Source organism: Priestia sp. FW507-14D1A, assembly GCF_058781295.1.
The window spans coordinates 1-57,671 of the sequence record NZ_JBYSWQ010000008.1; the positions used below are offsets into that span (position 1 = coordinate 1).

A 57,671-nucleotide genomic window follows, 5' to 3' on the forward strand; every position below is an offset into this window, starting at 1 on the left:
CATGTATTAGGCACGCCGCCAGCGTTCATCCTGAGCCAGGATCAAACTCTCCGAAGAAATGTTTGACTTGCTCAATTTAAAAAATAAAAATTAACGTTGACGTTTGTCGCTTTGTTCAGTTTTCAAAGTTCAACCGCCGCTCTTAAGCGACTTTTTAATCTTACCAGTTTATCTCTTTCTTGTCAACAACTTTTTTTAAGAAGTTTTTTCAAGTTCTTGATAAATTTAGTATCGCTCATTGGCGACGTATATAAATTTACCACGGATATTTTAAAGCGTCAATAGATTTTTTAAAATAAATCGTGTTTTTTTAGAAAAACCTTTTATCCAGGCTATAAAGTCATATGTCAGGGTATCTAAACGTCATAACCGCACCGTATCAGATACCCTTTATCCTCTCTATCATTTCGCCACATAGTGTCTATGGTACAAACTCTTTCCTTTGGTTTCTACTTTTTTTACCATAATGATATCTTTTTCAATTAAAAACTCAAGAAGTATTCCTAAATCAATAGCATAAGGGCGTATTTCGGGATGATGAACCAGTTCATTAAACGTCCATTCCTGCTTTTCACTTTTCATAATATGAACAAGATGCTTGGCACCCAATTCAGTTTTTTTATTTACTAGAAATTCACTCGCTAAGAAAAGCAGCTCTAAACGCTTGCTAACCTCTTCTTGGCTAATAATTAGCTCTTCGTAAAGACGATGAATTTCAGGTTCTATTTTTTTCACTTGGTTCCATACTGTCACTTCTGGGTGAAATCCATTTTCTAACACAGACAGTCGTGCTAAATGATGAAGAGCATGAATGACATGATTAAATGCATCTAAATAATGATTAGACGCATAAAAGTCTTTTCCTTCTTTAAATCGCCGAATCAATTTAGCAAACTCGACACCTATTCTCTTTGTCCGATCTTCTCTAGGAAAATCAATTAAGCGTTTCTTTAAGTTTTCCATATATTCGTTTCGATCAAATAGCACTTTACCATTTAAGATCCAATCAATAATACGGCGGTTCGTCCCATTCATAATCCATTCACTCATTTGCTGTTCAGAAGCCATATAAAGTGCCGCACGCTCATTTTCATATTCGTATTGTTTAATAAAAAGAGAAGTTTCTGTAGTTTTGGTCACAATAAATAAGATAGCATCCAAATTATCCGTCACTGGAGATTCTGATTTCTTTTTTTCAATCAGTAAAATACCTAGTGTGTCTTTATTGCTAGCTCTTTCTTGATATATTGGCCGTAAAACATCTTCCATTTTGAGCTCTCCTAACTGTAATAAACAAATATTTTTCAAAATTTTAAAGGCTATGGACTAAGATTTCTTTTTTTATTATATACGATGTATAACGGATATCCCACTCAGAATTATGGAAATCATTCAGAAAGCTCAAAAACCAACGATAATTTTCCGAAGATTCAATTTTTATCATCATTCACTGTCTCACTCTATGATATATTGGTAACAGGGGGGATACTGATGGGGATAAAGTATTCAAATAAAATTAACAAGATTCGCACGTTTGCACTCAGTCTGATCTTTGTTGGTTTCATTGTTATGTATGGGGGAATTTTCTTTCGGTCTTCAGTCTGGCTAATGACTATTTTTATGCTTTTGGGGTTGCTGTGCATCGTAGCCAGTACCGGCGTTTATTTCTGGATTGGCATGCTTTCTACAAAAGCGGTTCAAGTAACCTGCCCTACATGTCAAAAGCAAACAAAAATGCTAGGGCGCGTAGATATGTGTATGTATTGCAACGAGCCGCTTACGCTTGACCGGTCTCTTGAAGGAAAACAATTCGATGAAAAGTATAATAGAAAAAAACAAAAAGAAAGCTGATAGTATCACTACTATCAGCTTATTAATGCGCTTTTTTAGCCGTACAATCAGGACACGTTCCGTAAATTTCCATTCGGTGGTGACTAATATCAAAGTCAGTAATATGAGCAGCCAGCTTTTCTACTTCGTCTAAACCAGGATAATGAAAATCCACAATTTTTCCGCAGCTTTCGCAAATCACATGATAATGCTCTGTTGTAACATAATCAAACCGGCTTGATGCATCACCGTATGTTAGTTCCTTTACAATACCTACTTCGCGAAATACTCTTAAATTATTGTAAACGGTTGCTACACTCATATTTGGAAACTTACCTTCCAGCGCTTTATAAATATCATCTGCTGTTGGATGTGTCATAGAATTGATTAAATACTCTAAAATAGCATGACGTTGTGGTGTAATACGAACGCCAGTACCTTTTAACGTTTCAAGGGCTTCTTGTAAATGATTTGACACGTCATGCACCCCTCTTCTGTAAGTATTATTACTTTATAATTCTTATAATTAGTCTACATGTTTTACCCACGTTTTGTCAACTTGATGCCTATTCCTATTTTATGTAATAAGTAGAAGTTTTTCATATATTTTATGTAAAAAAAAGAAGTGTGGAAATCAATCCACACTTTTAAATATATTAACATCTGAGGAGGTATGCCCTACACTGATATTGTATGTTCAAAGACTAAAACTGCTCTGGTTATCTGCCTGTTTTTATGCCATTTTTTCTTTAATAAATGATAAAGCTTCTTCCACATGCCCTTTCACTCGAACCTTGCGATACTCTTTTACGAGCATTCCTTCTTTATCAATGATAAAAGTGGAGCGTTCAATGCCCATATATTCTTTTCCAAAGTTTTTTTTCAGTGTCCATACTCCGTACTCTTCAGCTACGCTGTGATCTTCATCAGCTAAAAGTAAGAATGGAAGGCCGTGCTTATCAATAAACTTATAGTGTTTGTCGATTGGATCCGGGCTCACTCCTAGAATCACCGCATCTAGCTCTTCAAAATTTTCATGCTGATCTCTGAAATCACAGGCTTCTGTTGTACAGCCTGGCGTCATATCTTTCGGATAAAAATACAGCACAACATTTTTGCCTTTCATCGACGCTAGTGATACTTGCTCTCCATTTGTAGACATCAATACAAAATCAGGTGCTTTTTCTCCAACTACAGCTGTCATATTTATCTTCTCCTTTACGCTTTTCATTTTCTTTGAATAGCGTACCCAATATTAGATAAGATGACAAGTTTAAGTGCGGGTAACAGTTCGCATCACGAAGATTGCAGGCATAATATAGCCGATAAACGCTTCAAAAGTTGCAAATAATTTCCCAATTCCAACCGGATACATATCTCCGTATCCTACTGAAAATAACGTTGCTGCGCTGAAATACATGCTGTTAAACAGCGTATAAAAATAATGACCTTCATGTTCAAACCCTCCGCTTAACACTGGAATACTCCCCATCTCACACACTGTATAAATAAGGCTAAATCCCAATAAAACTGTAATATATGAATAAAACAAGACAAAGAAGTGACCAATTGAGAAAAAATGAAATTCTCCAAGTTCTTTTTCAAAGAGAAACTTCATACTACCAATTACAAAAACAACGATAACGAGGATTAGAAAAATAACCATCATTCTACTCCTTTAATTTATACTCTACTACCACTATACGCGCGTTCTTGTCCATTCATTACTACTCCCAAGCCACGAAAAAGAGCAGGCATTTAATTGCCTGCTCCTCTGTATTTTTTGACACCTGTATTCCATAAGAAGATAGAGATTGTAAAAAAGATGATTCCCATTACTGGAGTTAAAAATGCATATCCGTACCATTCAGCTCTTCCTAGGAAATAAGCAGCTGGATATACGCCTACAAATGCAAAAGGAAGAATCCACGTTAAAACATAGCGGATGACATTATTGTAAATATCTACAGGATACCTTCCGTAGTTTCCAATATTATAAATAGTGGGCATAATAGAAGTTCTTGCATCCGACCAGAAGCCTATGCTTGCTAAGGCGATGAAAATTCCTGCGTATACAAGCGCTCCTCCCAAAATAAATAATAGAAAAATAAAAACATCATACCACTGGAAATGAAGATGTAAAGAAGACGCAGCGTAAGCCATTACGGCAATCCCTGTGACACCACCAAACAATGATTCTAGCTCCATTCGCTCCAAAATAACTTGAAACAAACTATGAATCGGCCGCGTTAAAATTCGGTCCATTTCTCCCTTAACAATGTAGCGCTCATTGAAATCCCAAATGTTAAAGAAAGACGAAAAAATAGCAAAAGGAACTAAAAAGAAACCATAAATAAAGATAATTTCCTCTCGTGACCATCCGTGCAGCGACTGAGTATGACCAAATACAACTAAAATAAAAATTAAGTTAACCGCTTGAAATAATAAGTCCGATATGATTTCAACTACCATGTCGGTACGATACTGAAGCCTTGTTTTCATATATTGACCAATGTACTGAAAGAAAATCGAAAAATAAAACATTTTCATAGACTACCCTCCTTGAATAACCATTTTTTTCTTCGCTATGTTCCACAAACATGCAATAGGGATAAATAGAAGTCCTGACCAAACTGCTTGTGTGATAAGAGCATTTATTACTTCCTGCCCTTTAAATCCATTTGTGAAAATCATGCTCGGAATATAACTAATGGCTTGAAAAGGGAAATAGCTCATAATATGTTGCGCCCAGAAAGGATAGAAACTGATGGGCAGAAGAAGTCCTGAAAACAAATCAATAACAACGCGCTTCGCTCGAATGAGTCCATCATTGTTAAAGAGAAAGAAAGTCGTAATACCCGTTAATAAATTAATTTGTGTATTGATAATGAAACTAAAAATTAAAGACAGTCCAAAATAAAGCCATGTTGCTGCATTTGCTGAGAACTGTACTGGAAATAAAAACGCGACAATAATCATGCCGGGCACTGAGAAAAACAGCACTCGAAAAATCCCTTCTCCCAGTCCTTGCATCGTTTTCATACCAAGGTAGCTGTATGGTTTAATTAACTCTACAGCCACTTTGCCATCTTTAATTTCCGTTGCCATTTCACGGTCAATGTTATTAAAGTAAAAGGCTCTGGCCATCCATGAAACGGCTACATACGTTGTCATTTGAGTAATGGATAAACCTTGAATATTCTCTTTTCCTCCATAAATAGCGGACCATAAAAAATAGTAAGCACCAATATTAATTGCATAAATCAATATTCCGCTGTAATAATTCGTCCGATACGCCAGCATCATTAAAAAGCGAATGCGTATCATCTCTATATATTTATCCATTCACAACACCTTCTTCATAAATGTTGCGGATAATTTCTTCCGTTGAAATTTCTTCAATGTTAATATCGCTGATTTCATGCTTTGCCACCACTTTAGCAATCAGCTGCGACATTAAGTCTCCTTTATTTTGAAGCTGCGCTGTCCACAAATATTTTTGATCACCTTCAATCCAGTTAACAGGCATTCCTTGCGTCAATAGCTTCAACTGCTCTTTATTTGGCGCAGTCCCAAATTCAAACGTAATCTGCTTAAGGTCGCCCCAGTTCGAACGCAGCTTTTGCAGCGATCCATCATAAATAATACTGCCTTCATCCAGCATTACAACGCGTTCACATAAAGCTTCAATATCTGCTAAATCATGTGTTGTAAGCAAAATCGTCGTGTTGTATTTTTCATTAATTTCTTTTAAAAATTGGCGGATTTTTAATTTAACTAGTACATCTAAACCAATCGTCGGTTCATCTAAAAATAGAAGCGGCGGATTATGAATGAGAGCAGCAGCCAGCTCACAGCGCATTCTTTGACCTAAAGAAAGCTTTCGCACCGGCTTATCTAGCAGCGGCCCGATATCTAACGTTTGAATAACGTGCTCCATATGAGCGTTATAATCTTCATCTGACACTTTGTATACTTTTTTTAACAGGCGAAAAGATTCTTGTACGGCAATATCCCACCACAGCTGAGAGCGTTGACCAAAAACTACCCCAATCGTTTGGGCAAACTTTTCTCTTTCTTTATGAGGGTTCATTCCATTTACGGTAATGTCGCCTGCAGTTGGAGTTAAGATCCCTGTTAGCATTTTGATTGTGGTTGATTTCCCCGCTCCGTTTTCTCCTATATACCCTACCATTTCCCCTTGTTTTACGGTAAACGAAATATCGTTCACAGCTTTCATGACTCTATAATTACGGGTAAATAAATCCCGGAATGCCCCTTTAAGGCCAGAGCGGCTAGAATAGGCTTTAAATTCTTTCCGAAGTTGATTCACCTCAATAGCATTTTTCATTGTATTCCCTCCGTTACGTCGACGTATTAGTGGTTTCTTTTATTGCTTCCGGCGCCCTTGCTAGCAACTCCTCCAAGAGACGAAGAACTATTTTCTAGCAGTTAGCTCACAAATTTCTATCATACACGTTCTCGAATGTTTTTCAAGAAACAAATAAGTTTGATAGAATAAAGAAGTTGAACTTTTCATTAGGAGGCATACTATGCAATTCACAAAATCAGAACAATTACACGCTGAAGCGCTCGAACATATTGTAGGCGGCGTTAACAGCCCTTCACGTTCATATAAAGCCGTAGGAGGCGGAGCGCCTGTTGCAATGGAGAAGGCAAGCGGAGCTTATTTCTGGGACGTTGATGGAAATAAATATATTGACTATTTAGCAGCTTATGGTCCTATTATTACAGGACACGCTCATCCTCATATCACGAAAGCTATTACAAAAGCAGCTGAAACAGGTGTTCTTTACGGTACTCCAACTGCTCATGAAGTCACATTTGCTAAAATGCTCAAAGAAGCGATGCCCGCATTAGATAAAGTGCGCTTCGTCAACTCTGGGACAGAAGCCGTTATGACAACGATCCGTGTAGCGCGCGCTTATACTGGACGCGATAAAATTATTAAATTTGCAGGTTGCTACCACGGCCATTCTGACCTTGTGTTAGTAGCAGCTGGATCTGGTCCTTCTACACTCGGCACTCCTGACTCTGCTGGTGTACCAAAAAGTATCGCTAACGAAGTCATCACAGTTCCTTTTAACGACATCGAGCCTTACAAGGAAGCATTAGAAAAATGGGGCGATCAAATTGCGGCTGTTTTAGTAGAACCAATCGTTGGAAACTTCGGAATTGTTGAGCCGGAACCTGGCTTTTTAGAACAAATTAATGAATTAACTCACGAAGCTGGAGCACTTGTTATTTACGACGAAGTTATTACAGCGTTTCGCTTTATGTACGGTGGAGCTCAAGATTTACTTGGTGTAAAACCTGATCTCACTGCATTTGGAAAAATCATCGGCGGCGGCCTTCCAATCGGGGCTTACGGCGGTAAAAAAGAAATCATGGAAAAAGTAGCGCCGCTTGGACCAGCTTATCAAGCAGGTACAATGGCAGGAAACCCAGCTTCTATTCTTTCTGGGATTGCTTGCCTAGAAGTACTAAAGCAAGAAGGTGTTTATGAACAGTTGGATAAGCTAGGGGCGATGCTCGAAGAAGGTATTTTAAAACATGCTCGTACATATAACATGCCTATCACTATCAATCGATTGAAAGGCGCTCTTACTGTCTACTTTACAACAGAAACGGTCAAAAACTATGAACAAGCAGAAAATACAGACGGCGAATTATTTGCACGCTTCTTTAAACTAATGCTCCACCAAGGTGTCAACTTAGCTCCTTCGAAATATGAAGCATGGTTCCTTACTACAGCTCATACAGAACAAGATATTACCGACACATTAGAAGCAGTCGAAAAAGCATTTAAACAATTAAGTGAAGAACGCTAATTCTTATTCTAAAAAGGCTGCGATAAAAGGATTTTAGACGAAGTGAAAAACGAACCATTGATCAAGATGTTTGATTAGTGGTTCGTTTTTTTTGTTAGGGTAAACGTAGGTTTCATGTGTATAGGTCTTTCTAGCAGCTGATTGGAGGACAAGTCGAAGACTCCTGCGGAAATCAACTGCTGTGTCACAAGCCATTCAGCTCATGTATCCCATTTGTTGGTCTTTGGATTGGATTTATTTCGTTATGTCTCGACCTCTTTTTCGTTTTACCTTTGGGTTTCCTTATAGAACATTCCCACCTTTCATAACCATTTCTTACGCGTCATCTCCTTTTTGTCAGCCTGTCGAAAAATCCCGAGAAATACCCTTATTTTTCTGCTTGTTTTCTCTTGATATCCATTCTTAAACCTTGTATAGTATGTTATTGTTTATATTATTTCCAACAGGTTATGTAATAAAGAAGGATTGATTTTTGCAATTTATCATTTGTTTTGGGGAACATTCTTCATAACGAAAAAACTTTTCTACAGAAAGGAACTACGAACGCACATGAAACTTGGTGCCCGCATCTTAAAAACGGGAATTGCCATTACACTTTCATTGTTATTAGGTGAATTTCTAAGTTTACCATCTCCAATATTTGCGGCAATTGCGGCAGTTTTTGCAATTCAACCGTCTATTTACAGATCTTATTTAACAATATTGGAGCAAATACAGGCGAATGTGATTGGAGCTGCTTCTGCAGTTTGTTTTGGACTTATTTTTGGTACCCATCCCATCATTATTGGTTTTACCGCTGTTGTTGTCATTGCAGTCAACTTAAAATTACGTATTAATAATACAATTGGGCTTGCGCTTGTGACAGTAATTGCGATCATGGAAAATCCAGGAGATAATTTCGTTGAATATGCACTTATACGCTTTGGTACAGTGTTACTTGGGGTATTCTCAGCATTTATTGTCAATCTTATTTTTATTCCGCCAAAGTATGAAACAAGATTGTATTATAAAATTGTAAGCACAACGGAAGAAATTATTAAATGGATTCGTATGAATCTTTATCACGCATCTGAGCACACATTGTTAAAAGAAGACATTGAAAAAATGAAAGACAATGTGGCTAAAATGAATCAAATCTTTGATTTTTACAAAGAAGAACGCACTTATTCAACCAAAAAACGTTTTGTTAAGTCACGCAAGCTCGTTTTATTTCGTCAAATGATTACCGTAACAACACGAGCTCTTACAACCTTGAAACTACTTCACCGAGTAGAAAATGATCTTCAAGTCATGCCGCAGCAATTTCAAGATTTAATCAAATCTGAAGTTGAGTGCCTGTTAATGTATCATGAGCAAGTATTATTAAAATTCATTGGGAAATTACGCGTACAGCCAACCACTACTGTACCAAACGAAGCCTGCGTTGGAAAACGAGCTTTAATCGATAAATTTATGCAGTACAAAATATACGATAATGATGAAGAGAATAAGGTTATTTATCATATCTTCCCTTTAATTTCTGTCATCATTGAGTATAGTGAAGAGTTAGAGCATCTTGATAAGCTGATTGATACGTTCCAAAACTATCACAAAGATGCTAACTCATTTGATATTAATCATCAGCGACAAGAAGATTAAAAACACCACCTATTGTTAGACAATAGGTGGTGTTTTTAAATTGTATCAAGCTGCTGAACGTTAAAGAGCTGATAGTAATGACCTTTTTTCTTAATTAACTCCTCATGAGAACCTCGTTCGACTACTCTTCCATTTTCTAAAAGTACAATTTCATCAACATGAGTAATTGTAGATAAACGATGGGCTACAATGAAAGTCGTACGGTCTTTTGCTAGTTCAGCTAATGCTTCTTGAATATAGTGCTCACTTTCCAAATCTAGAGCTGAAGTGGCTTCATCAAAAATAAGAATAGCTGGATTTTTTAAAAATACGCGCGAAATGGAAATACGCTGCTTCTGTCCCCCTGATAGCTTCATTCCCCGCTCTCCCACTTTTGTATCATATCCTTCGGGCAAATTCATAATAAAATCGTGGGCATTTGCGGCTTTTGCCGCAGCAATTACTTCTTCATCTGTCGCTCCTGGCTTTCCAAGCAGTATATTGTTTTTAACCGTGTCACTAAACAACACCGTATCCTGCAGGACGATTCCAATCTTATCTCGCAGGCTACGTACTTTATAGGTTTTGATATCAATGTCATCAATGAGAATTTTACCCTCTGTCACATCATAAAAGCGCGGAATTAAGCTGATAAGCGTGGATTTCCCTCCTCCGCTCATTCCAACAAACGCAACAGATTTTCCTTTTTCTACATCTAAATTAATATCATGAATCACAGGTTTTTCTTCTTCTTCATAAGCAAATGAAACGTGCTCAAACTGCACCTTTCCATGAAGCTCAGTGCATTCTTTTGCATCTTTCTTGTCTGTAATATCGTATTCTTCATCAATGAACTCAAACACCCGGTCCATAGATGCAACAGACTGCGTGAGCGTAGTCGATGAATTGACCAAGCGGCGAAGCGGATTATACAAGCGGTCAATATAGGCCACAAATGCTACCATCGTTCCTACGCTAAGACTTTCTGTGATGACTTGATATCCAGCAAATGTAATCACGATTAAAGGTGCCAAATCGGTAATGGTATTCACTACTGCAAATGTTTTTGCATTCCAATTCGTATGATTGATTGCTTTTTGTAGAAAATTTGAATTTTGCTTATCAAATTGCTTCTGCTCATGAGGCTCAATAGCAAAGCTGCGAATAACAGAGATCCCTTGAACCCTTTCATGTAAATGCCCCTGCACTTCCGCTAAAGCCTGCGAACGGACTCGTGTTAAATGGCGAAGACGACTGTAAAAATATTTTACAGAGAACGCATAAACCGGCAGCAAAATAATCGACACCAGTGTTAAAGGTACATTCATCGTAAACATAATCACAATGGCTATTACAATCGTCATCATATCAAGCCATACGTTCATTAAACCTGTGATAACAAAGTTTTTTGTTTGCTCTACATCATTAATGACTCGTGAAATCACTTCACCCGCTCGCGTATTTGCATAATAACGCAAGCTAAGCTTTTGAATATGGCTAAACAGCTGATCCCGTATATCATATAGTACTTTGCTCGATACCCACTGAGCATAATACTGCCTGTAATATTCAATGGGAGGTCTTAACACTAAAAATACAACAAACGAAATCCCCATAATCGTCACCATTTTATGAACTTTTTCAGAGGAGGACATGCCATGTCCATTTACGATATCGTCCAAAACATATTTCAAAAGCAGCGGAATTAATAAAGGAATAGCAAATTTAATAATACCAATTAATACAGTGCCGACAATTTGCCATTTGTATGGCTGTACAAACTTCATGTAGCGTCTTATACTTCCCATAAAATCTCCCCTTTCTATCTATGAGGGCAAGCTTTCTTAGTATATGTACACCCGTCGATTTTTTAGTGCTTTTATCTCTTCTAAAAGATGGTGAGCATAACGCCAAAAAGAACATTATATCAAACAGTCAGCTTTAGACGGCCTAACATAATGTTCTCTAGATCATTCATCAAGAATGCCGATATGTTAAAAAACGCTCATACCAAATGTCAATGAAATCTGGAGCAAACGGGCCTTTTCGCTGTCGAATCCAACCTTTTAACTCCTCGACGTGATTATGTAAAATACGGTCAATCACTTCTGGATAATTCATTTCTTTTCGATGCTTCTCATATTCATCTTCATCAAGAAGGGTGTATGTCATATCTGGATAGACTTTGATATCTAAATCATAATCAATATATTTGAGCGCTTCATTGTCATCATAAATGAACGGCGAACTGATATTGCAGTAATAATAAATTCCATCTTCACGGATCATCCCAATGACGTTAAACCACTGCTGAGCATGAAAATAACAAATTGCAGGCTCTCTTGTGACCCATGTTCGTCCATCTGATTCTGTAACGATCGTACGATCATTTCCTCCAATCACTAAGTTATTGGTTGCTTTTAATACGGTTGTCCGATCCCACACGCGATGAATATGTCCATTATGCTTGTAGCTGTGTATTTGAATTGTTTCTCCTTCCACCGGAATTCCCATCTCCAATACCTACTTTCATTTTAGCACTTAAAAAAATTCATATAACGTCTCCATTTGTCTTATGTTTATTATAACGGTTTCTCTCTCATTTTAACACAAATGTGCTAACCTTCTTGAGTTCAAAAAAGCCACTCCCCCTACTTTTCCTTTGCTTGGCAGCCTTAAAAAAGAGAGGAAGTGACACATCAATGTTCATTAAGCAAGTGTAGAGCAAGCCCCTTCACTTTTATATGTACGAATAATGTCTTCGGTTTGTGCTTCAAACGTCAATTGAATCTCTTTTAATTTTAGCTTCATTTCACTAATTTCATCTTGCACAGAATGAAGTTTTGCTTCTTCATGAAGTTTTATTAGTTCACCTTCGATTTCCTGACAGCGCTCAATCTCAGACTGCAAAAACAGAAGTTGATCCATGGTCTCCAATTGTTGAGTCACTAGCTGATCAAATTTTTTCATACGATAGCTCCTCCCTATTTGCCTTAACCATACACGCGGCACTTCTGTTAACATTCTGTTTAGGTGAGACAGATTCCTTTGACGAGTTGTGTAAAGTTTCAAGAAGTTTTGTCATACTTTGTTGCTTTTTATATAAGAAAAAGCGAACTTAACATCGCCGTATGAAAGACGTTAAGTTCGCTTTTGGTATTAACCTTGGTATTTACCAGAGTTTTGGTTTTTCTTTGCTTGAGCTTGTGCGTTTTGTTGTCTCACTTCTTGAGCACTTGTTTCGCTAGCAAATTCAGTACCGAAGTTGTTTTTAGATGCTTGAGCATTTTGTTGTTTCACGTGTTGTGTGCTTGTACCAGATGCTGTTTTGTTTGTTTGTTTTGCCATTGTAATCACCTCCACGAAAATTAATATGCCCGGGAGGTAAATAGGGTATGCAAACTTTTTTCAGTATTTTAAGGCGCGAGCACAAAACACATTTACCTTACATTAAAAGTGAACGCCCTCCGTCAATAATAAGCGTTTGACCGCAAATCATATTTGCTTGATCGGACACTAAGAACATAACTGCATCTACCATGTCTTTTGGCTCCACCATACGACCAGCTGGAGTATGCTTGCGTGCATCATCTAGAAGCTCATCGCGATTTGGGAAATGTTTTAATGCCTCTGTATCCACAGCCCCTCCAGAGACAGCATTTACCACAATATTCTTTGGAGCAAGCTCCACTGCTAAATAGCGGGTCAACGCTTCTACAGCAGCTTTTGACACGCCTACTGTTGTATAATTTTCTAAGTAGCGAATAGACCCAAGCGAACTGATGGTAACAATCTTTCCTCCGCCTACTTTTTCCATACGTTTAGCCGCTTCTTGTGCACAGAATAAATATCCTTTGCTGTTAATATCCATTGTCCAGTTCCAGTGAGTTTCTTCCAATTCCATAATAGGACGTAGAACTCCTGACGCTGCATTACTTACAAATACGTCTAAGCGACCGAATACTTCATCAATTTGCTCAAACATTTCTTTAATTTTTTCTACTTTTCCTACGTTTGCTTTAACAACTAATGCTTCTCTGCCTAGCGCTTTGATTTCTTCTGCTACTTCCTGCGCTGCACTTTTGCTTCGTGCATAGTTTAATACAATATCGTATCCTTCTTTAGCCAGACGTAAGGCAATTTCTTTACCAATACCTCTGCTGCTTCCCGTAACTAGTGCTACCTTTTGTGACATGATGTCATCTCCCTTATGTATCATATTATCTTTACATTGTACTGATTTTATCGCATAAGAAACAAGTAATATAGAGAAAATAGATAAAACTTGATGAAATGAATGAGGTGAATAGAATGTATGTAGGTAGAGACATGACGGCTCTTTCAATGATTTCTAAAAGCGAGTGGAAAGACAGCGAGCTTGCGTTTTTCCATCACTCTTTACAGCAAATGACGCCGTATTTAAATGCTGAAGGACAAAGTATTCATCAGCAAATTATTAAAGAAATTGAAGCACGGGGCGGGCTACAGCGCCACGAAGCAGATTATACACACGGCACGCATGTATCATATGATTAAATAAAAAGAAGCGCGGAGTTTATCCACGCTTCTTTTATTTAACAAGTACATATTCTTTTAAGATTTTTTGATGGGAAACAGGAAATGCATATTGTTCTAAATCTTTTTCAGAAACTACTTTCAAATTTTTTAATGCACTGATATCACTTGCAAGCTCTGCTTCATATACTGTGATGTTCCAGACGATATGAGAAAACACGTGCTGAATTGTGGTAAACGGCGCATGAATTTTAATATCGGCTCCGTACTCATTTTGAATAAATGCCTGAAGCTGCTGATGATCTGGCGCTATACTAAGATCTACTTCTATATTTGGAAATTCCCATAGGTTAGCTAAAAGTCCTTTGCTTGGACGTTTATGAATCAGATAATTTCCTTCCTCGTCTCTAATCACCGCTGCAGCAAGCTGAAGAGCACGCGGCGCTTTTTTCTTTGATTTGACAGGAAGCTCATTCTGCACTCCTTCTTCAAACGCGCGGCAGTGTTCGCGAACTGGACATAACAAACAGGAAGGAGAAGTTGGTGTACAGACAATGGCACCAAGTTCCATCATGCCCTGATTGAAATAGGAAGGATTATCTTTTGAAATAATTTCATGCACGATATCTTCAAACAGCTTTCTTGTTTTCGGTTTTGCAATATCATCCCAAACGGATAAAATGCGCGATAGCACACGCATGACATTTCCATCTACAGCAGGCTGCGGCACTCCGTATGCAATACTTAAAATGGCTCCTGTTGTATAAGGGCCTACTCCTTTTAGTTTGGAGATTTCTGCTGGCGTATTTGGAACTTCTCCCCCGTATTGTTCGTGAACTTCTCGAACGGCGGTTTGTAAATTACGGGCACGGGAATAATAGCCTAACCCTTCCCATGCTTTTAACACATCATCTTCATTCGCATAAGCTAAATCTTTGATAGTGGGAAATTTACTAATAAAATTATTAAAATACGGAATGACCGTATCTACTCTCGTTTGTTGAAGCATAATTTCAGATACCCACACTTTATAAGGGTCCTGATCTTGACGCCAAGGTAAAATGCGCTGTTCCTGTTCAAACCAAGAGATTAAGTCATCTTGAAATGCTCGAATATCGAAATTTTGTACAATATCTTTACTTTGTTTCACGTCATAGCCTCCGAGGTATTAACTATACATATACAATGTGTTGCTTTTTGAATCTTAGTAACTTTATGATAACCTTATAACAACTACAAATATGAATAGTAAAATGAATTGTTCAAATAATGAATAAAAACAGCTAATTTGCTGCGTTAGTAATAAAGCGAAATTTTTCGCCCTAAATTAAGGCTTCCATGCTGAATTAGGATACTCTAAGATTGTCATTTTACAAAGGAGGAGTTCGCTCTGGATACTGGTACACACATTGCAATGGGAATCGCTTTAGGCGGCCTTGCAACATTAGACCCCACTGTATCTGCGAATACAGCCACAATGGATGCTGTAATGATTGGCGTAATGGCCGGGTCATTAGCACCTGATTTAGACACTGTTTTAAAGTTGCGAAACAATGCACAGTATATCCGCAATCACCGTGGAATTACACATTCTATCCCGGCTGTTATTTTATGGCCTTTGCTTATCGTGCTCATTCTTTCGCTTCTGCTGCCAGGAGCTAACTTGCTGCATCTCTGGATGTGGACCTTTGCAGGCGTCATTATTCACGTTTTTGTTGATATCTTTAACGCTTATGGTACGCAAGCTTTACGGCCTTTCACAAATAAATGGATTGCGCTTGGCGTAATCAACACGTTTGATTACGTGATTTTCTCAGCTCACGTACTCGCGATTTTAATCTGGTTTATTGGAGCAGAGCCAGGACCAACATTTATTACGCTGTATGTGTTATTGGCGTTTTACTATGGATTGCGCTTTTATATGCGCCACCAAATTGCCAAGAAGCTTCGAAAACAGTTTCCTGATGTTATCAAGCTCAATATCTCTCCTACAATGCGTTTCACTCACTGGCACTTAGCTGTGACGACCGAAAAGTATTTTCATGTAGGAAGAGCAATCGGAGAAGAAATTTTTATTTATGATACGTTTGATAAAGTTCCAATTCCCGAATCAGCCGTAATTGAAGTAGCGAAAAAAGATGAAAATTTATCTGCTTTTCTTTCATTTTCACCTATTTATAGATGGGAACTGGATGAATATAACGACCACATTGAAGTGCGCTTTATTGATTTACGCTACCGCAGCAAGGATTACTATCCATTTGTAGCCGTGGTCCAGCTTGATTATGATTTAAATATCATTTGTTCGTACACAGGTTGGATTTTCAGTGAGAAAAAATTGCGTAAAAAGCTTGATTATCTCCCGCACTAATCATAACAAGAACAAATATGCAACCCAAAAACGAACCGTCTGCTCAAGACGGTTCGTTTTTATTTAATGTTTTAAATAGTCATCGTTATTCAACAAATGCTGATATTTAGGGTTTTTGACCGCGATTTCATGAAGCTTATCACCGTAGCTGTTAATATACATCGTAACAACCTTTTCCGTCGCTTCTTTCCCTTTATAATCATATCCGGCTTTTGCGTAAGATGACTCAAAATCTTCCCAGAAAAGCTCGACCCACGTGCGTGCTTGAGCATATGAGAGCGAACTGTTTTTATTTAAGAGCTGATTCGTTAATCTTTCAAATATATCGTTCATAAGGACACCTCGATTACCAAAATTCTTTATGAGTATGTTTGCACTTTTAACTTACACTATAAATGCGGAGTTATTCACTCCCTCATGTACTATATCATAACCGCAACGCTTTCTGTTGTAAAAGGAGAGGTATCGATGCGCAATAAAGCAAAAGATTTTACAAACCAACATCATACTAAGCTTGAAGGCGAACCTCGAGCAAAAGCTGAGTACGCTTCAAAACGTGCAAATGGAACGATTAACACGCATCCTCAAGAACGTATGCATGCTTCTAATGAGCGTGAAGAATAACCGCTTGCTTTACGTTTAAAAATAGAGTGAATATAGAAATCAAGCAAGCAGCACACTTCGTGCTGCTTGTTCATCCCGTTATTTTTTCAACATGGAAATAGGCAATGCCTCTTCGTTATGCGGTGAGCCAAGCCTAAATCCCCACGCAAAAACTCCGTTCATATAATCAATTTTAAAATATGAACCCGGATCTCCTTGAATTTCATATACTTCCCCTGCTTTAAACGTTTCGGGATCCAATAAATACGACCTAGCCATTGTTACTTTTCTTTCTAATACTGCATACTCATTGACCATGCCAAGCTGTTCAGCTTTTCGTGCTTTTTCTTGAAGAGACCCAATTTCTTGTTGAAGTTCATACGTCGTCATATCGCTGTAACGTTTTTCAGACATGCTGTTTTCCCCCTTGTTTGCTTTCATTTTATTATAACAAAAGGTATAACTAAAGGGAGACTATGAAAAGGGAGTTTTGGGAATGAAAACAGTGCTAATCACGGGCGGTTCGACGGGTCTTGGAAAAGAACTCGCTAAACTTTACGCAAAAGACTACAACGTCATTCTAGCTGGACGCAATCAACATAAATTAAAAGAGGCGCAGCATGAGCTAAGCGACAACGTATATACGATGTCTGTAGATATTACAAAGTATGAAGAAGTAGGAAAATCTGTAGAAAAACTGCTGATGCAGCATTCAGTAGATATCCTTATCAACAATGCAGGCATTGGACATTTTGGTCCTTTGACGGATTATACAAAACAAGCCATCGATGAAGTCATCGATACAAATGTAAAAGGAACTATTTTTTTAACACAAGCGCTTATGCCTCATCTCTTAACGAGACCTGAACCTAAAGTGATGAATATCATTTCAACTGCAGGACTTCGCGGGAAAGCTAATGAAAGCGTCTATGTGGCAAGTAAGTTTGGCGTAAGGGGATTTACAGAAAGTTTAAAAGTGGAGTATCAAGATACTAACCTTCATGTGATTGCAGCTTACATGGGCGGCATGAATACCCCTTTTTGGGATCACAACAACCACATTAAAGATAAAAGCCGATTGCGCTCGGCTTCAGAAATTGCTGAGATTATTTATAAACAGCAGAATGACTCAGAAGATATTTTGTTTTAAAAAAGAGTGAAACATAACTGCATTAATCTAAAGATAAACACATGAAGTTTACGTTTGCCATCTCAATGAAAAAATCCGAACGAGTTGGATTCTCCATCAAGAATCTCGATTCATCGTTCGGATTTCCCTTCAACTAACATACTTTTGTCCTGCCTTTATTCCTCTTCAATAGAATCTAGAAATGATTGAATTTGGTCAATAGAGAATCCTTTTCTATAAAGAGCTTGCTTCATTTTTTGCTGATATTCCCAGCCTTCATACTTTGAAAAACGACGATGAGCTTTCATTCCTTGGTATTGCAGAGCTTCCCATGCCTCATCGCTTTCTTTTTCTGTATTCGTGCGCTGAAATGCTTCTTGAATAATAGAAAATGAATAGCCCTTCACTGCCAATGCTTGTTCCATTTTTTGTTTCATCATTACCTGAGATAATTTTTTATACTTTCCTTTTAACTTTTCAATTAATTTCACAGCAGTTTGAATTTGCTGTTCTTCGGGGTATTCACATAAACTAAGGGTAATAATGGAATCAGAAATTCCCTTTTCTTTTAATTCTCTTTGAATCACATTTGGTCCTTTTGATGTCGTGTTCATCTGAGTTAACACAAATGCTTTGGCAAACTCTTCATCATTTAAATAACGGTGGCTGACTAATTTCTGAATAACTTGTTGAATAATAGTAGAGTTAATTTCTTTTTTCTTTAAATAATCATGTACCTCTTTTTCAGAGCGCATTCGATAAGATAAGTAAGTGATCGCTAAATTATAAGCTTTCTTCTCATCATCTGCGTATTGAATTTCCGTTAATTCAAATTCATCAAGCTCACGACCTTTTTTCAAGTCATATTTGATGAGGACATTTTCGTCAACACCAAAGCCAAACTCTTCACCTTTACCGTAATCTAAATACACATTATAACGTTCACCGCTATTCTTTTGCGTTGTGATCTTTGTGACAACAGGCATACACCTTCACCTCATATTTCTTATTAAATTGATGGCTGAAGAACCGCCAAACGTATCATACACATTTTTATTTATCTCAACAAAGGAGGAAGTTCGTATGAAAATTGTTATTGCTGGAGGAACTGGATTCGTAGGTAAAGCTTTAACAAAACATTTTTTAACACAAAAACATTATGTATATATTTTAACACGCAATGCAGATAAAGCTGCAAGAGATCCGAAACTTAAATATGTAGAATGGATGCAAGAAAACAGCCAACCTGAAGAGCATGTAGAAGGAGCAGACGTTTTTATCAATTTAGCTGGCGTTTCACTTAACAGCGGCCGCTGGACGGACGAGCGCAAAAAAGCCATTGTGGAAAGTCGCCTTTCTTCTACTCAAGAAATCCTTCGTATTATGGCTGCCTTACCCGAAAAACCTTCCCTTTATGTAAATGCAAGCGCAGTTGGTTATTACGGGACATCGACTACAGAAACGTTCACAGAAGCTTCTCCATCCATCGGCACGGACTTTTTAGCTGAAACGGTAAAAAAATGGGAAAATGAAGCGCTAAAAGCGATGGAACTCAATATTCGTACTGTTTTAACAAGGTTCGGCGTTATATTAGGCAAAGATGGCGGGGCACTCCCTTCTACTGCCCTTCCTTATAAATTATTTGCAGGAGGGACAGTTGGTTCGGGAGAGCAGTGGATGTCTTGGGTGCATCTTCAAGACGTCGTCAAAATTATTGATTATTGCATTCATACCGAACAAATAGAAGGACCTGTTAATGTAACTGCTCCAAACCCCGTTCAAATGAAAGAGTTTGGAAAGACGATTGGAAAAGTGTTGAATCGTCCTCACTGGATGCCCGTACCTAGCTTTGGCCTTCAGCTGCTGATGGGAGAAATGAGTATGATTATTTTGAAAGGACAGCGCGTTTTACCTGAAAAATTGATTCAACAGAATTACATTTTTACATATACTGTATTAGAAGATGCATTGCGAGATTTACTCTAGTTATTTTCTGATATTTACCTAAAACAGGTGACTAAGCTGCCGATAGATAGGAGCATCCTTTATGAAAACCATTCTCTTGAAAAATGCAACGCTCTATCCTATTACGTCAAAACCTATTTATAATAGTGATGTGCTCATTCAAGATGGAAAAATTGTTTTAATTGGGCCAAACTTGCAGCCTCCTCTTCAAGTAGAAGTTATTGACTGCAAACAGCGCTATTTATTCCCTGGATTTATTGATGTTCATACACATCTAGGACTATATGATGAAGGAACCGGCTGGGCCGGAAATGATGCTAACGAAACAATCGAGCCTATGACTCCCCATATCCGAGCTTTTGACAGCGTACATCCTTTAGATCCTGGGTTTAAAGATGCCATTGAAGCGGGTATTACGTCTGTACACATTATGCCTGGAAGTGCAAATGTGATCGGAGGCACAACGTCCGTTATTAAAACAGCCGGAACAAGTATTTCTCAGATGTTGATTCAAGAGACAGCTGGACTTAAGATTGCGCTAGGAGAAAATCCAAAACGAATCCACAGCCATGGCAATAAAGAATCCATTACACGAATGGGTATTATGGGGATGCTGAGAGAAGCCTTTTATCATGCAAAAAGCAGTGACAATAAAGATGATTTGCGAATCAAACCACTCATTCAAGCACTGAATAGAGAGATTCCCGTTCGAATTCATGCTCACCGAGCCGATGATATTCTATCAGCTCTGCGCTTAGCAGATGAATTTAATTTAGACGTTCGTATTGAACACTGCACAGAAGGTCATTTAATTGCTAAAGAGCTAGGGGGAAGAAACTTAAAAGTAAGCGTGGGACCAACTTTAACACGCCGCTCAAAGGTTGAACTGAAGAATAAAACGTGGAAAACCTATCAAGCTCTCTGCAATGAAGGAGTAGAAGTTTCCATTACAACAGATCATCCTTATACGCCCATTCAGTACTTAAATATTTGTGCATCCATTGCCGTACGTGAAGGGCTCGAAGAACAAAAAGCATTAGAAGGCATCACGATTGCTGCTGCTCGGAATCTCCGTATTGATCAGCGAATTGGCAGTATCGAAGCAGGAAAAGACGCTGATTTGGTGCTATGGAGCCATCATCCTTTTCACTACTTAGCAAAGCCTATTTTTACGATGATAAATGGTAAAATATTATTTAAAAAAAATTAACATTTTACCTATTTTCTTTTTTTATTTTTTTTAGTATGATACGTTTAGAAGCATGTGAATTTCACAAAAGCATAAACATCACACGTTGACTTTTTATGTTTGTTGACTTGTAATGGGAAGGCAAATGGTGCGCCACCAGGTAACTGGTTCTAGTGGGTTCGATTCCCACCCCGAAATTTTTTTAATTATTAAAAAATTTCGAGGGTGGGGACTTGATTGGAGTCTGTATATACCCTCGATCAGGAGGGAAAAGTTATGTTAAAAAAACGTGACCTAAATGACTGTCAATCTCTATACGAACTCATGGTACATCCTGATGTCTTCCCTTTTGTTCGTCATAAAGCCCATTCCTATGAAGAATTTTTATTTGTGACTAAACAAACGATGGAAGCAGAAGATCATGGGGAAATCATTTCTCGCACGATTTTAGACGAATGGGGTAACCCTATCGGCACCATTAATTTATTTGATGTACAGGACCAAGCTGGTTTTTTAGGCACTTGGCTTGGCAAACCGTTTCATGGAAAAGGATATAATCAAATTGCAAAAGAAGCGTTCTTTAATGAACTGTTCTTTGAGTTAAATATAGAGCGAATTTTTATGCGAATTCGTAAAATCAATATCAGGTCTATTAAGGCTGCAGAAAAACTGCCTTACGCAGTACTTGCGAATGAAACACACAAAGCTTTATACGATGAAATTAATCAACATGAAGACGTATATGATTTATACGAAATTCCAAAAGACTTGTATACATTATACTACTTGCGTCACGAACAAGACGTTCAAGAAGATCACCAGCTTAAAGAAGCGTAAGAGTCTCTCCGTGTAACGGAGAGCTTTTTTTTATGATTAAAAACGAGAGATTCTGGAAAAAATAAGTAGCATGATCGAAAAACGTTAATTGGAGGGTTTTTTATGTCTGAAAAAAAACGAAAAGAAAACGCAAAAAATACGTTAAGTAGCGCTCAAGAAATCTATTACGGCCGCGAGTTTAAAAAAGCAGACCGTGCAGGCGGCTACACGAAAAAATAAGTGAGGCAAAACATCTCTATCCAACGCTTGATCATCCCAACGTCCTTTCTGTACAGTTTGTATCGGAAGGACGTTTTTATATTATGTAAAAATAATAACACGAAGATTTCAAGCTTATGATTTACGTTTTTTTAATACTCTACTATATCCACAAATTTTACCCACAATTATGTGGATAATGTGTATAACTTTATTGAATATGCATATTACCGCTTTCATAACTTGAAATAACAGTGGGTAATTTTTATGTAAATTTTCTGAAAAAATGTGAATAGTGTGGATAAAGTTGTGAATATCCTATATAATTCAGCAGTTAACTGCTTGTTAACTTGTGGATATCTTTTTTAGTACTTTCATTGATTTTAGTACCATCAAGGCTTTTGATATATTATAAGTATAATAATAAAAAGTAGGGGAACTTCCCCTACTTTTTTATAATTGGAAACAATATATCCACACTTGTTCCTTTATCTAACTGACTAGAAAACGTCATCTGCGCGTGGTGAGCTTTAATAATCCGATAGCTGACCATCAGTCCTAAACCTGTACCTTTTTCTTTTGTACTATAAAAAGGCTCACCTATCTTAGCCAACCGTTCAGGAGGAATACCCTGTCCTTCATCAGCAAGCTGCAGCCAAAGGTGGTTTTCTTTTACCTTAGTCGTAATATGAATAGCTCCTCCTTCAGGCATTGCTTCGATAGAATTTTTAATAATATTAATAAATACTTGTTTTAACTGATTTTTATCTCCATACACCCTCGGTAACTGGTCGTCCCTTTCAAATATGAAAGCTACTTCCCTTTCTACTGCTTCAGGTTCAAGAAGTGAGCACACTTCTTGAACAAGCGCTTGCATATTCAAAGATTCAACCTTCATTACCTGAGGTTTTCCTAACATCAAAAATTCTTCTACTATTCCATTCATTCGCTCTAATTCAGTTTCCATAATATCTATATACAAAGCATCTTTAGGATGTTGTTCTTTTAATAAGTGAACAAAGCCTTTTAAAGAAGTTAAAGGATTTTTGATTTCATGAGCCACTCCAGCTGCAAGTTCTCCTACCACGGCAAGCTTCTCAGAAGTTCTAAGCTTCTCTTCTGCCTTTTTACGCTCCGTAATATCTGTCGATACGCACAGCATTTGAATCACTTCCTGTTTTTCATTCATAATAGGAAGTTTTGCTGTTTCGACCCAGCGCCGGTTTCCTTTCGAATCTTTAAACTGTTCTTCTAATACCATCCCTTTTTGGGTACAGTTTGAAAACGCCCCTTTATATAAAAGATCTGATTGAAGGTTGAACTGATATTTATCAATTGATTGTCCAATTAAGTCATCAGATTTTTCACCTAAGAGCATCGCAAAAGATTCATTAACGAGAATGAATTCCCTTTTTTGATTGATAGCATAAATATAGCTTGGATTAATGTCAATAACTTGTCTTAAAAACGTTTTTTGTTCCTGCAGCTGATTTTCTTTTTGCTGTAAATTTGCTTTAGAATGGCGTATATAGCTAATCATTTCATTAAACTGTTTAGATAAAATACCGATTTCGCCCCGCTCAATTTCTCGTTCCGGAATTTTTTGATTAAAATTCCCGCGCGCTACTTGTCCCGCCAATTCATATAGTTTATGAATTGGATTCACAATTTGCCTTGCATATAACGCAGTAAAAAAAGAAAGCAGTAAAATCGTAACTCCTGAAACGATCCAAAGAGTTTTTTCAAACATTTCATAAGGCCTGTAAATTTCTTCAACGGGTAATTCAGCGACAATTCCCCAATCCAAAACAGGAATATATTCGAAAGACGCAAAGAAATACTTACCTTCGGTGTTCACCACGCGCTGATATCCTGATTTATGATTCATCGTTTTCTGAACGATTTCATTTTTCTTGGCATTTTCACCGATTCTCTGTTTCTCTGGGTGGGAAATAATTCTACCATTGCGGTCTACGATAAATGTATAGCCGTTCTCTCCTATATCAAACGTTTGAAAGATGGATTGAAAACTTTTATTTTCTTCAATTCGCAGCGCTAAATTTACAACCTTTTTTACATTTTGCTGCCCATCCAAAATAGGAATCGCCATCACCACAATGTAGTGCTTTGTATCTGCTGAAACGACATCGCTTAAATATATTTTTTTGGTTCGCAGCGCTTCTTGAAAATATTTTCTTTTACTTAAGTTCACATGTTTCATATTTTTTAAATCATTCGGGTAATAATGCTCAACATACCCTTTTACATTAAAAATGGTTCCGCTATCGATATACGGTGAAATATTAACTATTTTCTGCAATTCTTTGTCTATTTCTTGTTCATCATCCGATAAAAAAATAGGATCTTGCTGTACCTCGTCGCCTAGGCTCCAAATATCTTTAATGACGACGTTAATTTGCTCTTTCATTCTCTTGACGGTTTTATCAGTTACCTGTCGATATTGATCTTGAGAAATATTAGGCAGCATCACTCTTGAAACAATAAACATTAGCGTTAATATGGTACAAATAAGAAGCACGTTAATCGTGAAGATTTTCCAAAACGTATGAGATTTAAACCATTTCATGTTTGTTCACCTTAATCTAATGAAGTCTACCTTCATTGTACTCCAAAATGAAGACTTTTCCATATAAATGACGGAATTCCATCTTTAGACATAGAAGAAAAGCAATTTGTTCTACATTCCTATCAGAAAACTATGAGCTTTCTCACTGTGTTTTCTGTTAGAACAGCTTTTAGTTTTCTTCTATAAACTTTGCTTCCTGCATTTTATTCATGCAGTAGAAATCAATTATTTATCCTCCACTAAAAAGACCTCATCACGGAGTGATGAGGTCAGAAGTTTACTATATTCTTTTATAAAAAATTATGGTTGTTTCCTGCTGATTTTCTAGCCTTTAAAGATTTATTTATTTTCCCCTTCTAGTCCAGTAAAAAATAAATAAGAGAATAAACCAAACGGGCGTCAACAATAAGGCTGGGCGCGTCGCGTCAGAAAACAGCATAATAACAAGAATCACCGCAAACAATGCTAATACAACATAGTTTATAAATGGTGTTAACGGTGCTTTGAATGCTGATGCTGCATGCAGCTGCGGACGCGACTTTTTATACCTTAGATGGCAAATAAGAATGATACTCCACACCCAAATAAAACAAATAGCGCTAATGGTCGTTACGATGCCAAAAGCTTGGTCTGGTATAAGCTTGCTTAAAAGAGCTCCCGCTGAGATGACCACCGTAGATACAAATAATCCGTTGCTTGGTACGTGATTTTTATTCAGTTTTGCAAACTTAGATGGCCCTTGGTCATTTTTACTTAAATTATATAAGATACGGCTTGTTGAAAACATCCCGCTATTACAAGCAGAAGCGGCTGAAGTTAATACAACAAAATTAATAATTCCAGCAGCAAGCGGAATTCCGACTAAACTAAAGGTTTTAACAAATGGGCTTTCTGCTGCATTTAATTCCATCCACGGGTTAATAAATAAGAGGACGATAAGCGCTCCAACATAGAAAAATAAGATTCGCAGCGGAATTTTATTAATGGCCGATGGAATATTTTTTTGGGGATTTGATGTTTCTGCTGCCGATACCCCTACCAACTCAACCCCGACGTATGCGAATATAACCATTTGGAATGAAAGTAAGAAACCTGAAACTCCATTTGGAAACAGTCCTCCGTGATTCCAAAGGTTTTGAACAGTAACGGATCCCGCGTCTGTTTTAAATCCCATTACCAGCAAAATAACGCCAATAATAATTAACGCAAGAATCGTAATAACCTTTATTAAAGCAAACCAAAACTCTAATTCTCCAAATAATTTTACGGTTAATAAGTTAAGCCCTAATAAAATGATTACACAAATAAGTGCAGGAATCCACTGAGGAATATTGAACCAATATTTCACATATACACCAACGGCAATGACATCAGCCATAGCTGTCATGATCCAGCAAAACCAGTACGTCCATCCGGTGACAAATGAAGCCCACTGTCCAAGGTACTCTTCAGCAATATCTGTTAGTGATTGATAACCTGCTTTAGAAAGCAGTAGTTCTCCTAACGCTCTCATCACAAAGAAAAGCGCAATACCAACAATTAAATAAGCAAAGATGATAGAGGGACCCGCAAGCTGTATGGCTTTACCAGAACCTAAAAACAAGCCCGTACCAATGGTTCCCCCAATCGCAATTAGCTGAACATGACGATTGGATAAATCCCTCTTTAATTCTCGTTGTTCCAACTCTAACTCCTCCTAACAATAAAACCTTTGATGCGATCGTGCGGACTACAAATAAAGTCCAATAAAAAAAGAGATTGGATGCGCTCCAATCTCATGGTCATAAGAATAACAAATATTAAGGCACAGGCTACCAATTAGTAACACGCCAAATAAATATCCGGTACTCTTCTGTCCTTTTGCCTGAGATTGTGAACCCTTCGGCGTCGCGAAACTCTCGCGATCTCTCCAGAAGCTGCTCCTGCTATAGTGTGATCCATAGCAATCATAGCTTTCTACGTATTAAATTTTTTCGATCAAGATAGTGACTGTCGAATAGTTGTTTATTCTAATACCAGTTTGGTGCTTTGTCAACAAGAAAGAGTATTTTCATTTATTTACCTTCTTTGAAAGAAGATGATTGCACAGGTTCAATTGTCAACTTAGTATCCTTTTCCGCACACTATCTTAGTCCCTGAGGAAACCTGAACACATTAAACGGATCGTACTTCTTATTCACTCTCTCTAATCTCTCTGCGTTGTCTCCAAAATACTCACGTTCGTAATTTTTAAGGTTGCTGATAGGGAAATTCACATAGGAGCCTATCGTCATACTTTTAATATATTCAAATCGCTTGCGAAGCCAATCTCTGTTTGCTCTTGCATATGCATCGTCTGTCCATACGGACTGAAACCCCATAATATATCTGGCGTTTCTGTAGAAAAAAGCCGTTTCTCTTTTACCAACACGGCGAATTTCTCCTCCTAGTGCATAAAAAGAAATCGCAGCATACACGGAACCTTCTGCTGGACGCTGTATGAGATCTGTAAGATTTTCAAGCTCAACACGTGAATACGTTCTTTGCACAAATCTTCCCGTTGACTTAAATTTTTCAGACGGAGGATAGGTTTCCTCTATTTTTTTTTACCGCTTCAAGAAAAGGTAATGATTCCAGCTCTACTTGAAACCCTTCTGCTTCTGCAAAAGGCTGCAAAATCTTCCGAGCTCTTTCTCGGGAGCCGTAAAAGAAGCCGTTTGCAAATATGCCTAACCCTTCTCCTTCAGCATTATAAAAGCTTGCAACTAGCGTCATACGTTTGTCCAGTTCGGGCAGCCAGTTTTGCCATATATTCATCACTTGTCTCTGCTTCTCCTTTGTAGTACCTACATAAAAGAAGCGAACGAGCGTCACAGAGCTGTTCGTTGGCTTTGGAAGCTGAAACGTCATGCTTACTACAACGCCAAAGTTACCGCCACCGGCACCGCGGCATGCCCAAAAAAGATCAGCGTTACACGATTTGTTTGCTTTGATGAGCTTTCCTTCATAATTGACTAACTCTAGCTCTATCAAGCTGTCGCATCCTAACCAGTAAAGCCTGCTTGAAAGTCCCCAGCCTCCACCAAGCGTAAAGCCAGACACCCCAACAGTCGGACACGTTCCTCCTGGAAAAACATATCCGTTCGAACCGATGAAACCATACACTTCCGTATTTTTCGCTCCTGCTTCCATCTTTAAAATGTTCCGTTTCCTATCTAATTTCAACCCATTTAATCGACTAATATCAATGACTAATACACAGTCACCCGTAGAATATCCTTCATAATGATGACCACCAGATCGAATGCGAATCTCAACACGATGCTTGCGCGCCCAGTGGATCGCATTCACAACATCCTGCTTTTTTTCACAGTACACAATCACAAGCGGAAATTTATCAATAGCGCGATTCCATTCCTGACGAGCTTCCTCATAAATGGGGTCTTTTGGCGTTACCACTTCGCCCGTAAGTCCTTTTAAAAACATTGAGTCCATTTAACCTCTTCCCCTTTGTACATACTTTTCAGTAGTTTTATTAATATAGTATTATCGATGTGGTTAAAGGTTTGGGTTTTGGGATAGAGTTTGCGTTTATTATTTGTATAAAAGACGTCATTATAGTTTATCTTAAAGGCATTAACCCTCTTATGTAATTTCTCTTTAGCGATGTAACACTTTCCATGACTAGACTTTATGGGAATTTCATCTCACTATACTAAGATATTTTTTCACACTAAAAGAACAGATGTTGAATTTTAACAACTTTCTCCATTTAATAAGAGTACAGCTCAAAGAAAAAAGAGCAGAATCTAATCTGCCCTTTACTCTTTTTCTATTCATTTTTTTAACGTCAAACTCACCACATTCTCCACGTGCGCCGTATGCGGAAACATATCAACAGGCTGAATGTAATCAACATGATAAGCCTTCGACAGCTGCTGCACATCTTTGGCTAATGTGGATGGATTACAAGAAACGTAAACCACTTTCTTTGGCTTCACTTGTAAAATCGTTTTTAGAAGCTTGTCATCACAGCCTGTTCGCGGCGGATCAACGACGATAACGTCTGGCTTCCAGCCTTCTTTTACCCACTGCGGCATCCATTTCTCAGCCGGACCCGTTACGTACGTAGCATGCTCAAACCCATGATCTTGGGCATTTTTTCTTGCGTCTGCAATCGATTCTTCAATCGTATCCATTCCGCGAATTTCTTTGGCATCTTTAGCAAGCCATAAGCCAATTGTCCCTACTCCGCAGTAAGCATCTACAATTTTTTCACTGCCTGTTAACGCAGCTGCTTTTTTTACTTCGTCATATAGCTTCACGGTTTGAAGAGGATTCAGCTGGAAGAATGCACGAGCTGAAAGTTCGAATGAAATGTCCCCTAACGTTTCTTGAATCACTGATTTTCCAGCAAGAGTAAACGTTTCGTCTCCAAAAATAAGCGATGTTTTTTGGCCGTTTACGTTTTGTACGAGCGATTTCACTTCCGGTAGGCGACGCTGAATTTCTTTAATCAGCAGCTCTTTTCTCGGAATGTCTTGTTTAGCCGTAATCAAGACAATTTGCACTTCACCCGTTTCAAATCCTACTCGAGATACGATAGTACGTACAATACCACGACGTTTGCGCTCATTGTAGATAGGAATTTGAAGGTCTTGTAAAATTCGTTTTATTTCTTTTGTCACGTGATTTGTAGCTTTATGCTGAATGGGACAGTTTTCAATATCAATCAAGCGGTGAGAATTCAGTCCGTACAAACCAGCGATGACTTTTTGTTTGTCCATACCCACTTGAAACTGGGATTTATTACGATAGCGCCAAGGATCTTCCATGCCAATCGTTTGGCGTGTTTTCTCTTCTACTTTTTTTAATGAACTGTGACGTTCGAACGCCTGCAAAACGATATCGCGCTTAGATTCTAGCTGACCTTCATACGATAAATGCTGAAGCTGACAGCCTCCGCACTGCTCGTAAATAGGACAGGGTGCTTCTACGCGATGAGGAGATTTTTTGCGAATTCGCTTGATTTTCCCCTCGGCAAAATTACGCTGAACGTTTGTTGCTTCTACAACCACTTCTTCATTTGGTAGTGCTCCCGGCACAAAGACGACTTGGCGCTTAAAATATCCTACGCCTTCTCCATTAATACCGAGCCTTTTTATCGTTAACGGAAACGTTTGTCCTTTTTGAACTTTCATTTCAGTTTTTGGTTTATTCATGAGACCAACTCCGATTAGTTTAAATTCTTTATATAGTTATTAACGGTCCTTAGCTGCTTAAAACCTAGTAGACCGTATCGCTTTAAAAAAGACATCAACGCATATTATAACACTTCAACAGCAAAAAACCGACAGGAGAAACATTCCCATCGGTTTTTATCTTTATTTCGTTTTAGAAGAACTTTTCTTCATTTGTTTGCGTTCGTTCATTAAATCATCAATGCTTTTAAACGTATAGCCCTGCTTTTTTAAATCTACAATCGCTTGATCTAATGCATCTGCGTTATCCTTTGAAACAGTATGCAAAAGCATGATCGCACCTGGATGTATTTGAGCCATCATATTGTCATATGAGTAGCGCCAGCCTTTTTGTTCATTCACTTTCCAGTCAACGAATGCAAGTGACCAAAATACGTTCGTATAGCCCTCTTGCTTTGAAAGAGCTAGCGTTCGTTCACTAAATACGCCTCTAGGTGAGCGAAGATACTTCATTTCATCACGACCCGTAATGTTTTTGTATTCATCTTTTACTTTTTGCAGTTCTTCTTTAAAACGTTTGTCATCCACTTGAGTTAAGTCAGGGTGATGCCATGAATGATTGCCGACAATATGCCCTTCTTTTACCATTCGCTTAATTAGCTCAGGCTCTTCTTTTAAATAATGTCCTGTTACAAAGAACGTCGCAGGAACCTTTCTTTTTTTGAGGACGTCTAATACCTGCGGTGTATAGCCATTTTCATAACCGTTATCAAATGTTAAATAAATATTTTTTTTAGTTGTATCTCCGAGATAAAAAGCATCATACTTAGCAAGAATTTGTTCATAAGCTGTACCTGCGGATGCAGGCTTGTGATTTTTGCTTTTTTGAAATCCCCAGCTGATCGGAGTGTTTGGATACATTTGTGCTTCAACAGATGCTATGCCTGTTGACATCACAAATAAAAAAACGAGAAAAAAGGTGAACCGGCGCATAAGAAGCTCCTTTCGGAAGTCATTTTACGCTTAGTATCCACTCAATTTTCTCGTTCATGAACGTTACTTTTTACCATACGCTTCGGACGTATGTTTATTTAAATACCGGTTCTTTAAATTGCTCAAGCTTTTCAAATGAAGACTTGTCTACATCTGCATGCAAGCTGTTTCCGTGTGAATCCATCGTCACTACAGCTGTAAAGCCTTCTACTTTTAAATGCCACATTGCTTCAGGAATACCGAACTGCATCAAATCAACGCCTTCTACACTCTTGATACAGTCAGCATAGTACTGTGCAGCTCCGCCGATCGCATTTAAATATACGCCGCCGTGCTCTTGAAGAGCAGCAAGTGTTTTAGGACCCATACCGCCTTTACCGATAACCGCTCGGATACCAAATTTCTTCATAATATCTCCTTGGTACGGTTCTTCACGGATACTTGTTGTTGGTCCTGCAGCGGTTACGTGCCATTTTTCATCTTCATCTTTTAACATAACCGGACCACAGTGATAAATGATTTGTCCATTTAAATCAATTGGCGCATCGTGATCTGTTAAATGCTTATGAATAGCGTCGCGTCCTGTGTACATCATACCGTTGATACGCACCACGTCGCCAACTTTTAATTCACGAATTTGCTCTTCTGTAATAGGTGCTTGTAATACAACTTCTTTTGTTTCATCCGCATTTTGTTTCTCTTCTTCGCCTGCATTTTTATTAAAATCTACTTCTTCGCCTTCTTGATACAGCCACTCTTGAACGCTTCCTGTATCGGCATTGATTTTAACGCCCAAACGGCGGTAAGCCCAGCAGTTATACGCAACTGACACATAAAAGCTAGCAGGAATACGATTAATAACGCCGACTTTACAGCCAAGTAATGTCGTTTCTCCGCCAAAGCCCATTGTACCAATTCCTAACTTATTGGCATTTTCCATTACATACTCTTCTAATTCTTTCAGCTGAGCATTTGGATTTTCGTCATCTAAGTTTCGGAACAGCTGCTCTTTTGCTAATTCATAGCCTGTTGTACGGTCGCCACCGATTCCAACACCAATGACGCCGGCACTACAGCCTTGACCTTGTGCTTGATACACAGAGTGCATCACACATTTACGAATTCCGTCTAAATCACGGCCAGCTCTACCTAAACCTTCTACTTCACAAGGCAGGCTGTACTGAATGTTTTTATTTTCACAGCCGCCGCCTTTTAAAATAAGACGCGCATCAATATAGTCATTTTCCCACTGTTCAAACTTAATAACCGGCGTGCCGCCGCCTAAATTATTACCGCTGTTTTCTCCCGTTAACGAATCTACGGAGTTAGGGCGAAGCTTTCCGTGCTTTGTTGCTTCTTCAATTGCCCAATAAATCGCTTCTTTAATTTGAAGCTGATTCACTCCTACAGGGGTTTTAATTTTAAATGTTGGCATACCTGTATCTTGACAAATTGGTGATAAATTATCATCCGCCATTTTAATATTATTGGTAATGGTTGCTAAAGACATTGCTGCACGAGTTCCTGCATTTTCACGCGCTTTTGCCTTTGCGATAGCACGTCGAACGTCTTTTGGCAATTTTGTAGATGTTTCAACAATTAAATCGTACATGCTTTGTTTTAAAGCTTCAATCATCACTTAATTCCTCCCATATCCCGCTAATGTATGTATTTATCTATCTGTCGTACAACTTTCAAAATTTATTATACTCCTTCAAAAATTGTTTCGAAAGACCTTTATAGGAGGATTTCCACTTCAAGCAAAAAAGCGCTAGTTTTTCTAGCGCTTTTTCCTTTGTTCATTCTTTATCTTTTTTAAACTGCTCACATTTTGCTTCGAGGTCATCAATCATTGTAATCAAACGGTCAATGTCTTCTAAGTCTGTGTTTTCAGGCTCCATAGAGTCTAATACGTGTACAAACATATTTAAACGATCTTTTAAATAACGTACTTGTGAATCTTTATCTCGAACGGCGTTTCCCATTTTAAACCCTCCTGATATAGCTTTTCATTCGTATTTCTTTATATCCTAACGAATACTTTCATATTTGACAACTAAAAGCAATAAAATCCATAATAGTCACTGGTGTCCGTTTTGAATGAGACGTATAATTTAGTCTAGCAGGACGGACCGTGAGATGTTTTCATCATCATTTCACTTTACGGAAAAATAAAAGGAGTTTTTTTATGGCCACTTTACAACGAATTACCCCGGAGTTCGATCCGTGGGAAGCGTATTTAGATATGAAACAATATGGCAAACCCACGCTTACAAACGTTGAATTTACCACAACGACGCTTTGTAATATGCGATGTGAGCACTGCGCAGTTGGATATACGCTGCAGCCAAAAGATCCAAACGCACTGCCGCTTGATTTAATTTTAAAACGTCTCGATGAAATTCCAACTCTTCGAGCGTTAAGCATTACGGGCGGAGAGCCGATGATGTCTCTATCTTCTGTGAAAAATTATGTGGTGCCTTTATTAAAGTATGCACATGAACGAGGTGTCCGTACACAGATTAATTCAAATTTAACATTAGATCTTGCTCGTTACGAACAAATCATTCCTTATTTAGATGTTTTACATATTTCTCACAACTGGGGAACGATGGATGACTTTGTGGAAGCTGGCTTTGCAATGATGGAGCGAAAGCCTACTTATGAGCAGCGCGCCAAATATTTCGACCGTATGATTGAAAACAGCCGCGCGCTTGTAAAAGCAGGTGTAACCGTATCAGCTGAAACGATGTTAAATAAACGTACGCTTCCTCATATGGAAAAGATTCATCGTCAAATTGTTGATGAAATGCTTTGTCAGCGTCACGAAGTACACCCTATGTATCCAAGTGACTTTGCCAGCACTCTAGAAACATTATCTCTTCCTGAAATGCGTCAAGCTATTCATCACCTTCTTGATATTCGAGATGAAAATGTGTGGATGCTATTCGGCACGCTGCCGTTTTATGCATGCAGCAATAATGAGGAAGACTTAACGCTCTTACAACGCTTATATAGCAGTAAAAATGTAACCGTTCGAAACGATCCAGACGGGCGCTCTCGCCTAAATGTAAATATTTTTGACGGAGATATTATCGTAACAGATTTTGGTGATACACCTCCTCTTGGCAACATTCAAGATACAATGCTTACAGACGCTTTTGATACGTGGCAGCAAAGCACAATTTCTAAAGAACTTAGCTGTCATTGTTCAGCAGTATCTTGTTTAGGACCTAATATTTTGGTGAAAAACAGCTATTATCAAGATACTGATTTCAGCAAACTCCAAGCGAATATCACAAAATAACAAAAAGAGATTCCACCACTGGAATCTCTTTTTTATTATCTCGGCTGATCGTAAGCCCCAAAGCTTAAGGAAACATAATCTTGTACTGGAATCCATGCTCCAATTCCTTGAGACGTTACATTTCTCACTACAATTGAACGCTTGCTTCCTTTTACCGTTACATACACTTCTCCATATGTTACTTTTCCTTTTTCACTTACAGCAGGCGTATACGCATACAGATAACCTACTTTTTTAGGAGCTACGTTATAGACCTGGTCTTTTTTCGTTCCGGCACCTACAAACGTTTGAAATGATAAAGTGAGCTTTGTTTTTTTAGCTGCTTCAATTAGCATCATTTGTTTCACATGATCAGGCTGAGGCACTTTTGCTGTTAATCCGCCTTTTATATGGCTTTGATTTTCCTGGCTGTACATCATTTTGTACTGAGTTTTTCCTGCTCTGTTATCATAATGATTTGTATTGATTCGCTGGTGCTGCCAGTTAACGTTTGTTTCTGTTGATTCGTAATTTAATGGCCACTGTCCTAAAAAGATAGTTGCTCTAAAACCAATTGCCCATGGAGTTTTAGAAATGTTTGATTCATTTAATATACGAATTAAATCAGGGTTTTCAATTTTCACATTTGATGTTTCAATGAGCTCTTTTGTAAACTCACTCGGCTGCAAATATGGCGTATCTTGACTAGCATTTGGATACGTATTTTCTTTTGAAATATTTAAAGCTGAAGAAGGCACGTTGATGGTAGGCTGAGCTGTTTTCGCAATGGCGATCTTCGTTGAACATGAAAATGAAATAATGATGGTAAACACAAATAAAAGCAATTTACGTAACATCTAGAAACTCCTTTCAACATCGTTAATGAATGCAACCATAGTTTTTTCAAACATCTCCTGTTTTATCCTGAATACTAAAAGGGAAATTCTTCTATTTACTTACACAAAAAGAATCCGAACCATTAATCGTTCGGATTCTTCCTTCAACTAAAATATGTTTGTCCCAGCCTCTTCTTTTTTAAATAAGATAAAAACCAATTCCCATAATAATATAAGCACCTAAAAGAGTTGCACCTTCGAACCAGTTTGTATCTCCGTCATTAGAAATAGCAATAGTTAAAAATACGGCCGTTACCATCGCAATCAACTCAGGCCAAGTAAAGACAAGAGACATTTGGTTTTCGAACATCAGCGAAACTAACACTAATATTGGTGCTACAAACATCGCGACTTGTAAAGTGGATCCAACAGCAATTTCAACAGCTACACCCATGCGGTTTTTAACGGCCATAATAATAGCGGAAGCGTGCTCTGCTGCGTTTCCAACAATCGCTACAATGATGACCCCAATGAACAGCTCACTCCACCCAAAACTTTCGGATACAATTTCGATTGTACTAACCAAGCTTTCAGATACGTAAGCTACAGCTAACGTAGACAAAAAGAGAACAGTAATCGCTTTCCACATTGACCATTCTGGCTCTTCATGTTCTTCCACTTCTTCACTTTTATGCTGATACACGCCTCGGTGCGTTACCAGCTTAAAAAATAACGCCGCTAAGTACAAGATGATGAGAATAATGGATATTCCGACACTCAGGGACATGGTCTTCGCTTCGTCCATTTCGCTAGCAAACACTTCAGGAATAACAAACGCAACGATAACAGCAAAGATCAATAATCCAGAATTATGTCTTGCATCATAGACATTAAATTCTTGGCGCTTAAATTTTAATCCCCCGATGAAGAATGAAAGACCGCCTACAAGAAGGAGATTTCCTAATACAGAACCGGTTAACGATGCAAGCACCACAGCTGTAAGGCCTTCTTTTAGAGCAAAAATAGAAATAATTAATTCTACAGCGTTACCAAACGTAGCATTTAATAGACCGCCTATTCGAGGACCAGCTACAACAGCTAAGCTCTCTGTTGCTCTCCCCATAAAAGCTGCGAGGGCAATGATTGTTAAACAGTAAATAATAAACATAAGAACATCTGACCAGTGCATCATGTGCCCAATAACAGATAGCGGCACCCCAAGAATAACCGCTATAAGAAAAATCCGATTGATCATCGATATGTACACCTACCTTATTCATTTTTTGACAACAAAATCAATCATATCAAATTAATGGAATTTGTATAGACTCACCGTCAATGTTAGTATTTTTAACCTATTTTTATAAATGATAAACCCTTAATTGATTTTTGATTAAGATAGTTAAAAATCAGCCAAACTACCAAGGGTAAAAAGATATAATAAGGAGTGAAAAAATGAGCAATAATGATGTGAAAAATCAAATTTTATCCGTACTGGATGACTATACAATTGGAACGTTAGCTACAATTCAAGATGGAAAACCTTATTCACGCTTTATGATGTTTTTTCATGAAGATCTTGTGCTCTACACCGCCACCAATAAAGATACACATAAAGTCGAAGAACTAGAAAAAAACCCTTACGTTCATATTTTGTTAGGCTATGATGGGCAAGGTTGGAGTGATCCGTATGTAGAGGTAGAAGCGAAAGTAAATGTAGAAACAAACGAAGAGTTAAAAAAGAAATTTTGGAATGAAAAGTTAAAAGAGTGGATTAAAAGTCCAGATGACCCAAGTTATTTGCTTCTTCAGCTGACTCCTGAACGCATGCGCTATTTTGATAAAGCCGGCAGCAAACCGAAGGAAATATGAGATTGAGACGTAGCTAAGTCCATTCCATCTGAAGACAAACAAATGGGAGCAAGGAGATAAACCGCTTGTAACAACACCATAAAGATCCGAACGAGTTTGATTCATCGTTCGGATCTTCTTCAACTAAAATATTTTTGTCCCAACCTCATTTAATTTCGAAGGTTTCTGTCACTTCAATACTGTCAATAACCGACTGTAGCATCGAACAATTTTTTCGTGCTAGCTCAATTGATTTTTCAATTTTGTCTAATGGAAGGTCTTCTCCTGTGATGATATAGTGCAAATGAATTTTTTCGATTCGCCCCGCTTTTTCATCATTTCGCGTCACATCAGCTTGGATGCGTAAATCGGAAAAAGCAATCCTTTTTTTCTCTAGAATCTTTCTTAACACGCCTCCGCTGCAAACAGCAATGGACGATACCATTAGCTGATACGGACGAAAGCCATACTCTTCATCTCCGGCGATATGTAGCTCTCCATAAGGAAGATTTGTTGTAAACCCCGCCTCTTTTTTTATGTTAAATTCCACTTTCTTCACTCCTTTACTTCATTATAAACCGCTTTTTATATAACCAACTACTCTCAATAGGGATACTTGTTACACCGTCACCATAAAAAAATCCGAACGAATTTGATTCTCCATCAAGAATCTCGATTCATCGTTCGGGTCTTCCTTCAACTAAACTACTTTTGTCTCAGCCTTTTTTATGACTCTGTGTTAAATTAATTTTCCGGCGCGAATATCATTTGTCATTCCTTCGTAAGGCGCTTGAGCGATAACTTCCTCATTGTTCGCTCCGACATTTTTGATAAATGTAATGTCAGCAAATTCGGGTACAACGTATTTCGGATATGTTTCGTATTTTTCACGGGATTCATGCATTAAATTAAGATGATCATTTTGATAGCACACGGTAATTTCAGGATGTTCATGTACCCATTTTGGGAAGAAAATAATGCCGTGCATCCGTTTTTCATCAGGCATAAAGTTCAAAGATACATCTGTTCCAGTCGGCTCAGTCCACGATACTTTATATACACCTTCTGTTAATTTCACAATATCTACTTTTTGGTCGCGAACCCATCGTCCTGCCACCATTCCGCTGTGAATACGATAATCGATTGTATTTTCGTTTTTGATATAAATTTCATATTCCCATCCGTTTTCGTACGTGTAAATCATATGATTTCCAATAAATTTTTCCATTTTTATATCGCTCCTTTGATTTATAACACTTCGTATATGTCTGACACAACGCGATCCGATCTAAGCGTCTCACAGCAGTGCCTAGAAAAACGCAGTTTTGTAAGCGTTTGTATTTCGCGCTTCCTGTATGACCAATGACAATCGCTGTACCGACATTGATTGTGAATGTCGCTATTTTCTTAAGCACTGTGTGTATTCTAGCGACTGCCTTTTAATTGTAAATTAAAACATGTAACTATTTACATGTTTTATTCTACTTCCCTTATAAAAAGATGTCAAATTAACAGCACAGCACGTCTACATCCTTGTCAATAAAGCGTTTTCCTTGTACGATTAAACAGTTGGATTGACAAAATATAGATAAAAAGAGGTTGAATGCTATGAGTGCTACTCATAAACAACGTTTCTGGATTTTAGTTAGCCTTGTCGCCATTTCTGGATTCAGCCAAGGTATGCTGCTGCCTTTAATTGCTATTATTTTTGAGAAAGACGGTCTTTCTTCTACTATAAACGGATTAAACGCAACGGGATTGTACCTAGGCATTTTATTTATTTCTCCTTTCATGGAAGGGCCGCTTCGCAGATACGGATATAAACCAATTATCGCAGCAGGCGGACTTTTAGTTATTGTATCTTTAGCTTTGTTTCCCTTGTGGAAATCTGTTGTTTTTTGGTTTGTGCTCCGTTTATTTATTGGAATAGGAGACCACGCGCTGCACTTTGGTACTCAAACGTGGATTACATCGTCTTCACCTGCTGATAAACGAGGTCGAAACATTTCATTGTACGGGCTTTTTTTCGGTATTGGTTTTGCTGTTGGTCCTTTAATGACGCCGTTAATTGAAATTAATCAAGCGCTTCCTTTTATGATTTCTTCAGCTCTCTGCCTCATAACGTGGGTGTTTTTATTTTTGATAAAAAATGAATTTCCCCTACAGGAAGTGGAGGTTAATTCATTAAAAGAAACGGCTAAACGATTTTCTAAGGCGGCTAAGTATGCTTGGATTGCTTTTTTGCCGCCTTTTGGATATGGATTTTTAGAATCATCACTGAACGGAAGCTTTCCTGTATATGGCTTACGAATTGGTTTGCAAGTAGAGTTTATTTCACTCCTCTTGACTTCCTTTGCAGTTGGAGCTATTGTATTTCAGCTTCCTCTCGGAATACTGAGCGATAAATTTGGACGGAAATTGGTATTAGGATGGATTTTATCAATTGGAGCCGTTACGTTTCTTACAGCAAGCCTCTTGGAAGAGACTGCTATTCCATTAGTAGCTTGTTTATTTATAGCTGGCATGGTTGTAGGCTCGACGTTTAGTTTAGGAATCAGCTATATGACGGATTTGATTCCTGCTCGTCTACTGCCTACAGGCAATTTACTATGCGGCATTGCTTTTAGTATCGGAAGCCTTGCCGGCCCTTACATAGGCGGCACGTTTATTCAGTTCTTTCACCATATCAGCTTTTTTAATATTATTAGCGGGATGCTTGGCTTTATTTTTATTATTCTTTTTGTATTCGGACAAAAGATGCCTATGCAACAAAAAACAAGCGAGAACCTATAGGTTCTCGCTTGTTTTTTAAACTTTTAGCGTTCGATGCTGAAGAGCTGATTTTTCAATTTGTATCGTGGTATGCTCAATGCCGCAGTGATCATGTACTAAATCGATGGCTTTTTGCAAAATTTGCTGACAATCTTTTTCATCTTCTACGCGCATATGACAGCTCAATGAGTCCAGTCCTGAAGTAATGGTCCAAATGTGTAAATCATGCACATCTTTGACTCCTTCAATGTTTTCAAGAAGGTTTTTTATTTCACTGTGATCTACCCCTTCAGGAGAGCCTTCCATCAAAATATGAACGCTATGAGCAAGCACGCCCCAAGCGCTTTTTAAAATTAATACAGACACAACTACAGAAATAATAGGATCAGCAATATACCATCCAAACAGCATCATAAGAAGTCCCGCTACAATAGCTCCAATAGATCCTAAAGCATCTCCCAATACGTGTAAGTAAGCGCTGCGTAAATTTACGTTTCCTTTTACATCGCCTTGTCTCATAAGTGACCAGGCGATGATTAAATTAGCGAGTAAACCAACAGTAGCAATCAGCATCATGCTGCCGCTTGCTACAGACTGCGGCTCTAATACGCGCTGATAGGCTTCATAGATGATAAATCCTGCTATTACAAACAGTGCCACTCCGTTAAAAAGAGCCGCTAATATTTCAAAACGATAATAACCGTACGTTTTTTTAGCCGATGCAGCTCGGTTAGCAAACCATATCGCTACAAGACTAAGAGCAAGTGAGCTTGTATCAGAAAGCATGTGTCCGCTATCGGATAATAACGCTAAACTATTTGTAAAAAGCCCTCCAACAAACTCAAGAATCATAATACCCGCTGTGATAATGAGTGCAATTAACAGACCTTTTTTGTTGCCTTCACGCTGTGTATCAAAATGGTGATGGTGACCATGATGATGGTGGTGATGATCATGACTCATGCAAAGCCCCTCCTTCTATTCGTTATGTGCGCATTCTACGTGCTGAATTACTTGATGCAGTATTCCAACCACGTGTTCATCATCGTACGTATAGAAATACGTATTCCCTTCACGGCGATATTTTACTAAACGTAAATGACGCAAATGTGTTAACTGATGTGAAATAGCTGATTGTGAAACACCAAGCACTTCAACCATATGACCGACTGAACACTCTTCTTGAAATAGCAAATAAAGAATTTTCATTCTCGTAGGATCTGAAATAGCTTTTAGTATTCTTGACGCTTCTTCTACTGTTTGAGGCGATAAAAACGAATGTTCATCTTTTTTCATAACATCTCTCCGTTCATTATATGCAAGTATATGAGCATATGTTCATATATAAATTATAAAACACCTTTTTCTATATAGTCAATTATTTACGTCTTTCTAAATTTTTTTGCCTATTTTTAAAAAAAATCCACACAAAATACTTTTTCTGTTATATAATACAATTAAATATAATAAACTGTATTAAAACAGATGGAGAGGAGAATAATAAATGAGCAGACAAGAACGCAAAAACATGATTACATTTATTGAAACAATGAAGGGGATTGACCGTGAAACCTTAATGTACATGACGGATGCCGATATCGAGCACATTTACACTTCCGCTTATAAATATTATGAAGAACATTTAGATATGTAGTACGTTTTTTACAGAATGCAGACGTCCAGCTGCATTCTGTTTTTATTTTTTAGGCATTAGTCGTTACCTCCTTGCTTGTTCCGTGCTATACTATACTAAATATCCCAATTTAAAAGAGAAGAACTGAAAAAATGTGCTGCTATCGCTGAGATGGCAGCTTTCGTGTTTTTTTAGGGGTAATGATTGTGATTATTCTTCTCAATTATCGTTCAAGGAGGATTTGTATGGAAAATGCGTTACCTAAAAAACAAGAACAAACGCCTCAAACATCTTCTGCTGTCAACGTATTAAAAACACATGGTGAACTCATTGCTGCACTGTTAAGCGGCGTGCTGATTTTAGCCGGCTGGCTGCTGTCAAAACAGCAGGATACTGCTGTATCAATTACGCTCTTTGTATTAGCTTACGTGATAGGAGGATTTGCTAAAGCAAAAGAAGGCATTGAAGAAACGATTGAAAATAAAGAATTGAATGTCGAAATGTTAATGATTATTGCAGCCGTTGGAGCGGCTGTAATTGGCTACTGGACAGAAGGTGCTATGCTTATTTTCATTTTTGCATTAAGCGGTGCATTAGAAACGTACACCATGAATAAAAGCAACCGAGAAATTAGCGCCTTGATGAATTTACAGCCGCAAGAAGCAACGCGTCTGATTGGAGATCAAGAAGAAATTGTATCCATTTCGGATTTACAAATCGGTGACTTGCTGCTAGTTAAGCCGGGTGAACGAGTGCCATCCGATGGGATTGTTGTCTCAGGTCAAACAACGATTGATCAGGCTGCTATTACAGGGGAATCTGTTCCTGTACTAAAACAGCTCGATGATGAAGTATTCGCGGGCACGGTGAATGTGAAAGGCGCCATTACCATTAAAATGACAAAGCCAAGCGCTGAGACGCTGTTTCAAAAGATCATTCAACTTGTTCAAACGGCTCAAAGTGAAAAGTCGCCTTCTCAATTGTTTATTGAACGATTTGAAGGCACATATGTAAAAATTGTTCTATCGGTTGTGGCAGTTATGCTATTTCTCCCACACTATGTGCTTGGATGGAGCTGGACCGAGACATTTTACCGTGCAATGATTCTCTTAGTTGTAGCGTCTCCTTGCGCTCTGGTTGCATCTATCACTCCTGCTTCGCTGTCTGCTATTTCAAACGGAGCAAAAAAAGGAATTTTGTTCAAAGGCGGCGTTCATTTGGAAAGGTTAAGCCATTTAAGCGCAATCGCTTTTGACAAAACAGGAACGTTAACAAAAGGAAAGCCCGAAGTGACAAATGTCATTGTCCGTTCTGATATGAACGAGCAGGAATTTCTTGTTAAAATCGCATCAATTGAACGTCAGTCCAATCATCCGCTTGCTCAATCCATTGTTGACTTTGTGAAAAACAAGCAGGAATTGATGCTCGTTCAGCCAGATTCGCTTGAAGACGTTCCCGGATATGGTGTCATTGGGTCTCTTCAAGGAGATACGTGGAAGATAGGAAAAGCAGATTTTGTAGGTAAAGAAGATGCAGGTGAATTTGAAAATGGGATTTCATCTACGCTTGCCAGTGAAGGAAAAACGATTGTGTACGCAAAAGACCAGCATGGTATTGTGGGATTGCTTGCGCTAAAAGACGTTGTACGAACAGAAGCTGTAGATGCTGTTAAATCTCTTAAAGAGCAGGGTATTCATACCGTCATGATTACAGGAGACAGCGAAAAAACAGCCGAAGCCATTTCAAAAGAATGTGCAGTCGATGAATACATTGCAGAATGTTTGCCTGAAGCGAAAGTAGATAAAATTAAAGCGTTAAAAGAAAAATTCCCTACCGTTTCAATGGTAGGAGATGGCATTAACGATGCACCTGCTCTGGCTACTGCTAACGTTGGAGTAGCCATGGGAGAAGGAACGGATGTGGCACTTGAAACAGCGGATATCGTTTTAATGAAAAATGATCTATCAAAAATTTCGGATGCAGTAGCTCTTTCCAGACGAATGAACTCAATTGTGAAGCAAAACGTTATTTTTTCTATTGCCGTCATCTTTTTATTAATTTGTTCGAATTTTTTCCAAGTGCTTGATATGCCATTTGGTGTTATAGGTCACGAAGGCAGCACCATTTTAGTTATCTTAAACGGCCTTCGCTTGCTAAAATCTTAACGCAAAAAAAGCCTAACGTATTTGTTAGGCTTTTTATTATGGAAATCAATGCCTTAATGGTAACCGTTTTGTCCATTTTGGCTGTTGCTTGTTTTATGCTTTGGCTGGCTCTTTTTATTTTGCTTTGTATTGCTTCCGTCTTTTTTTGTATGCTTTGTCATGATGTAAAACCTCCCTTTCACTTTGTTAGTATGCTCATATCTTGCGAATGATTTCATCCCAATTTGTGACTATGAAGATTTAACTCGACGGTCGTAGAAAATAGCGTTAATTTCTCCTCCAATAACGATAATCATCCCCGATAGGTACAGCCAAATAAGCAGGATAATAATTCCGCCCAAGCTTCCATATGTAGCTGTATAGTTATTGAAATGATTTACGTAATACGCAAACAGCATTGATACCACTGTCCATCCGACAGTAGCAAAAGCCGCTCCTTTTACAACATTTCGAATCAGCAGCTTTTTATTAGGAGCAAAGTAATACAACCCCGTAAAAACAGTAAACAAAATGAGGCCGCTGATAATCCAGCGGGAAGCAGACCATAAAGCGAGAAAGGTTTCTGAAAACCCAAACGTAGACGATAAATAAAGACCAATCATATGACCGAAAACCGGAAGTAAAAGCGCTACAATAATAACAAATATCATCGCAAAAGTAAGGAGAACTGCCATACCTCTCGCCACTAAAAAAGGCCGATTTTCTTGTACGTGATACGCTCGGTTAAATGCTCTTACAATCGCATTAATTCCATTTGAAGCAGACCACATCGTCGCAATGATACCAAAGGACAATAGCTTTTCATTATGAGAACCAATGATATGGGAAACGTTGCTTTCAATCATGTGCAGCGTTTGCTGTGGCGCTACATTTTCGACCAAGTCAAGCAGGTCTGTTGATTCCAATGGCAAAAATCCAATCAGCGTAATTAAGAAAATTAAAAAAGGAAATAGCGAGAGCAGCAAATAATAAGCCAATTCAGCTGATAAACTGGGCAGCTCATCTCGATGAATGCGACCCATCAGTTCTTTGCCAAACCTTACGATGTTATTCATGTACATTCCAGCCATATGTGCCTCCTTATTTATTTTTGTTCATCACCATACTTCTCCACAAATGCTTCTTTTGTATCGTTTACAATTTCCATCACCTGAGGCGTTGTTTCTTTTAACTTTTCTACTTTTCCTGCTACAAATGATACATCTTCAGAAACTTGCTCAATGGTCGTGCGAATGGTTTCGTATTTCTCTTTGACAGTATCCGTTACAAGTTCAGGGTGCTGAATAAGATTTGTTGTTTTGTCTTTCAGTTTTTTACTTCCTTGAATGACGGATCTTCTTGTTTCTTTATCAAATAAAGAAATAGCTCCTCCTATAATTGCTCCAATGACAATACCTTCTACTAGCTTATTGCGTTTACCCATTTGTCGTTTCTCCTCCGTTTTTTATTTTTTAAGTATCGCTTATTCCGAGAAATGCTTCTCTATAATTTCGTCTAAAAGAGCCTTGCATCCTTCTTGAACTAAGTCATATACTTCGTCAAAGTTTCCCGTGAAATAAGGATCAGGCACATCTTCAATATGTAAATCGGGCACAAAATCCAAAAGCCTTGCAATATAACCTGTTTTAGTATGTCCAGCCATTCTTCTCAGATTTCCTACATTTTCGACATCCATTCCAATAATATAATGAAATTTAGCTACATCTTCTTGAATCACTTGTCTTGCTGTTTGCCCTTTAAAATCAATGTTGTTTTTCGTTAAAATAGATTGCGTCCCTTCATGAGGAGGATTGCCTTTGTGCCAGCCTCCTGTGCCTGCAGAATCTACGTGAATTTGTCCTTCCAGCCCTTTTTTCTTTACCATATCTTTAAAGACCGCTTCTGCCATGGGTGAACGACAAATATTTCCTAAACAAACGAATAATACGTTAATCATAGTCTCGACTCCTTTCCCTTATTACAAACATTATATACAATCATTTTTAAACTAAAAAATAGTTTTCTTTTATTTATATCGTTTCCACTCTTCTGTGGATAAGAACCTGACATAAAAGTGTTCACACGATAAAAACATGTTACAATAAAAAAAACGCAACTGGAAGGATGAACAAAGTGGATTTATCAGTAAAATCTCCAGAGAATATTAAACATATGGTCGATAGCATTAGTGAAAAACTGCGCATGCTAAATATCGGAGCAATTAAAGCTGAAGCTTTTGACGAAGAAATGTATGAAGACTTAAAGTACTTGTACGATATGGTAATGAGAAAAGATTCTTTTAGCCCAAGTGAAATGCAAGCGATCGCGGAAGAATTAGGTACACTGCGTAAACAAGCTTAATGACAACTCCGTCAATGACTAATAGCCATTGACGGTTTTTTCTACATTTTTTTCTATACATGAATGCTGCGCCTTTTAGCGAGCAAATAAGAGTTAAATCGTTTACATACACATAGATGAAATATTCCCAAAAATCTTTCTTTTTTATTAGGAATTGACGTTTTTATTATTTGTCTATAGAATGTATCGAAATACCTAAAGCTCGTATAGTCTTGGAAATAGGGTCCAAGAGTTTCTACCGAACTACCGTAAATAGTTGGACTACGAGGGTTGAACATCATTCATACTGCATTTTTATTCTTCTTTATGTTCTCCCTTACATAGTCCTTCATTGTTATTCAGTTATACAATGAGAGGAGTCACATTCATGTTAAATACAAAAACAACCTTAAAAAAACAGCTTGCTGTTGCCAATAAAAAAATACCTGCAGATCTTGTAGTGAAAAACGGGAAAATTATCGATGTCTTTACGCTTTCCATCATTGAAGCTGATATTGCGATTGCTGATGGAGTGATTGTTGGAATAGGTCAATACGATGGGAATAACGTCGTGGATGCAAAAGGAAAATACATTTCTCCTACATTCATTGATGGACACGTTCACATTGAATCATCAATGGTTACACCTAAAGAGTTCTCAAAACTTCTTGTACCTAGAGGCGTCACAACTGTCGTAACGGACCCTCATGAAATTGCGAATGTTTCAGGGAAATCTGGCATTGAATTTATGCTTCAAAACTCGGATTCCATTCCTTTAGACGTATTTGTAAACTTACCTTCAAGCGTGCCAGCAACTCCTTTTGAAAGCTCTGGAGCTGTCTTAAAAGCAGCTGACTTAGCGCCATTTTTCTCTCACTCTCGCGTGCTTGGATTAGCAGAAGTGATGGATTTCCCTGCTGTGCGAGATGGAGATGACGATATGCTCGATAAATTACAAGCAGCTAACGATGCAAACGGCGTAATTGATGGGCACGGCTCAGGGTTAGATGCTACGGGCGTTAATATTTATCGTACCGCTAACATTTCAACAGATCATGAATGCGTAACAGCAGAAGAAGCAATTGAACGTATTCAGCGCGGGATGTATGTTCTGATCCGCCAAGGTTCTGTCGCTAAAGATTTGAAACAATTATTACCTGCTGTAAATGAACGCAACGCGCGCAGATTTTTATTCTGTACAGATGACAAACACCTAGATGATTTATTAACGGAAGGTTCTATTGATTATAATGTTCGTTTTGCTATTGAACTCGGGCTGGATCCGTTAATTGCGATTCAAATGGCTTCGTTAAATGCCGCTGAATGCTACGGGTTAAAAGATAGAGGTGCGGTTGCTCCTGGTTACAAAGCGGATTTTATTCTATTAGACGACTTAACCGATATATCTGCAGCACATGTCTATCAAAACGGAGAGCTTATTGCTGAAAATGGAGAGATGCTTTCTGTTCAAGAAGAACAAATTGATCTTCCAACAGAACTAATGAATTCTGTTCATCTCAAAGAGTTTTCCATTAAAAAACTTACGATACCACTTCAGCACAATCGCGCTAATATTATTGAAATTAATCCAAACAGCCTGATTACAAATCATATTGTAGAAGAAGTTCAAGTGAAGCAAAACGAATTTCAGTCTTCTGTAGAAAACGATCAGCTGAAAATGGCTGTTGTTGAGCGTCATCATCTAACAGGGAATATTGGTCTTGGAATTGTAAAAGGTTTTCAGTTAAAAGACGGAGCGATTGCTACCACGATTGCTCACGATTCACATAATATCGTAGCCGTAGGAACAAATGATGAAGATTTAGCAAAAGCAATTGCGGCAATTGAAGAAATCGGCGGAGGTATTGCTATTGTAAAAGGCAATGAAGTGATTGGCTCCCTCCCTCTTTCCATTGGAGGATTAATGTCACCTCACCCTTACAATGAAGTAAACAGCTCACTTAAGCAGCTTCACGGGGCTCTTCATGAGCTTGATATTTCACAGAAATTCAACCCGTTGCTGACACTGTCTTTCTTAAGCTTGCCTGTTATCCCATGTCTAAAATTAACCGACAAAGGATTATTTAACGTAAAAGAATTCAAGCATATCACCGTTCAAGCATAAAATAAAAAGGACTCTTTCGAGTCCTTTTTATTTATATCCTTTAGACGGCGCAGTTCGAGTTTTACGATTTTTATAATGACGATATCCTTCTTTTAAAAGGATAGGAAAAACAGCGACTAGAATTTTTTTTAATATACGTCCCAATTTAAGGCACTCCTTTACGTGTTCTTACTTTACTATACCCAAATTGGACAGCTAAAAACGCAAAAAAGAGCAGGTATATCCTGCTCTTTTTGTATTACTTACCGATAAATTGTTGAGTCCAGTACGTAGTATCACCTTTTACGTATCCAACACCAATTTCAGTGAAATCAGGGTTTAGAATGTTTTTGCGGTGACCGTCACTGTTCATCCAAGCATTCATTACATCTTCAGGAGATTGCTGACCTTTTGCAATGTTTTCACCTGCTGTTGTATATTCAATGCCGAATTGTTTCATCATATCAAATGGTGAACCATATGTTGGTGAATTGTGGTCAAAGTACCCTTTGTCCATCATGTCTTTTGATTTAGTGCGTGCAACGTCACTTAATTTTTTGTTAAGTGTTAGAGGTTTTAAACCTTGTTTTTCACGCTCTTGGTTCACTAAATCTACGACCTTTTGTTCGAATTGACTAGCATCTTTTGTTTGTTCTGCTTTATCAGTATTTTCTGATTGTTGAGCTTTTGTGTTTTGCTGTGTTTGCTCTGGAGCTTTTGCTTCTTCACTTTGCTCTGGTGCTTGTGCTTGTTCCTGTGGAGCTGCTTCAGCTTGCTCTGGTGCTTGTGTTTCTTGTTGTGGAGCTGCTGCTTGAGCAGATTGGCCTTGAGCGTTAAATTTCTTTAATAGCTCATCTACATTTATATTTTGTGCTGCTTGAGCATCTTTAATGTTAATTTGTTTTGGAGTGTTGCAATCAGGAGCTGCTGCATTTGCTTGTCCTGCTGTTAGTAATCCTAATGATACGGCACCTGCGACAGTGGCAATACGAAACCTTTTCTTCATGTTTGAAATCCTCCTATGTGATAATAAAGTTTTTTTGTAAAACCGCAACGCATCTAAGCTTTTAGCAAGCCAATCTCGTGATGCACCCTCATTGTTGCATGAAAACTATGAAACTCGCAACGTCTTTTAAGCTACCAAAATTATACTTTCATTTATGTAAAAAATATTTCGATTGTGTTACGTGGCTTCTATCTATTGATAGTAAAAGGTTTTCATATTCTTTTAGAAACCTCTTCACCTAATGCAGTAATATAACTGTAAATTCCTCGTCAAAATCGTTACATATAAAAAAGGCGATAACAGAGTGGTAAACCACCCTGTTATCGCCTTTTACAGAAAGTTTTGCTAATATTATTTACTTATTTTAAGACATTTACTGATTCACGTACGAATGCTTCCATATCGTCTGGTGTACGGCTTGTAACTAGTTGATTACCGCATACCACCACTTCTTTGTCATGGAAGTTTGCACCTGCATTTTTCAAATCAATAGCAATTGATTTGAAACCAGTTACGTCACGTCCTTTTAATGTTTCAGCATTGATTAGCAGCTGTGGTCCGTGACAGATAGCCATAACCGGTTTGCCTTCATCCATAAATGATTTTGTGAAAGCTACGACTTGATCGTCCGCACGTAAGATATCTGGTGAGAAACCTCCCGGTAAAAACAATGCGTCAAAATCTTCTGGTTTTACATCCGCAATTGCTTTATCAATTGTTAATGTTGTTTCGCCTTGTTTACCTGTTACTTCACCTGTTTTAACATCGATTTTTGTTAGCGTATGGCCTTCTTCTTCAAAGGCTTTGGCTGGATCTGTATATTCCACATCTTCAAATAAATCTGTTACTAATACTGCAATTTTCTTACTCATTCTAAGCAACTCCTTAATTGATTTGTGTACTAATGTTCTATAAATAAAATACCCGTACACTATTCTTTTAAACATAGTTTATGGGTAAAAAACTTTTCTACAATAATCAAAAACCACATTGAAGATTTTTATAAAGAAGAAATTCAAAACAAATTAAATGTCTGAAACGTCGTCTCTTCTGGAACTGGGTACACGTCTCTCCCTGCAATCACGTTCAGAATACGCTGATTGCGCTGAACGGATAAACCAAGATTTGTTGCGCCAGATCCATGTGAATGTTCAATATTGGTTAACGTAAAAAAGTGGTGGTTACGGGGTTGTTTAAAGACAAGCCGGTAATCTTTTGTGACTTTAAAACGCTTGTCATCTTCCCATTCGATATCATCTTTTATTCGTTCGATGAACGGCGAAACCTTCGGCTTATAGCCCGTGGACAATATCAAACGATCCGCTTCGTATTGAAAAGAGCGTTCAACCTTTAATTGTTTGCACTCCAGCTCATATCCACTTCCTTTTTTATGAATATCACTTACTTCAGTCGAAGCTTGAATCGTGACGGGTACTTTTCCTTTAAGTGAACGATGATAAAGTAAATCATAGATTTTCGTTAAGGTAGAAGATTCAATTCCGTGACGTAAAGGATTTAAATCTTCTACCGTGCTTGTACGTTCCTCAAAAGGCAGCGAATGAAAATAATCTACATAGTCTGGCGAAAATAACTCTTGAGCAAGCTTGGATTGATCAAGCTGAAAAAAATTAGAGGATCTTGTAAACCATGTAAGGTGGTAATGATGTTCAGTCTGTTCTTCTAGTAAATCAAGAAAAATCTCTGCAGCGCTTTGCCCTGAACCAACGATCGTTACATGTTTTCCTTTTTGAATCTCTTCTTTTTTATGTAAATAGGCGCTGCTGTGTAAAATATGCTCATTCAGCTTTTCTTCAAAAGCCGGAGGTACAAGTGGAATGCTTCCTGTTCCCATTACAACGTGTTTAGCATTTACCGTTTGAATTCCCTCAGGTGTTTCTACCTTTACTTCATAATACTCTTCTTCATTTTTCGGTATCACGTCCACAACTTTTGAAGAAAAGTGGCAGGAAGATAGCTGCTCCGCTACCCATTTTGCGTACTCGTTGTATTCTTGACGCGGAATGTCAAAACGATTAAAGAAAAAGAACGGATACAAGCGTTTTTGCTTGTGAATGTAATTTAGAAAAGAATAGGGGCTTGTTGGATCCGCAAATGTAACTAAGTCTGCTAGAAACGGAATCTGCAAGTCCGTGCCGTCAATTAACATGCCCGGATGCCATTCAAATTTCTCTTCTTTATCAAAGAAGATGGCATCAATTTCATCAAGAGGCTCAGCAAGGGCCGCTAAGCCTAAATTAAAAGGTCCTATTCCTATTCCCACCATGTCATACTGCGTATTTGTCATCTTTAAACTCCCTTTCATAAAAAAAGCTAACAGTATTGTCTACTGTTAGCTTTTTACCCTTTTTCCATACATTTATGCGGAAGGAGTCATACTCATTTTCGGGCCAAACGATTCATACATGATATTTTCTTGGGAAATACCCATTTCAGCTAGGCCTTCTAACACCATTTGCGTAAATGAAGAAGATCCACAAACATAATAATATGCATGTTTATCACCGGCATATTTAGCTAGCTCTTTTTTAGTTAAGCGACCATACGTTATATGTTCATCATGCTGAGCTGTTTGCGCTTGACTATAGAAAACGTGTTGTTCAAACGTATATGTCTCTGACAACGATTGAAGCTCTCGTTTCATTGCATGAAACTGCTCATTTTTAGCACTGTGAATAAATGTTACTTCTTGATTGTTTTCTAGTGCTTGATGAAGCATTGACATCATTGGAGTAATTCCTACACCTCCGCTGATAAATACTGATTTACTATTTTCTTTTAAGACAAAATCTCCTGCTGGAACGCTGACTTCAAGCAAGTCTCCTTCTTTCAATTGGTCATGTAAATAAGTTGACACGACCCCGTCTTCCATTTGCTTTTCTTTTTTCACCGTAATTTTATAGTATGGTTGGTTTGGATAGCCAGATAAGCTGTACTGACGAATGGATAAATACTCTTGACCAGGAATTCGTACACTCACATACTGACCTGGCAGAAAAGCAGGCAGCGCTTTTTGATCAGGTGATACTAAATAAAACGAGTACACGTCTTCTGCTTCTTTTACTTTTTTATTGACCATTAGTTTTTTATAATCTTTCCATCCTTTTTCTTCGGCTTCTTCATATAATTCTTTCTCCACACTTATGAATACGTCCGCAATGGCACCGTATGCTTCTTTCCAAGCTTCCATAATCTCATCGGTCGCAGCTTCTTTTAAAACATCTTTAATTGCTTTTAATAAGAACTCTCCGACAATTGGATAGTGCTCTGCTTTTACGCCGATACTGCGGTGTTTATGAGCGATTTGCTTTACAACTGGAAGCAGCGTTTCAAGACGATCGATGTACTGCGCAGCGGCATAAACTGTATTAGCTAACGCCATTTGCTGACGGCCTGTTTTTTGATTTGTTTGGTTGAATACATTTTTTAAAGAAGGATACTGTTCAAAAAGCATCTCATAAAAACGAGTTGTAATTGCTTGACCATGCTGTTCTAAAACAGGAACTGTACTTTTTACAATAGAAATAGTTGTTTGTTTCATAACTTTCGCCTCCGAAAGATTCATTTTTAAAAGATATATTTTTAATACATCTTTATAATACTCATATCCTACTTAAAAAGATATATTTTATATACATATTTAAAGAAATGTTCACAAATTCACCCTGTCAAAAATGTGAGCATTCTTTCTGTATTTCTTAGATATAGACATGCTATTATAGATATATCAGCTGCTGATAAGAGAAGAGGTAAAAAGATGAGGCTCACACAATATACAGATTACTCACTGCGAGTTTTATTATATTTAGGCGTTCGCGATAACAATAAACTAAGCAATATAAAAGAAATTGCTGAAGCGTATAATATTTCAAAAAACCATCTTATGAAAATCATTCACGAGCTTGGGAAACTTGGCTTAATTGAAACAATCCGAGGACGAAACGGCGGTATTCGTTTAGCTCAGCTTCCAAAAGACATTAATATTGGAAAAGTGGTACGTCAAACAGAAGAAGATTTTCATATCGTTGAATGTTTTGACCGTGAAGGAAACTTCTGCATTATTAGCCCCGTCTGCAAGTTAAAAAGTGTTTTGCATGAAGCCATGCAAGCCTTCATTAAGGTTTTAGATCAGTATACATTAGAAGATCTAATCCAAAATAAAGACGAATTAAACCTCCTCCTTCTATCTCAAAAAAACGAGGAATGAGTAAACTAAAATTTACCTGAAATCATTCTCGTTTTTTCGACCTTTTTCCCTTTCATCATAAAATAAAAGATGTTACAATGAGGCACGTATTGGAAAGACAAGATGTCTCCATTCGAGCAGACAATGAACCTCATTCTGTTCATCCTAAAAAAATGACGAAAGGGTGTTTGAGTATGCACGTAGGAAGCAAAGGCTGGTATGTTGAGGAACTTAAAAAACGAGGAGTTCGCAACCATGAAGGCCGCAAAGTGGAAAAGTACAAAACATATGTACTTGCTAACTTGCTTGATAAACACAAAAATTAATTAACGTGTAATAAGAGAGTACAAATTTGTACTCTCTTTTTTGTTCATTTAATAAGCAGCGTCTTGATAAAAATAATTTGGTGATAATACTTTATTTTTATAAGGCTTATGAAAAATATGCGTGGTTGCTGGCGAAACCGGTGGGATTAACCACGTCCAGTTCCCAGTCACTTCCCGGCCATTTTTTTGCTCTCTTTCTTCAAACAAGTGAAATTGCTGAGCAGCCGTATGATGATCTACAATGCTTACACCTTCTCGTTTGAAAGAAGAAAGCACCGCAATGTTTAATTCAACAAGGGCTTTGTCCTTCCAAAGCATAGCGTTGTAATCCATGTTCAATCCCATCATAGAAGCTATTTTTGGAAGTTGATTATAGCGATACGTATCCGCTAAATTTCGGGCACCAATCTCAGTCCCCATGTACCATCCATTAAATGGTGCTGCCACGTAATCAATCCCTCCAATTTCTAGCTTCATATCTGAAATCATCGGGACAGCGTACCATTTCAACTGTAAGTCTTCAAATTCAGGAAGTTCTGGATGCGTAATAGCTACTTCTTTCACTAAATGTTTTGGAATCTCAAAACATCGAGGTGATGCTTCATTAACTTGCAGGACCAAAGGAAGAACATCGAAGTGAGTTTTCTCACCTTCCCACCCCAGCTTTTGGCAAACCTCCGTGAACGCAACAGAATCAGGATCTCCTATCACACCATATTCCGTCTCGTACCCTGCATAGCGGATTAGCTGATGATTCCATATTCTAACCGGCTCTTTTTCTTTCATTTTCGGTTTAAACACCGTAATAGTAGGCCGGATTTTCCCGTCATTTGTTGCATATTCAATATGGTGAAACAGGGCGTCTCTTACCTCTTCAACTGTGTTCGCATCTCGCTTATCAAATACATTGAGTGAGTGCCAAAATAATCGTCCAATACATTTATTGCTGTTTCTCCAAGCCATACGAGCTCCGTGCTCTAACTCTTCAAATGTATGATCATAATGTCCGAGTGACATAATTTGCTGATGGATTTCTTTTAACCGCTTGTTTTTATCCGCTTCGCTTTTTTCAAGTTCAGCGTAACACGTCTCTATAAATACACGTGCTTGTTCAAATAATTCTTCTTGCTTCAACGTTTGTTCCCCCCTAGAAGAACAGATTTCATTCTTTTCGTTCAAGAAAAGCAAGTTTCAGTATACCATTCTCATAGCGGAAACGCGCATCATAATGCTTTAATAGCCTCTTTCAATATTAACCAAGTTAGAAGGCAATTCGCCTTGCTCAACTTTTTGCAGCGTTTCAACAAAGCACTCGACGGCTTCTTCAGGCGTAGTCACCGCTGAAATATGAGGTGTTATGATGATGTTTGAATGATCCCACCAAGCAGATTCTTTCGTTAACGGCTCATGCTCAAATACGTCTATGTATGCTTTTCGAATACGCTTTTGCTCAACAGCCGCTACTAACGCATGTTCATCTACAGTTGCTCCTCGTCCAACATTTATAAAGTATGCATTTTCAACTACATTCATCCATTTTGAATCAAAGTAGCTTTTTGTTTCATGTGTTAGCGGCATTGTACTAATGATCCAATCGGCTTCTTTTAGCAATTCTTTTTCCTTCGAAATCGAGACCACTTGATCAAATGACGGCTTTTCATTTCCACTTTTAGATACACCTATTACTCGTACACCAAAAGATTTTAAAACGGCTGCAAGACGCCCGCCGATTTCACCTGTTCCGTAAATTATGACCGTTTGAGCAGAAAGCTGCTTAGGCTCTACCACTTTCCAATGCTTTTGTTTTTGCTGATGCTGAAACTGTGCGTGATGCTGAAGTTCAGCTAGCATATAGCTAAGACAATATTCACTGATTCGCTGACCGAATGAACAAACCGTACGTGTTAACATCACACTCTTTTTCCAATTCCCGCTTTCTAAGAACCGATCGACTCCTGCGCCGAGAGAATGAATCCATTTAAAGCTATGATCTTCAAAGCAGTTCGTTGGACCGAAGGATAAAAGCGCATCAGCCCAGTTTAAATCTTCAATTGTAACGTCTTGCTCTTCCATAAATCGAAACGTATGAGACAGCTGCTTTTGTTTAATTATCTCCTCCAGCTCTTTATGCATTCTTCCTGCCACTAGTATCGTATAAATGTTCATTTCTTTTCCCCCTGCCTTTTTATTCTTTTATATACTCTATTTGAATGATTCGATATAACCGTCCCTTCTTCATGAAGGATTTTCTACATTGATATATATAGTATGAATGAAGTGAAAGGAAGACGCGAGTGAATTTTATATGACTTTCAAGGCTGGAAAACTCATATGGATTTATGTATATAAGTTCGCTATAATCGTTATGAATCAATTTGTTTATAACGAAACGTACGATAGATATTTTAAAAGAAAAGGTGTGTCAGCATGAGTGTATTAAACGTAAAAAATCTAAGTCATGGTTTTGGTGACCGTGCGATTTTTAACGATGTATCATTTCGATTGTTAAAAGGTGAACACGTCGGCTTAATTGGAGCAAACGGCGAAGGTAAATCAACATTTATGAACATCATTACAGGCAAGCTAGAACCGGATGCTGGAAAAGTAGAATGGTCTAAAAAAGTGCGCGTTGGCTATTTAGATCAGCACACAGCATTAGAGCGCGGCCTTTCTATTCGTGATGTACTAAAAAGTGCTTTTCAATACTTATTTGATTTAGAAGCTCAAATGAATGGCCTCTATGAGAAAATGGCGGAGGTATCACCAGAAGAACTCGAAAAACTATTAGAAGAAGTCGGTACGCTTCAAGACCTCTTAACAAACAATGACTTTTACGTTATCGATGCAAAAGTCGAAGAAATTGCACGCGGATTAGGATTAGAAGATATCGGCTTAGATCGCGATGTACAGGATTTAAGCGGCGGACAGCGTACGAAAGTATTATTAGCCAAACTGCTGCTTGAAAAACCAGAAATTCTTTTACTTGATGAGCCTACAAACTACTTGGATGAACAGCATATTGAGTGGCTGCGACGCTATTTGCAAGAATATGAAAATGCCTTTATTTTAATTTCTCACGATCTTCCATTTTTAAATAGCGTGATCAATTTAATTTATCATATGGAAAACCAAGAGTTAAATCGCTATGTAGGAGACTACGACGATTTTATGAAAGTGTACGAGATGAAAAAACAGCAGCTTGAAGCAGCTTATAAAAAACAACAGCAAGAAATGGCAGATTTAAAAGATTTCGTAGCAAGAAATAAAGCCCGTGTGTCGACACGAAATATGGCCATGTCCCGTCAAAAAAAGCTCGATAAAATGGAAGTAATTGAACTAGCTCAGGAGCGTCCAAAACCAGAGTTTAACTTTAAGGGTGCTCGTACTTCAAGCAAATTAATTTTTGAAACATCTGATTTAGTCATTGGATACGAAGAGCCGCTTTCTAAGCCACTGAATTTAAAAATGGAGCGAGGTCAAAAGATTGCCCTTGTAGGAGCAAATGGAATCGGGAAAACAACTCTTTTAAAAAGTATTTTAGGAGAAATCAAACCGATTTCAGGCTCTGTAGAAAAAGGGGATTACCAGCATATTGGCTATTTTGAACAAGAAATCAAAACCGCTAATTACAATACGTGTATTGAAGAAGTATGGAATGAGTTTCCTCACTTTACCCAATACGAGATTCGTGCAGCTTTAGCTAAATGCGGCTTAACAACAAAACATATTGAAAGTAAAGTAGAAGTTCTAAGCGGTGGAGAAAAAGCAAAAGTTCGTCTATGTAAGCTGATTAACAACGAAACCAACATTCTTGTACTGGATGAGCCTACAAACCACTTAGATGTAGATGCGAAAGATGAATTAAAACGAGCTTTAAAAGAATACAAAGGAAGTATCTTAATTATTTGCCACGAACCTGAATTTTATCAAGATGTGGTCACAGACGTGTGGAACTGCGAATCTTGGACGACTAAATTATTTTAAAAAAACGGGTTAAAAAAGGCATATCTTTTAGAAAAAGTGGGAATGATAAGATTAAGTTCCCCCCCTTTGTGTGAGTAGCCATTTTTTAAATGGTTACTTTTTTTATGTATAGTCCTTTAATAAAATGGCTATATTGTATCTATACTCCCTAAACCCAAAAAGGCCGCTGCAGCGATGCAGCGGTCTTTTCATTGTCATGGCTTCATCTGTAGCCAGCTATCAAAATGATGAACAGCTATACTGCTTGGAGGATTTTCAGCTTGACACTCCGTAAGCAACATACCCAGCTCTTGCATCATCTTTTCTTCTCCTTTAGCAG

59 protein-coding genes, 1 pseudogene and 2 riboswitches (1 of these 62 running past the window's edge) are annotated in these 57,671 nt (G+C 38.0%); of the genes and pseudogenes, 21 read left to right on the plus strand and 39 right to left on the minus strand.

The window, feature by feature from the left end; translation table 11 throughout:
- Positions 1-402 precede the first annotated feature (402 nt).
- Positions 403-1,269 (minus strand): nucleotidyltransferase-like protein, encoded by an 867-nt coding sequence (locus AC3WJG_RS22560; protein ID WP_013055174.1) that lies wholly within the window; start codon positions 1,267-1,269, stop codon positions 403-405.
- A gap of 222 nt (positions 1,270-1,491) precedes the next feature.
- Between AC3WJG_RS22560 and AC3WJG_RS22565 the strand changes: the two genes are divergently transcribed.
- Complete coding sequence (locus AC3WJG_RS22565; RefSeq protein WP_014461817.1) at positions 1,492-1,851, plus strand: YgzB family protein; 360 nt, start codon at positions 1,492-1,494, stop codon at positions 1,849-1,851.
- Positions 1,852-1,873: 22 nt separating this feature from the next.
- Here AC3WJG_RS22565 and perR read toward each other — a convergent pair whose 3' ends face one another.
- From perR to AC3WJG_RS22595, 6 genes are all read right to left on the minus strand, one after another.
- Positions 1,874-2,308, minus strand: a complete 435-nt coding sequence (perR, locus tag AC3WJG_RS22570; RefSeq protein ID WP_013055172.1) for a peroxide-responsive transcriptional repressor PerR — start codon at positions 2,306-2,308, stop codon at positions 1,874-1,876.
- 255 nt (positions 2,309-2,563) lie between these two features.
- The gene (bcp, locus tag AC3WJG_RS22575) at positions 2,564-3,034 is read right to left on the minus strand and encodes a thioredoxin-dependent thiol peroxidase (protein WP_060746136.1); all 471 of its coding nucleotides are present in this window, start codon (positions 3,032-3,034) and stop codon (positions 2,564-2,566) included.
- Between the two features lie 69 nt (positions 3,035-3,103).
- Positions 3,104-3,496 (minus strand): ion channel, encoded by a 393-nt coding sequence (locus AC3WJG_RS22580; RefSeq protein WP_028410112.1) that lies wholly within the window; start codon positions 3,494-3,496, stop codon positions 3,104-3,106.
- 92 nt (positions 3,497-3,588) lie between these two features.
- Positions 3,589-4,374 (minus strand): ABC transporter permease, encoded by a 786-nt coding sequence (locus AC3WJG_RS22585; protein WP_028410113.1) that lies wholly within the window; start codon positions 4,372-4,374, stop codon positions 3,589-3,591.
- 9 nt (positions 4,375-4,383) lie between these two features.
- Entirely contained in the window at positions 4,384-5,175 is a 792-nt protein-coding gene (locus AC3WJG_RS22590) for an ABC transporter permease (protein ID WP_028410114.1), read from the minus strand.
- Positions 5,168-6,181 (minus strand): ABC transporter ATP-binding protein, encoded by a 1,014-nt coding sequence (locus AC3WJG_RS22595; protein WP_028410115.1) that lies wholly within the window; start codon positions 6,179-6,181, stop codon positions 5,168-5,170. The genes AC3WJG_RS22590 and AC3WJG_RS22595 overlap by 8 nt, the downstream gene beginning before the upstream one ends.
- 202 nt (positions 6,182-6,383) lie before the next feature.
- Between AC3WJG_RS22595 and AC3WJG_RS22600 the strand changes: the two genes are divergently transcribed.
- Together AC3WJG_RS22600 and AC3WJG_RS22605 are read left to right on the plus strand one after the other, a co-directional pair.
- The gene (locus tag AC3WJG_RS22600; protein ID WP_337134571.1) at positions 6,384-7,682 is read left to right on the plus strand and encodes a glutamate-1-semialdehyde 2,1-aminomutase; all 1,299 of its coding nucleotides are present in this window, start codon (positions 6,384-6,386) and stop codon (positions 7,680-7,682) included.
- 549 nt (positions 7,683-8,231) lie between these two features.
- Positions 8,232-9,320: an FUSC family protein gene (locus tag AC3WJG_RS22605; protein ID WP_013081550.1), complete on the plus strand. Its 1,089-nt coding sequence runs from the start codon at positions 8,232-8,234 to the stop codon at positions 9,318-9,320.
- Between the two features lie 35 nt (positions 9,321-9,355).
- Here AC3WJG_RS22605 and AC3WJG_RS22610 read toward each other — a convergent pair whose 3' ends face one another.
- The 5 genes from AC3WJG_RS22610 to fabL form a co-directional block, all read right to left on the minus strand.
- The gene (locus tag AC3WJG_RS22610) at positions 9,356-11,107 is read right to left on the minus strand and encodes an ABC transporter ATP-binding protein (RefSeq protein ID WP_016762869.1); all 1,752 of its coding nucleotides are present in this window, start codon (positions 11,105-11,107) and stop codon (positions 9,356-9,358) included.
- A gap of 169 nt (positions 11,108-11,276) precedes the next feature.
- Entirely contained in the window at positions 11,277-11,813 is a 537-nt protein-coding gene (gene ntdP, locus AC3WJG_RS22615; protein WP_028410117.1) for a nucleoside tri-diphosphate phosphatase, read from the minus strand.
- A 195-nt stretch (positions 11,814-12,008) separates the two neighbouring features.
- Positions 12,009-12,269, minus strand: coding sequence for a YgaB family protein (locus AC3WJG_RS22620; RefSeq protein WP_013081548.1), 261 nt, complete (start codon positions 12,267-12,269; stop codon positions 12,009-12,011).
- 189 nt (positions 12,270-12,458) lie between these two features.
- Positions 12,459-12,647, minus strand: a complete 189-nt coding sequence (locus AC3WJG_RS22625; protein ID WP_217599361.1) for a gamma-type small acid-soluble spore protein — start codon at positions 12,645-12,647, stop codon at positions 12,459-12,461.
- Positions 12,648-12,744: 97 nt separating this feature from the next.
- A complete protein-coding gene (gene fabL, locus AC3WJG_RS22630; protein WP_013055160.1) occupies positions 12,745-13,494 on the minus strand; it encodes an enoyl-[acyl-carrier-protein] reductase FabL in 750 nt (249 codons plus the stop codon).
- 116 nt (positions 13,495-13,610) lie between these two features.
- Between fabL and yfhS the strand changes: the two genes are divergently transcribed.
- A complete protein-coding gene (gene yfhS, locus AC3WJG_RS22635; RefSeq protein ID WP_014461827.1) occupies positions 13,611-13,835 on the plus strand; it encodes a mother cell protein YfhS in 225 nt (74 codons plus the stop codon).
- A gap of 34 nt (positions 13,836-13,869) precedes the next feature.
- Here the strand turns inward: yfhS and mutY are convergent, their stop codons facing one another.
- Positions 13,870-14,964, minus strand: coding sequence for an A/G-specific adenine glycosylase (gene mutY / locus AC3WJG_RS22640; protein ID WP_028410119.1), 1,095 nt, complete (start codon positions 14,962-14,964; stop codon positions 13,870-13,872).
- A gap of 240 nt (positions 14,965-15,204) precedes the next feature.
- Between mutY and AC3WJG_RS22645 the strand changes: the two genes are divergently transcribed.
- A complete protein-coding gene (locus tag AC3WJG_RS22645) occupies positions 15,205-16,185 on the plus strand; it encodes a metal-dependent hydrolase (RefSeq protein WP_028410120.1) in 981 nt (326 codons plus the stop codon).
- A gap of 63 nt (positions 16,186-16,248) precedes the next feature.
- On the opposite strand, the gene AC3WJG_RS22650 is transcribed toward AC3WJG_RS22645, so the two are convergent.
- Entirely contained in the window at positions 16,249-16,518 is a 270-nt protein-coding gene (locus tag AC3WJG_RS22650) for a YfhJ family protein (protein ID WP_013055156.1), read from the minus strand.
- Positions 16,519-16,653: 135 nt separating this feature from the next.
- Here AC3WJG_RS22650 and AC3WJG_RS22655 point away from each other — a divergent pair, with 135 nt between their 5' ends.
- Complete coding sequence (locus tag AC3WJG_RS22655) at positions 16,654-16,809, plus strand: small, acid-soluble spore protein K (RefSeq protein WP_016762865.1); 156 nt, start codon at positions 16,654-16,656, stop codon at positions 16,807-16,809.
- A 78-nt stretch (positions 16,810-16,887) separates the two neighbouring features.
- On the opposite strand, the gene AC3WJG_RS22660 is transcribed toward AC3WJG_RS22655, so the two are convergent.
- Entirely contained in the window at positions 16,888-17,202 is a 315-nt protein-coding gene (locus AC3WJG_RS22660; protein ID WP_028410121.1) for a YfhH family protein, read from the minus strand.
- An 82-nt stretch (positions 17,203-17,284) separates the two neighbouring features.
- Between AC3WJG_RS22660 and AC3WJG_RS22665 the strand changes: the two genes are divergently transcribed.
- Complete coding sequence (locus tag AC3WJG_RS22665; protein ID WP_028410122.1) at positions 17,285-17,938, plus strand: SDR family NAD(P)-dependent oxidoreductase; 654 nt, start codon at positions 17,285-17,287, stop codon at positions 17,936-17,938.
- Positions 17,939-18,093: 155 nt separating this feature from the next.
- Here AC3WJG_RS22665 and recX read toward each other — a convergent pair whose 3' ends face one another.
- A complete protein-coding gene (gene recX, locus AC3WJG_RS22670) occupies positions 18,094-18,903 on the minus strand; it encodes a recombination regulator RecX (RefSeq protein WP_028410123.1) in 810 nt (269 codons plus the stop codon).
- A gap of 97 nt (positions 18,904-19,000) precedes the next feature.
- On the opposite strand from recX, the gene AC3WJG_RS22675 reads away from it, so the two are divergent.
- The 4 genes from AC3WJG_RS22675 (at position 19,001) to AC3WJG_RS22690 (ending at position 22,127) form a co-directional block, all read left to right on the plus strand.
- The gene (locus AC3WJG_RS22675) at positions 19,001-19,903 is read left to right on the plus strand and encodes a TIGR01777 family oxidoreductase (protein WP_050688500.1); all 903 of its coding nucleotides are present in this window, start codon (positions 19,001-19,003) and stop codon (positions 19,901-19,903) included.
- 61 nt (positions 19,904-19,964) lie between these two features.
- Positions 19,965-21,092: an amidohydrolase gene (locus AC3WJG_RS22680; protein WP_028410125.1), complete on the plus strand. Its 1,128-nt coding sequence runs from the start codon at positions 19,965-19,967 to the stop codon at positions 21,090-21,092.
- Positions 21,093-21,347: 255 nt separating this feature from the next.
- Positions 21,348-21,908, plus strand: a complete 561-nt coding sequence (locus AC3WJG_RS22685) for a GNAT family N-acetyltransferase (RefSeq protein ID WP_013055149.1) — start codon at positions 21,348-21,350, stop codon at positions 21,906-21,908.
- Positions 21,909-22,010: 102 nt separating this feature from the next.
- Positions 22,011-22,127, plus strand: coding sequence for a YfhE family protein (locus AC3WJG_RS22690; protein ID WP_013055148.1), 117 nt, complete (start codon positions 22,011-22,013; stop codon positions 22,125-22,127).
- A 424-nt stretch (positions 22,128-22,551) separates the two neighbouring features.
- On the opposite strand, the gene AC3WJG_RS22695 is transcribed toward AC3WJG_RS22690, so the two are convergent.
- The 7 genes and pseudogenes from AC3WJG_RS22695 to AC3WJG_RS22725 form a co-directional block, all read right to left on the minus strand.
- Positions 22,552-24,693 (minus strand): PAS domain-containing sensor histidine kinase, encoded by a 2,142-nt coding sequence (locus tag AC3WJG_RS22695; protein WP_028410126.1) that lies wholly within the window; start codon positions 24,691-24,693, stop codon positions 22,552-22,554.
- 343 nt (positions 24,694-25,036) lie between these two features.
- The gene (locus AC3WJG_RS22700; RefSeq protein WP_221841222.1) at positions 25,037-26,377 is read right to left on the minus strand and encodes an amino acid permease; all 1,341 of its coding nucleotides are present in this window, start codon (positions 26,375-26,377) and stop codon (positions 25,037-25,039) included.
- Positions 26,378-26,535: 158 nt separating this feature from the next.
- Positions 26,536-26,616: riboswitch (glycine riboswitch) on the minus strand.
- A gap of 200 nt (positions 26,617-26,816) precedes the next feature.
- A pseudogene (locus AC3WJG_RS22705) lies at positions 26,817-28,167 on the minus strand (FAD-binding oxidoreductase).
- A gap of 341 nt (positions 28,168-28,508) precedes the next feature.
- Entirely contained in the window at positions 28,509-29,894 is a 1,386-nt protein-coding gene (rlmD, locus tag AC3WJG_RS22710) for a 23S rRNA (uracil(1939)-C(5))-methyltransferase RlmD (RefSeq protein WP_337134569.1), read from the minus strand.
- Positions 29,895-30,056: 162 nt separating this feature from the next.
- Positions 30,057-30,866: a delta-lactam-biosynthetic de-N-acetylase gene (gene pdaA / locus AC3WJG_RS22715; RefSeq protein WP_028410132.1), complete on the minus strand. Its 810-nt coding sequence runs from the start codon at positions 30,864-30,866 to the stop codon at positions 30,057-30,059.
- A 94-nt stretch (positions 30,867-30,960) separates the two neighbouring features.
- The gene (locus tag AC3WJG_RS22720; RefSeq protein WP_081732061.1) at positions 30,961-32,502 is read right to left on the minus strand and encodes a fumarate hydratase; all 1,542 of its coding nucleotides are present in this window, start codon (positions 32,500-32,502) and stop codon (positions 30,961-30,963) included.
- A gap of 163 nt (positions 32,503-32,665) precedes the next feature.
- A complete protein-coding gene (locus AC3WJG_RS22725; protein ID WP_013081532.1) occupies positions 32,666-32,851 on the minus strand; it encodes an SE1561 family protein in 186 nt (61 codons plus the stop codon).
- A 203-nt stretch (positions 32,852-33,054) separates the two neighbouring features.
- On the opposite strand from AC3WJG_RS22725, the gene yfkAB reads away from it, so the two are divergent.
- Complete coding sequence (gene yfkAB, locus AC3WJG_RS22730; protein WP_337134568.1) at positions 33,055-34,173, plus strand: radical SAM/CxCxxxxC motif protein YfkAB; 1,119 nt, start codon at positions 33,055-33,057, stop codon at positions 34,171-34,173.
- Between the two features lie 35 nt (positions 34,174-34,208).
- Here yfkAB and AC3WJG_RS22735 read toward each other — a convergent pair whose 3' ends face one another.
- Complete coding sequence (locus AC3WJG_RS22735) at positions 34,209-35,009, minus strand: YfkD famly protein (protein ID WP_025752771.1); 801 nt, start codon at positions 35,007-35,009, stop codon at positions 34,209-34,211.
- Positions 35,010-35,187: 178 nt separating this feature from the next.
- Positions 35,188-36,243 (minus strand): calcium/proton exchanger, encoded by a 1,056-nt coding sequence (cax, locus tag AC3WJG_RS22740; protein WP_016762856.1) that lies wholly within the window; start codon positions 36,241-36,243, stop codon positions 35,188-35,190.
- 200 nt (positions 36,244-36,443) lie between these two features.
- On the opposite strand from cax, the gene AC3WJG_RS22745 reads away from it, so the two are divergent.
- Positions 36,444-36,860 (plus strand): pyridoxamine 5'-phosphate oxidase family protein, encoded by a 417-nt coding sequence (locus tag AC3WJG_RS22745; protein ID WP_060746126.1) that lies wholly within the window; start codon positions 36,444-36,446, stop codon positions 36,858-36,860.
- A 145-nt stretch (positions 36,861-37,005) separates the two neighbouring features.
- On the opposite strand, the gene AC3WJG_RS22750 is transcribed toward AC3WJG_RS22745, so the two are convergent.
- Together AC3WJG_RS22750 and padC are read right to left on the minus strand one after the other, a co-directional pair.
- Positions 37,006-37,389, minus strand: a complete 384-nt coding sequence (locus tag AC3WJG_RS22750) for an OsmC family protein (protein WP_337134567.1) — start codon at positions 37,387-37,389, stop codon at positions 37,006-37,008.
- Between the two features lie 189 nt (positions 37,390-37,578).
- Positions 37,579-38,067 carry a phenolic acid decarboxylase gene (gene padC, locus AC3WJG_RS22755; protein ID WP_060746125.1) on the minus strand — a complete coding sequence of 163 codons (489 nt, stop codon included), beginning with the start codon at positions 38,065-38,067 and terminating at the stop codon, positions 37,579-37,581.
- Between the two features lie 380 nt (positions 38,068-38,447).
- Between padC and AC3WJG_RS22760 the strand changes: the two genes are divergently transcribed.
- Positions 38,448-39,632: an MFS transporter gene (locus AC3WJG_RS22760; protein ID WP_337134566.1), complete on the plus strand. Its 1,185-nt coding sequence runs from the start codon at positions 38,448-38,450 to the stop codon at positions 39,630-39,632.
- Between the two features lie 15 nt (positions 39,633-39,647).
- Here AC3WJG_RS22760 and AC3WJG_RS22765 read toward each other — a convergent pair whose 3' ends face one another.
- Positions 39,648-40,574: a cation diffusion facilitator family transporter gene (locus tag AC3WJG_RS22765; protein ID WP_492588609.1), complete on the minus strand. Its 927-nt coding sequence runs from the start codon at positions 40,572-40,574 to the stop codon at positions 39,648-39,650.
- 15 nt (positions 40,575-40,589) lie between these two features.
- On the minus strand, positions 40,590-40,907 hold the full coding sequence (locus AC3WJG_RS22770) for an ArsR/SmtB family transcription factor (protein WP_013081523.1): 318 nt from the start codon (positions 40,905-40,907) through the stop codon (positions 40,590-40,592).
- Between the two features lie 208 nt (positions 40,908-41,115).
- Here AC3WJG_RS22770 and AC3WJG_RS22775 point away from each other — a divergent pair, with 208 nt between their 5' ends.
- Complete coding sequence (locus tag AC3WJG_RS22775; RefSeq protein WP_013055132.1) at positions 41,116-41,265, plus strand: BH0509 family protein; 150 nt, start codon at positions 41,116-41,118, stop codon at positions 41,263-41,265.
- Positions 41,266-41,489: 224 nt separating this feature from the next.
- Positions 41,490-43,409, plus strand: coding sequence for a heavy metal translocating P-type ATPase (locus AC3WJG_RS22780; RefSeq protein ID WP_060746124.1), 1,920 nt, complete (start codon positions 41,490-41,492; stop codon positions 43,407-43,409).
- A 230-nt stretch (positions 43,410-43,639) separates the two neighbouring features.
- Here the strand turns inward: AC3WJG_RS22780 and AC3WJG_RS22785 are convergent, their stop codons facing one another.
- Genes AC3WJG_RS22785 through AC3WJG_RS22795 form a run of 3 tightly spaced genes read right to left on the minus strand, consistent with a single transcriptional unit; the run spans position 43,640 to position 45,345 of the window.
- Positions 43,640-44,479: a YihY/virulence factor BrkB family protein gene (locus AC3WJG_RS22785; RefSeq protein ID WP_013055130.1), complete on the minus strand. Its 840-nt coding sequence runs from the start codon at positions 44,477-44,479 to the stop codon at positions 43,640-43,642.
- Positions 44,480-44,493: 14 nt separating this feature from the next.
- The gene (locus AC3WJG_RS22790) at positions 44,494-44,832 is read right to left on the minus strand and encodes a hypothetical protein (RefSeq protein ID WP_028410141.1); all 339 of its coding nucleotides are present in this window, start codon (positions 44,830-44,832) and stop codon (positions 44,494-44,496) included.
- Positions 44,833-44,871: 39 nt separating this feature from the next.
- Entirely contained in the window at positions 44,872-45,345 is a 474-nt protein-coding gene (locus AC3WJG_RS22795; RefSeq protein ID WP_013055128.1) for a low molecular weight protein-tyrosine-phosphatase, read from the minus strand.
- A gap of 176 nt (positions 45,346-45,521) precedes the next feature.
- Between AC3WJG_RS22795 and AC3WJG_RS22800 the strand changes: the two genes are divergently transcribed.
- Positions 45,522-45,749, plus strand: a complete 228-nt coding sequence (locus AC3WJG_RS22800) for a DUF1128 domain-containing protein (protein ID WP_013055127.1) — start codon at positions 45,522-45,524, stop codon at positions 45,747-45,749.
- A 182-nt stretch (positions 45,750-45,931) separates the two neighbouring features.
- A riboswitch (purine riboswitch) is annotated at positions 45,932-46,033 on the plus strand.
- An 83-nt stretch (positions 46,034-46,116) separates the two neighbouring features.
- Complete coding sequence (ade, locus tag AC3WJG_RS22805) at positions 46,117-47,853, plus strand: adenine deaminase (RefSeq protein ID WP_492588611.1); 1,737 nt, start codon at positions 46,117-46,119, stop codon at positions 47,851-47,853.
- A gap of 238 nt (positions 47,854-48,091) precedes the next feature.
- Here the strand turns inward: ade and AC3WJG_RS22810 are convergent, their stop codons facing one another.
- From AC3WJG_RS22810 to hmpA, 4 genes are all read right to left on the minus strand, one after another.
- Positions 48,092-48,838, minus strand: coding sequence for a CAP domain-containing protein (locus AC3WJG_RS22810; RefSeq protein ID WP_013055125.1), 747 nt, complete (start codon positions 48,836-48,838; stop codon positions 48,092-48,094).
- A gap of 359 nt (positions 48,839-49,197) precedes the next feature.
- Entirely contained in the window at positions 49,198-49,710 is a 513-nt protein-coding gene (locus AC3WJG_RS22815) for a type 1 glutamine amidotransferase domain-containing protein (protein WP_013081517.1), read from the minus strand.
- 143 nt (positions 49,711-49,853) lie between these two features.
- Positions 49,854-51,143: a lysine N(6)-hydroxylase/L-ornithine N(5)-oxygenase family protein gene (locus AC3WJG_RS22820; protein ID WP_098433752.1), complete on the minus strand. Its 1,290-nt coding sequence runs from the start codon at positions 51,141-51,143 to the stop codon at positions 49,854-49,856.
- A gap of 72 nt (positions 51,144-51,215) precedes the next feature.
- Positions 51,216-52,397 carry an NO-inducible flavohemoprotein gene (gene hmpA / locus AC3WJG_RS22825; protein ID WP_028410144.1) on the minus strand — a complete coding sequence of 394 codons (1,182 nt, stop codon included), beginning with the start codon at positions 52,395-52,397 and terminating at the stop codon, positions 51,216-51,218.
- 216 nt (positions 52,398-52,613) lie between these two features.
- Between hmpA and AC3WJG_RS22830 the strand changes: the two genes are divergently transcribed.
- Entirely contained in the window at positions 52,614-53,063 is a 450-nt protein-coding gene (locus AC3WJG_RS22830; RefSeq protein ID WP_028410145.1) for an Rrf2 family transcriptional regulator, read from the plus strand.
- Between the two features lie 173 nt (positions 53,064-53,236).
- Positions 53,237-53,368: a YflJ family protein gene (locus AC3WJG_RS22835; protein ID WP_016762840.1), complete on the plus strand. Its 132-nt coding sequence runs from the start codon at positions 53,237-53,239 to the stop codon at positions 53,366-53,368.
- A 48-nt stretch (positions 53,369-53,416) separates the two neighbouring features.
- Here the strand turns inward: AC3WJG_RS22835 and AC3WJG_RS22840 are convergent, their stop codons facing one another.
- Both AC3WJG_RS22840 and AC3WJG_RS22845 read right to left on the minus strand, forming a co-directional pair.
- Entirely contained in the window at positions 53,417-54,502 is a 1,086-nt protein-coding gene (locus tag AC3WJG_RS22840; RefSeq protein ID WP_221841220.1) for a nitric oxide synthase oxygenase, read from the minus strand.
- Positions 54,503-54,601: 99 nt separating this feature from the next.
- The gene (locus AC3WJG_RS22845) at positions 54,602-55,534 is read right to left on the minus strand and encodes a D-2-hydroxyacid dehydrogenase (protein ID WP_221841219.1); all 933 of its coding nucleotides are present in this window, start codon (positions 55,532-55,534) and stop codon (positions 54,602-54,604) included.
- A gap of 261 nt (positions 55,535-55,795) precedes the next feature.
- Here AC3WJG_RS22845 and AC3WJG_RS22850 point away from each other — a divergent pair, with 261 nt between their 5' ends.
- A complete protein-coding gene (locus AC3WJG_RS22850; RefSeq protein WP_013055117.1) occupies positions 55,796-57,352 on the plus strand; it encodes an ABC-F family ATP-binding cassette domain-containing protein in 1,557 nt (518 codons plus the stop codon).
- Between the two features lie 194 nt (positions 57,353-57,546).
- On the opposite strand, the gene AC3WJG_RS22855 is transcribed toward AC3WJG_RS22850, so the two are convergent.
- A protein-coding gene (locus AC3WJG_RS22855) for a hypothetical protein (protein WP_028410148.1) crosses the window boundary here: on the minus strand, positions 57,547-57,671 show its final stretch. 772 nt of this gene lie beyond the right edge of the window; 125 of the gene's 897 nt are visible here — the last part of the coding sequence; the start codon falls outside the window, past its right edge; its stop codon occupies positions 57,547-57,549.

Bases quoted from the DNA above. Each gene is read 5' to 3' on its own strand.
- AC3WJG_RS22665 (WP_028410122.1), top strand. From the start codon at position 17,285: ATGAAAACAGTGCTAATCACGGGCGGTTCGACGGGTCTTGGAAAAGAA.
- AC3WJG_RS22595 (WP_028410115.1), bottom strand. From the start codon at position 6,181: ATGAAAAATGCTATTGAGGTGAATCAACTTCGGAAAGAATTTAAAGCC.
- AC3WJG_RS22680 (WP_028410125.1), top strand. From the start codon at position 19,965: ATGAAAACCATTCTCTTGAAAAATGCAACGCTCTATCCTATTACGTCA.
- AC3WJG_RS22795 (WP_013055128.1), bottom strand. From the start codon at position 45,345: ATGATTAACGTATTATTCGTTTGTTTAGGAAATATTTGTCGTTCACCC.
- AC3WJG_RS22845 (WP_221841219.1), bottom strand. From the start codon at position 55,534: ATGAACATTTATACGATACTAGTGGCAGGAAGAATGCATAAAGAGCTG.
- AC3WJG_RS22655 (WP_016762865.1), top strand. From the start codon at position 16,654: ATGCGCAATAAAGCAAAAGATTTTACAAACCAACATCATACTAAGCTT.
- AC3WJG_RS22610 (WP_016762869.1), bottom strand. From the start codon at position 11,107: ATGGGAAGTATAAGACGCTACATGAAGTTTGTACAGCCATACAAATGG.
- padC (WP_060746125.1), bottom strand. From the start codon at position 38,067: ATGGAAAAATTTATTGGAAATCATATGATTTACACGTACGAAAACGGA.
- AC3WJG_RS22790 (WP_028410141.1), bottom strand. From the start codon at position 44,832: ATGGGTAAACGCAATAAGCTAGTAGAAGGTATTGTCATTGGAGCAATT.
- AC3WJG_RS22560 (WP_013055174.1), bottom strand. From the start codon at position 1,269: ATGGAAGATGTTTTACGGCCAATATATCAAGAAAGAGCTAGCAATAAA.
- AC3WJG_RS22590 (WP_028410114.1), bottom strand. From the start codon at position 5,175: ATGGATAAATATATAGAGATGATACGCATTCGCTTTTTAATGATGCTG.
- AC3WJG_RS22695 (WP_028410126.1), bottom strand. From the start codon at position 24,693: ATGAAATGGTTTAAATCTCATACGTTTTGGAAAATCTTCACGATTAAC.
- AC3WJG_RS22600 (WP_337134571.1), top strand. From the start codon at position 6,384: ATGCAATTCACAAAATCAGAACAATTACACGCTGAAGCGCTCGAACAT.
- AC3WJG_RS22830 (WP_028410145.1), top strand. From the start codon at position 52,614: ATGAGGCTCACACAATATACAGATTACTCACTGCGAGTTTTATTATAT.
- AC3WJG_RS22580 (WP_028410112.1), bottom strand. From the start codon at position 3,496: ATGGTTATTTTTCTAATCCTCGTTATCGTTGTTTTTGTAATTGGTAGT.
- AC3WJG_RS22820 (WP_098433752.1), bottom strand. From the start codon at position 51,143: ATGACAAATACGCAGTATGACATGGTGGGAATAGGAATAGGACCTTTT.
- AC3WJG_RS22735 (WP_025752771.1), bottom strand. From the start codon at position 35,009: ATGTTACGTAAATTGCTTTTATTTGTGTTTACCATCATTATTTCATTT.
- AC3WJG_RS22835 (WP_016762840.1), top strand. From the start codon at position 53,237: ATGCACGTAGGAAGCAAAGGCTGGTATGTTGAGGAACTTAAAAAACGA.
- AC3WJG_RS22725 (WP_013081532.1), bottom strand. From the start codon at position 32,851: ATGGGAAACGCCGTTCGAGATAAAGATTCACAAGTACGTTATTTAAAA.
- yfkAB (WP_337134568.1), top strand. From the start codon at position 33,055: ATGGCCACTTTACAACGAATTACCCCGGAGTTCGATCCGTGGGAAGCG.
- AC3WJG_RS22780 (WP_060746124.1), top strand. From the start codon at position 41,490: ATGGAAAATGCGTTACCTAAAAAACAAGAACAAACGCCTCAAACATCT.
- ade (WP_492588611.1), top strand. From the start codon at position 46,117: ATGTTAAATACAAAAACAACCTTAAAAAAACAGCTTGCTGTTGCCAAT.
- hmpA (WP_028410144.1), bottom strand. From the start codon at position 52,397: ATGAAACAAACAACTATTTCTATTGTAAAAAGTACAGTTCCTGTTTTA.
- AC3WJG_RS22720 (WP_081732061.1), bottom strand. From the start codon at position 32,502: ATGATTGAAGCTTTAAAACAAAGCATGTACGATTTAATTGTTGAAACA.
- AC3WJG_RS22810 (WP_013055125.1), bottom strand. From the start codon at position 48,838: ATGAAGAAAAGGTTTCGTATTGCCACTGTCGCAGGTGCCGTATCATTA.
- AC3WJG_RS22765 (WP_492588609.1), bottom strand. From the start codon at position 40,574: ATGAGTCATGATCATCACCACCATCATCATGGTCACCATCACCATTTT.
- AC3WJG_RS22760 (WP_337134566.1), top strand. From the start codon at position 38,448: ATGAGTGCTACTCATAAACAACGTTTCTGGATTTTAGTTAGCCTTGTC.
- AC3WJG_RS22650 (WP_013055156.1), bottom strand. From the start codon at position 16,518: ATGAACGATATATTTGAAAGATTAACGAATCAGCTCTTAAATAAAAAC.
- AC3WJG_RS22675 (WP_050688500.1), top strand. From the start codon at position 19,001: ATGAAAATTGTTATTGCTGGAGGAACTGGATTCGTAGGTAAAGCTTTA.
- yfhS (WP_014461827.1), top strand. From the start codon at position 13,611: ATGTATGTAGGTAGAGACATGACGGCTCTTTCAATGATTTCTAAAAGC.
- AC3WJG_RS22620 (WP_013081548.1), bottom strand. From the start codon at position 12,269: ATGAAAAAATTTGATCAGCTAGTGACTCAACAATTGGAGACCATGGAT.
- cax (WP_016762856.1), bottom strand. From the start codon at position 36,243: ATGATCAATCGGATTTTTCTTATAGCGGTTATTCTTGGGGTGCCGCTA.
- fabL (WP_013055160.1), bottom strand. From the start codon at position 13,494: ATGTCACAAAAGGTAGCACTAGTTACGGGAAGCAGCAGAGGTATTGGT.
- AC3WJG_RS22660 (WP_028410121.1), bottom strand. From the start codon at position 17,202: ATGTCTGAAAAACGTTACAGCGATATGACGACGTATGAACTTCAACAA.
- bcp (WP_060746136.1), bottom strand. From the start codon at position 3,034: ATGACAGCTGTAGTTGGAGAAAAAGCACCTGATTTTGTATTGATGTCT.
- AC3WJG_RS22690 (WP_013055148.1), top strand. From the start codon at position 22,011: ATGTCTGAAAAAAAACGAAAAGAAAACGCAAAAAATACGTTAAGTAGC.
- AC3WJG_RS22585 (WP_028410113.1), bottom strand. From the start codon at position 4,374: ATGTTTTATTTTTCGATTTTCTTTCAGTACATTGGTCAATATATGAAA.
- pdaA (WP_028410132.1), bottom strand. From the start codon at position 30,866: ATGCGCCGGTTCACCTTTTTTCTCGTTTTTTTATTTGTGATGTCAACA.
- rlmD (WP_337134569.1), bottom strand. From the start codon at position 29,894: ATGAATAAACCAAAAACTGAAATGAAAGTTCAAAAAGGACAAACGTTT.
- AC3WJG_RS22685 (WP_013055149.1), top strand. From the start codon at position 21,348: ATGTTAAAAAAACGTGACCTAAATGACTGTCAATCTCTATACGAACTC.
- AC3WJG_RS22850 (WP_013055117.1), top strand. From the start codon at position 55,796: ATGAGTGTATTAAACGTAAAAAATCTAAGTCATGGTTTTGGTGACCGT.
- AC3WJG_RS22770 (WP_013081523.1), bottom strand. From the start codon at position 40,907: ATGAAAAAAGATGAACATTCGTTTTTATCGCCTCAAACAGTAGAAGAA.
- AC3WJG_RS22565 (WP_014461817.1), top strand. From the start codon at position 1,492: ATGGGGATAAAGTATTCAAATAAAATTAACAAGATTCGCACGTTTGCA.
- AC3WJG_RS22785 (WP_013055130.1), bottom strand. From the start codon at position 44,479: ATGGCTGGAATGTACATGAATAACATCGTAAGGTTTGGCAAAGAACTG.
- AC3WJG_RS22815 (WP_013081517.1), bottom strand. From the start codon at position 49,710: ATGAGTAAGAAAATTGCAGTATTAGTAACAGATTTATTTGAAGATGTG.
- recX (WP_028410123.1), bottom strand. From the start codon at position 18,903: ATGCCTGTTGTCACAAAGATCACAACGCAAAAGAATAGCGGTGAACGT.
- AC3WJG_RS22745 (WP_060746126.1), top strand. From the start codon at position 36,444: ATGAGCAATAATGATGTGAAAAATCAAATTTTATCCGTACTGGATGAC.
- AC3WJG_RS22625 (WP_217599361.1), bottom strand. From the start codon at position 12,647: ATGGCAAAACAAACAAACAAAACAGCATCTGGTACAAGCACACAACAC.
- AC3WJG_RS22605 (WP_013081550.1), top strand. From the start codon at position 8,232: ATGAAACTTGGTGCCCGCATCTTAAAAACGGGAATTGCCATTACACTT.
- ntdP (WP_028410117.1), bottom strand. From the start codon at position 11,813: ATGGGAATTCCGGTGGAAGGAGAAACAATTCAAATACACAGCTACAAG.
- AC3WJG_RS22775 (WP_013055132.1), top strand. From the start codon at position 41,116: ATGAGCAGACAAGAACGCAAAAACATGATTACATTTATTGAAACAATG.